44 protein-coding genes and 1 pseudogene (2 of these 45 running past the window's edge) are annotated in these 57671 nt (G+C 63.1%); 25 read left to right on the forward strand and 20 right to left on the reverse strand.

Annotated features, from left to right (window positions below):
- Positions 1 to 418, reverse strand: partial view of a helix-turn-helix transcriptional regulator gene (locus tag C7I85_RS13810; RefSeq protein ID WP_106724579.1) — the 5' end (the start) only. It extends 422 nt beyond the left edge of the window; 418 of the gene's 840 nt are visible here — the first part of the coding sequence; its start codon is at positions 416 to 418; the stop codon falls past the left edge of the window.
- Between the two features lie 201 nt (positions 419 to 619).
- Between C7I85_RS13810 and C7I85_RS13815 the strand changes: the two genes are divergently transcribed.
- The 9 genes from C7I85_RS13815 (at position 620) to C7I85_RS13855 (ending at position 11399) form a co-directional block, all read left to right on the forward strand.
- Entirely contained in the window at positions 620 to 1741 is a 1122-nt protein-coding gene (locus tag C7I85_RS13815) for an ABC transporter ATP-binding protein (protein ID WP_245444936.1), read from the forward strand.
- Positions 1742 to 1783: 42 nt separating this feature from the next.
- A complete protein-coding gene (locus tag C7I85_RS13820) occupies positions 1784 to 2953 on the forward strand; it encodes a polyamine ABC transporter substrate-binding protein (protein WP_210203043.1) in 1170 nt (389 codons plus the stop codon).
- 20 nt (positions 2954 to 2973) lie between these two features.
- Positions 2974 to 3855 carry an ABC transporter permease gene (locus C7I85_RS13825; RefSeq protein ID WP_106724581.1) on the forward strand — a complete coding sequence of 294 codons (882 nt, stop codon included), beginning with the start codon at positions 2974 to 2976 and terminating at the stop codon, positions 3853 to 3855.
- A gap of 17 nt (positions 3856 to 3872) precedes the next feature.
- Positions 3873 to 4706 carry an ABC transporter permease gene (locus tag C7I85_RS13830; protein ID WP_106724582.1) on the forward strand — a complete coding sequence of 278 codons (834 nt, stop codon included), beginning with the start codon at positions 3873 to 3875 and terminating at the stop codon, positions 4704 to 4706.
- Positions 4707 to 4749: 43 nt separating this feature from the next.
- On the forward strand, positions 4750 to 5511 hold the full coding sequence (locus tag C7I85_RS13835) for an SDR family NAD(P)-dependent oxidoreductase (protein WP_106724583.1): 762 nt from the start codon (positions 4750 to 4752) through the stop codon (positions 5509 to 5511).
- Between the two features lie 438 nt (positions 5512 to 5949).
- Positions 5950 to 7182: an efflux RND transporter periplasmic adaptor subunit gene (locus C7I85_RS13840; RefSeq protein ID WP_428832860.1), complete on the forward strand. Its 1233-nt coding sequence runs from the start codon at positions 5950 to 5952 to the stop codon at positions 7180 to 7182.
- A 3-nt stretch (positions 7183 to 7185) separates the two neighbouring features.
- Positions 7186 to 10395 (forward strand): efflux RND transporter permease subunit, encoded by a 3210-nt coding sequence (locus C7I85_RS13845; protein ID WP_106724585.1) that lies wholly within the window; start codon positions 7186 to 7188, stop codon positions 10393 to 10395.
- Between the two features lie 36 nt (positions 10396 to 10431).
- Positions 10432 to 10956, forward strand: coding sequence for a glutelin (locus C7I85_RS13850; RefSeq protein ID WP_245444937.1), 525 nt, complete (start codon positions 10432 to 10434; stop codon positions 10954 to 10956).
- A gap of 113 nt (positions 10957 to 11069) precedes the next feature.
- Positions 11070 to 11399 carry an HdeA/HdeB family chaperone gene (locus tag C7I85_RS13855; protein ID WP_106724586.1) on the forward strand — a complete coding sequence of 110 codons (330 nt, stop codon included), beginning with the start codon at positions 11070 to 11072 and terminating at the stop codon, positions 11397 to 11399.
- A gap of 64 nt (positions 11400 to 11463) precedes the next feature.
- Here the strand turns inward: C7I85_RS13855 and C7I85_RS13860 are convergent, their stop codons facing one another.
- The 4 genes and pseudogenes from C7I85_RS13860 to C7I85_RS13875 all read right to left on the reverse strand — a co-directional run bounded on the left by C7I85_RS13860 (position 11464) and on the right by C7I85_RS13875 (position 17107).
- A complete protein-coding gene (locus tag C7I85_RS13860) occupies positions 11464 to 12078 on the reverse strand; it encodes a hypothetical protein (RefSeq protein ID WP_106724764.1) in 615 nt (204 codons plus the stop codon).
- A gap of 85 nt (positions 12079 to 12163) precedes the next feature.
- A pseudogene (locus C7I85_RS13865) lies at positions 12164 to 13275 on the reverse strand (ABC transporter permease).
- A gap of 2 nt (positions 13276 to 13277) precedes the next feature.
- Positions 13278 to 16040 (reverse strand): ribosome-associated ATPase/putative transporter RbbA, encoded by a 2763-nt coding sequence (rbbA, locus tag C7I85_RS13870; protein WP_106724587.1) that lies wholly within the window; start codon positions 16038 to 16040, stop codon positions 13278 to 13280.
- Positions 16037 to 17107, reverse strand: coding sequence for an HlyD family secretion protein (locus C7I85_RS13875; RefSeq protein ID WP_106724588.1), 1071 nt, complete (start codon positions 17105 to 17107; stop codon positions 16037 to 16039). The genes rbbA and C7I85_RS13875 overlap by 4 nt, the downstream gene beginning before the upstream one ends.
- Positions 17108 to 17577: 470 nt before the next feature.
- Between C7I85_RS13875 and C7I85_RS13880 the strand changes: the two genes are divergently transcribed.
- Positions 17578 to 19053, forward strand: coding sequence for an amino acid permease (locus C7I85_RS13880; RefSeq protein WP_106724589.1), 1476 nt, complete (start codon positions 17578 to 17580; stop codon positions 19051 to 19053).
- A gap of 255 nt (positions 19054 to 19308) precedes the next feature.
- Positions 19309 to 20694 carry a PLP-dependent aminotransferase family protein gene (locus tag C7I85_RS13885; RefSeq protein ID WP_106724765.1) on the forward strand — a complete coding sequence of 462 codons (1386 nt, stop codon included), beginning with the start codon at positions 19309 to 19311 and terminating at the stop codon, positions 20692 to 20694.
- Here C7I85_RS13885 and C7I85_RS13890 read toward each other — a convergent pair.
- On the reverse strand, positions 20661 to 21620 hold the full coding sequence (locus C7I85_RS13890; RefSeq protein WP_245444938.1) for a hypothetical protein: 960 nt from the start codon (positions 21618 to 21620) through the stop codon (positions 20661 to 20663). The two genes, C7I85_RS13885 and C7I85_RS13890, sit on opposite strands and share 34 nt — an antisense overlap.
- A 201-nt stretch (positions 21621 to 21821) precedes the next feature.
- On the opposite strand from C7I85_RS13890, the gene C7I85_RS13895 reads away from it, so the two are divergent.
- Positions 21822 to 22250, forward strand: a complete 429-nt coding sequence (locus C7I85_RS13895; protein ID WP_181257184.1) for a DUF983 domain-containing protein — start codon at positions 21822 to 21824, stop codon at positions 22248 to 22250.
- Between the two features lie 76 nt (positions 22251 to 22326).
- Here C7I85_RS13895 and C7I85_RS13900 read toward each other — a convergent pair whose 3' ends face one another.
- Genes C7I85_RS13900 through C7I85_RS13920 form a run of 5 tightly spaced genes read right to left on the reverse strand, consistent with a single transcriptional unit; the run spans position 22327 to position 27440 of the window.
- Positions 22327 to 23637, reverse strand: a complete 1311-nt coding sequence (locus C7I85_RS13900; protein WP_106724591.1) for an aspartate aminotransferase family protein — start codon at positions 23635 to 23637, stop codon at positions 22327 to 22329.
- On the reverse strand, positions 23634 to 24452 hold the full coding sequence (locus C7I85_RS13905) for an N-formylglutamate amidohydrolase (protein ID WP_106724767.1): 819 nt from the start codon (positions 24450 to 24452) through the stop codon (positions 23634 to 23636). The genes C7I85_RS13900 and C7I85_RS13905 overlap by 4 nt, the downstream gene beginning before the upstream one ends.
- A gap of 11 nt (positions 24453 to 24463) precedes the next feature.
- Positions 24464 to 25810 (reverse strand): glutamine synthetase family protein, encoded by a 1347-nt coding sequence (locus C7I85_RS13910; protein WP_106724592.1) that lies wholly within the window; start codon positions 25808 to 25810, stop codon positions 24464 to 24466.
- Between the two features lie 35 nt (positions 25811 to 25845).
- Positions 25846 to 26505 (reverse strand): isochorismatase family cysteine hydrolase, encoded by a 660-nt coding sequence (locus C7I85_RS13915; RefSeq protein ID WP_106724593.1) that lies wholly within the window; start codon positions 26503 to 26505, stop codon positions 25846 to 25848.
- A gap of 44 nt (positions 26506 to 26549) precedes the next feature.
- Entirely contained in the window at positions 26550 to 27440 is an 891-nt protein-coding gene (locus C7I85_RS13920; RefSeq protein WP_106724594.1) for a MurR/RpiR family transcriptional regulator, read from the reverse strand.
- Between the two features lie 164 nt (positions 27441 to 27604).
- Here C7I85_RS13920 and C7I85_RS13925 point away from each other — a divergent pair, with 164 nt between their 5' ends.
- The 4 genes from C7I85_RS13925 to C7I85_RS13940 all read left to right on the forward strand — a co-directional run bounded on the left by C7I85_RS13925 (position 27605) and on the right by C7I85_RS13940 (position 32379).
- Entirely contained in the window at positions 27605 to 29476 is a 1872-nt protein-coding gene (locus C7I85_RS13925) for a branched-chain amino acid ABC transporter ATP-binding protein/permease (protein WP_106724595.1), read from the forward strand.
- Positions 29477 to 29499: 23 nt separating this feature from the next.
- Entirely contained in the window at positions 29500 to 30654 is a 1155-nt protein-coding gene (locus C7I85_RS13930) for an ABC transporter substrate-binding protein (protein WP_106724596.1), read from the forward strand.
- A gap of 69 nt (positions 30655 to 30723) precedes the next feature.
- Positions 30724 to 31461, forward strand: coding sequence for an ABC transporter ATP-binding protein (locus tag C7I85_RS13935; protein WP_210203044.1), 738 nt, complete (start codon positions 30724 to 30726; stop codon positions 31459 to 31461).
- A 30-nt stretch (positions 31462 to 31491) separates the two neighbouring features.
- Entirely contained in the window at positions 31492 to 32379 is an 888-nt protein-coding gene (locus C7I85_RS13940; protein ID WP_181257177.1) for a branched-chain amino acid ABC transporter permease, read from the forward strand.
- Between the two features lie 39 nt (positions 32380 to 32418).
- Here C7I85_RS13940 and C7I85_RS13945 read toward each other — a convergent pair whose 3' ends face one another.
- Complete coding sequence (locus tag C7I85_RS13945) at positions 32419 to 34050, reverse strand: HWE histidine kinase domain-containing protein (RefSeq protein ID WP_245444939.1); 1632 nt, start codon at positions 34048 to 34050, stop codon at positions 32419 to 32421.
- 192 nt (positions 34051 to 34242) lie between these two features.
- Here C7I85_RS13945 and C7I85_RS13950 point away from each other — a divergent pair, with 192 nt between their 5' ends.
- The 7 genes from C7I85_RS13950 (at position 34243) to C7I85_RS13980 (ending at position 42344) form a co-directional block, all read left to right on the forward strand.
- Entirely contained in the window at positions 34243 to 35754 is a 1512-nt protein-coding gene (locus C7I85_RS13950) for a leucyl aminopeptidase (RefSeq protein WP_106724598.1), read from the forward strand.
- A 61-nt stretch (positions 35755 to 35815) separates the two neighbouring features.
- Positions 35816 to 36700 (forward strand): proline iminopeptidase-family hydrolase, encoded by an 885-nt coding sequence (locus tag C7I85_RS13955; RefSeq protein ID WP_106724599.1) that lies wholly within the window; start codon positions 35816 to 35818, stop codon positions 36698 to 36700.
- Positions 36701 to 36717: 17 nt separating this feature from the next.
- A complete protein-coding gene (locus C7I85_RS13960) occupies positions 36718 to 38379 on the forward strand; it encodes an ABC transporter substrate-binding protein (RefSeq protein WP_106724600.1) in 1662 nt (553 codons plus the stop codon).
- Positions 38380 to 38402: 23 nt separating this feature from the next.
- Positions 38403 to 39419, forward strand: coding sequence for an ABC transporter permease (locus tag C7I85_RS13965; RefSeq protein ID WP_106724601.1), 1017 nt, complete (start codon positions 38403 to 38405; stop codon positions 39417 to 39419).
- On the forward strand, positions 39419 to 40390 hold the full coding sequence (locus C7I85_RS13970) for an ABC transporter permease (protein WP_106724602.1): 972 nt from the start codon (positions 39419 to 39421) through the stop codon (positions 40388 to 40390). Before C7I85_RS13965 ends, C7I85_RS13970 begins: the two co-directional genes overlap by 1 nt.
- Positions 40387 to 41346 (forward strand): ABC transporter ATP-binding protein, encoded by a 960-nt coding sequence (locus tag C7I85_RS13975; protein WP_106724603.1) that lies wholly within the window; start codon positions 40387 to 40389, stop codon positions 41344 to 41346. Before C7I85_RS13970 ends, C7I85_RS13975 begins: the two co-directional genes overlap by 4 nt.
- The gene (locus tag C7I85_RS13980; RefSeq protein ID WP_428832857.1) at positions 41343 to 42344 is read left to right on the forward strand and encodes an ABC transporter ATP-binding protein; all 1002 of its coding nucleotides are present in this window, start codon (positions 41343 to 41345) and stop codon (positions 42342 to 42344) included. Before C7I85_RS13975 ends, C7I85_RS13980 begins: the two co-directional genes overlap by 4 nt.
- 66 nt (positions 42345 to 42410) lie before the next feature.
- Here C7I85_RS13980 and katG read toward each other — a convergent pair whose 3' ends face one another.
- Positions 42411 to 44603, reverse strand: a complete 2193-nt coding sequence (katG, locus tag C7I85_RS13985) for a catalase/peroxidase HPI (protein ID WP_106724604.1) — start codon at positions 44601 to 44603, stop codon at positions 42411 to 42413.
- 343 nt (positions 44604 to 44946) lie between these two features.
- Between katG and C7I85_RS13990 the strand changes: the two genes are divergently transcribed.
- Complete coding sequence (locus C7I85_RS13990; RefSeq protein ID WP_106724605.1) at positions 44947 to 45885, forward strand: hydrogen peroxide-inducible genes activator; 939 nt, start codon at positions 44947 to 44949, stop codon at positions 45883 to 45885.
- 18 nt (positions 45886 to 45903) lie between these two features.
- Here the strand turns inward: C7I85_RS13990 and C7I85_RS13995 are convergent, their stop codons facing one another.
- The 5 genes from C7I85_RS13995 to C7I85_RS14015 form a co-directional block, all read right to left on the reverse strand.
- Positions 45904 to 46923 carry an LLM class flavin-dependent oxidoreductase gene (locus tag C7I85_RS13995; RefSeq protein ID WP_106724606.1) on the reverse strand — a complete coding sequence of 340 codons (1020 nt, stop codon included), beginning with the start codon at positions 46921 to 46923 and terminating at the stop codon, positions 45904 to 45906.
- Between the two features lie 101 nt (positions 46924 to 47024).
- Positions 47025 to 48314 (reverse strand): efflux RND transporter periplasmic adaptor subunit, encoded by a 1290-nt coding sequence (locus C7I85_RS14000; protein WP_181257178.1) that lies wholly within the window; start codon positions 48312 to 48314, stop codon positions 47025 to 47027.
- Positions 48295 to 51492, reverse strand: coding sequence for an efflux RND transporter permease subunit (locus C7I85_RS14005; protein ID WP_106724608.1), 3198 nt, complete (start codon positions 51490 to 51492; stop codon positions 48295 to 48297). Before C7I85_RS14005 ends, C7I85_RS14000 begins: the two co-directional genes overlap by 20 nt.
- A 280-nt stretch (positions 51493 to 51772) precedes the next feature.
- On the reverse strand, positions 51773 to 52501 hold the full coding sequence (locus C7I85_RS14010) for an SOS response-associated peptidase (protein WP_106724609.1): 729 nt from the start codon (positions 52499 to 52501) through the stop codon (positions 51773 to 51775).
- Between the two features lie 4 nt (positions 52502 to 52505).
- The gene (locus tag C7I85_RS14015; RefSeq protein WP_210203045.1) at positions 52506 to 52889 is read right to left on the reverse strand and encodes a nuclear transport factor 2 family protein; all 384 of its coding nucleotides are present in this window, start codon (positions 52887 to 52889) and stop codon (positions 52506 to 52508) included.
- Positions 52890 to 53126: 237 nt separating this feature from the next.
- Here C7I85_RS14015 and C7I85_RS14020 point away from each other — a divergent pair, with 237 nt between their 5' ends.
- A complete protein-coding gene (locus C7I85_RS14020) occupies positions 53127 to 53939 on the forward strand; it encodes an outer membrane protein (protein ID WP_428832858.1) in 813 nt (270 codons plus the stop codon).
- Between the two features lie 48 nt (positions 53940 to 53987).
- Here C7I85_RS14020 and C7I85_RS14025 read toward each other — a convergent pair whose 3' ends face one another.
- Positions 53988 to 55778: an alpha/beta fold hydrolase gene (locus C7I85_RS14025; RefSeq protein WP_106724611.1), complete on the reverse strand. Its 1791-nt coding sequence runs from the start codon at positions 55776 to 55778 to the stop codon at positions 53988 to 53990.
- A protein-coding gene (locus tag C7I85_RS14030; RefSeq protein ID WP_106724612.1) for a glycosyl hydrolase 2 galactose-binding domain-containing protein crosses the window boundary here: on the reverse strand, positions 55775 to 57671 show its 3' portion. 611 nt of this gene lie beyond the right edge of the window; the window shows 1897 of its 2508 coding nt (coding positions 612–2508); the start codon falls outside the window, past its right edge; it ends in the stop codon at positions 55775 to 55777. Before C7I85_RS14030 ends, C7I85_RS14025 begins: the two co-directional genes overlap by 4 nt.

Below are 57671 nucleotides of genomic sequence, written 5' to 3' on the forward strand. Positions count from 1 at the left end.
TGAACATCGCGACCTCGTCCACCGGCCCGGTCTGCACATAGTAGGAGCGGTAATATTCGCTTTTGTAGAACTGGTCGGGTGCAACTTCGCCCAGGCGAAAGATGCCGGATTTCATTCCGTCGATGGACGCCTTGTAGAGCGGGTCCAGAAAATAGGGCCCGACCTCGTATTCGGTGACGTGGATGGCATACTGCTCAGGCGGAAAGGTGTGGTGCAGGCACAGCGGCACATCGGGGCCGTAATAGGCGAAGGTGACCGTATAATCGAACTCGGTCAGATACCGCAGTGTGGCGGTGAGGACATCGGGGAAGCCTGGCTCGCCCACCTGCGAAACCAGGTCGCCAAGCTGCGCATACCATTGCGGCTGGGAAAGGGGACTGCTGGCTGAAGCGCCGCCCGCCTTTGCTCCGCTCACCATGCACTGGTTCCTATCTCAAAAGTAATATGCATTCTGGATTATCCCAATTGGGAAATATCCCATAAACAAGCATTATATGTAGAGTTTTGTCAAATAGAGGGATATGCTCGGCTTGAGGGGTTTCTGTATCAGATACCGATCGAGAGGCATATACCGGCGGGGGATCGCGCAAGCGCCCAGGCCGTAATTCGGGGGAGCAGAGTGTCCGATCACGGATCAGTGCCGGATATCGAGTTTCGATCGGCATCGAAGCATTATGGCGGGGTCGCCGCAGTCGAGAAGTTCGATCTGGTCGTCGAGGCCGGCACCTTTTTGTCGATCCTCGGCCCGTCCGGCAGCGGCAAGACCACCTCGCTAAGGCTGATTGCGGGTTTCGAGCAGCCCACCAGCGGTGACATCCTTATTCGTGGCCAGTCGGTCACCGACGTGCCGCCCTACCGTCGCGCGGTGAACATGGTGTTCCAGCACTATGCGCTGTTCCCGCATATGACGGTCGCCCAGAACATCGCCTATGGCCTTCGCAACCAGCGGCCGCGGCTCGATAATGCGGAAATCGCGCGCCGCGTCGGCGAGGCTCTCGAGCTGGTGCAGCTGCCGGGTTTCGGCGACCGCCGTATCTTCCAGATGTCGGGTGGGCAGCAGCAGCGCGTGGCACTGGCGCGCGCGCTCGTCAACCGGCCCAATGTGCTGTTGCTGGACGAGCCGCTCGCCGCGCTCGACCGCAAGCTGCGCGAGGACATGCAGCACGAGCTCCAGAGCCTGCAGCGCGAACTCGGCATCACTTTTGTGCTCGTCACGCATGACCAGGAAGAGGCCATGTCGATGAGCGACGTGGTCTGCCTGATGAACAAAGGGCGCATCGTTCAGAAGGGCTCGGCGCAGGAGCTTTACGACCGCCCGGCGGACGCATTCGTCGCCGGCTTCGTCGGCAAGTCCAACCTCATCGCCGGCACCGCGACAGCAGCAGATGGCACAACCGCCAGCATCGTGATGGACGGTATCGGTCGCCTGAGCGGGCAGCGCACCAATCAGGCAGCACCGCTCGCGGCCGGCCAGGCCGTCACGCTGTCGGTTCGGCCGGAGATCGTGGCCGTCGTGCCATCGACGCAGACGCTGGGCCAGGACCTCGACATCCGGCTGGAGGGCCGGATCGTCAACAGGATCTTCCTCGGCGACCTCACCGAATATCGAATCCATCATCCTGTCCTTGGGAACGTGCTGGCTCGCCGCTCCCGGCAGGCGGATGGAAGCGCCAGTTCCTTCGAGAAAGGCGATGCGGTCGCCTTCGGCTGGAGATCGGCGGACGTGCTGGCGGTGTCCTGAGGGGATTTTTCACCGGATTCGGAAAACACAGGGAGGAAGACAATGGCCGATTATGAGGATGCTCGCGCAGGCGTATTCCCGCGCAAGAAGTTCATGGACTTGCTGAAAAGCTATGAGCGCGGATCGATTTCCCGCCGCCATTTCCTGGGCGTGACCGGGCTCGGCGCGGCGACGATGGCGCTGGGCGGCGCGATGCCCGGCCTGTTCACCCGGCCGGCCTATGCCGAGGGGGATCTGGGCAACCAGCTGTCGATCGCGACCTGGCCGAACTACCACAACCCTGACGTTCTGCAGGAATTCACCGACAAGACCGGCGTCGCCGTCGACGTCAACGTCTTCGGTTCCAACGAGGAGATGCTGGCCAAGCTTCAGGCGGGCAGCGCCGGCTGGAGCATGTTCGTCGCCACCAACTACACCATCTCGACCTATCAGCAGCTGGGCTTCATCGAGCCGCTCGAACTGGCCAAGCTGTCCAATTACGACGCGGCTTCGCAGGCCCAGCGCTTTGCCAATGAAGGCATGGTCGACGGCGTCGTCTACGCCATTCCGAAGCACTGGGGCACCACCGGCTTCATCCTCAACACCGCCCGTGTCGACCCGAAGATCGCGACCTGGAAGGAATTCTGGGATCGCGCGATGACCGACTACACCGGTCGCGCCATCGTCCACGACTACCAGCTCACCGCCATCGGCATGGCGCTGAAATATTACGGCTATTCGTTCAACTCGGTGGATACCACCGAGCTGGCCAAGGCCGAGGAACTCTTGATGAAGGCCAAGCCGCATCTGTTCGGCATCACCAGCGACTACCAGCCGCCGCTGCGCAATGGCGATGCCTGGATGTCGCTGTGCTGGGTGGGCGACGCCAAGCAGCTCAACCGCGACGACCCGAACATGCTTTACGTGCTGGGTGCCGAAGGCGGCGAGATCTGGACCGACTTCTTCGTCATCCCCAAGGATGCGCCGCATCGTGAGGCGGCTTACGCCTTCCTCAACTTCCTGCTCGATCCGGCCATCCAGGTCCGTGAAGCCGAGGTGGCGGGCTATCCGCTGACCGACAAGCGGGCGGTTGCGCTGCAGCCGGCAGAGGTGGTGAACGATCCGATCCTCAACCCGGCGGCCGAGCTTCTGTCGGCTCTGGAATTCGGCGCGGCGGTGACGCTGACTGACCCGAACCGCGCCGAGATCATCGCGCGCTTCAAGTCGGCGTAAGGAACTGGAAGGCCGTGGCGATGACAGCCGCTCTCGCGACATCAAACGAAGGCAGGCGAAAGTCCGTCGTCACGGCGCTGCTCCTGGCGCCCACGGCCCTCTGGTTCTTCGTGCTCCTCATCCTGCCCATGCTGGTGATCATCGTCTTCAGCCTGGGCGAGCGCGGACCGGTGGGCGGCTATCAGGCCGCTCTCACCCTCAAGCAATATGCCAGCCTGGGCTCCAGGCTGGCCGCCTTCAAGAACACCATCATGCTGGCGCCGGCGGGCACGCTGATCTCCGTGCTGGTCGCCTATCCGCTGGCCTATTTTTTGGCCGTAAAAGTGTCGCCGCGCTGGCGATACGGGCTACTCGTGCTGGTCGTTCTGCCGTTCTGGACCAGCCTTCTGGTGCGCACCTATGCCTGGATGTTCATCCTGAGCGGCAAGGGGCTGCCCGCGCTTTTGGCTGCAATCGGCTTTCCCGAAATCCAGATGATCAACACGCCCTTTGCGGTGCTGCTGGGCATCGTCTATGCCTACATGCCGCTGATGGTGCTGCCGATCTTCGTCAGCCTCGAGAAGCTGGACAAGCGCCTGCTCGACGCGGCGGCCGATCTGGGCAGCTCGCCTTTGCGCAGCTTCCTGACGGTGACGTTGCCGCTCTCGCTGCCGGGCGTGGTAACCGGCTCGCTGCTGGTCTTCATCCTCTTGATGGGCGAGTTCCTCATCCCCTCGCTTTTGGGCGGCGGCAAGATCTTCTTCATCGGCAATGCGCTGGTCGATCTCTTCCTGCAGTCGCGCAACTGGCCTCTCGGGGCGGCAATGTCGCTGACGCTGGTGATCGTCATGCTCGTACTGATCACGCTCTATGTCCGCCTCACCATGGCGGCGAGCGCCGGCAAATCCCGCTCCTTGCCGTGACTTGAAGGAAAAGCAGGATGCGCATCTACGCCTGGCTGGTCTATTTCTTCCTCTATATGCCGATCGCCGTGATCGTGGCGTTCAGCTTCAATTCGGGGCGCTACGCGGCGGATTTCCAGGGTTTCAGCTTCGCCTGGTACGGCCGCGCCCTGGCCAACCCCTTCGTCACCAAGGCGCTGGTCAACAGCCTGATCGTGGCGAGCGTCACGGCAGTGCTGTCGGTGATCCTGGGCACCACCGCAGCGCTTGCGCTCGAGCGGCTTCGGGGAAAGCTGCGCGCGGTGTTCGACAGCCTGATCTATGTCGCCATCATGGTGCCGGGCGTGGTCATCGGCATTGCGACGCTGGTGGCGCTCGCCAGTGTGTTTGACGCTGTCAACAGCCTGATGGCCTCGCTGTGGCCGGCCGCGTGGGGCAGCGCGCCGCGCGCCGGTCTGGGCTACGGTTCGATCATCGCCGCCCACACGCTCTACACCCTGTCGCTGGTCATCCTGGTGGTGCGCTCGCGCCTGGTCGGCATGGATCATTCGCTGGTGGAGGCTTCGGCCGATCTCTATTCGACGCCGTTCAACACTTTCCGCACGATCACGTTGCCGCAGCTTCTGCCGGCAATCGCCGCGGGCTTCTTGTTGAGCTTCACCTTCAGTTTCGACGACTTCATCATCGCCTTCTTCGTCGCCGGGCCCAACACCACGCTGCCCATCTTCGTCTTTTCGTCGATCAGGCGCGGCGTCACGCCGGAGATCAACGCCATCGGCACGATGATCCTCGGCGTGTCGCTGATCCTGCTGTTCACGGTGCAGGTCCTGCTCCGCGACAAACGGCAGGGCAATGCTGCCGAAGCGGCTTGACGAAAAATACGACACGATACCTCACGCAGGGAGACAATCGACAATGTTGCTGAAAGATCGGGTCGCGGTGATCACCGGCGCGGCCTCGGGGATCGGACGCGCCGGCGCAAAGCGCCTTGGCAGGGAAGGGGCAATCGTCGTCGTCACGGATCGCGACGAGGTGGCGGGCGAAGCGGCGGCTGAAGAAATCCGCGCGGCCGGCGGCCGGGCCGACTTCCTGCGGGTCGACGTGTCGGTGGACGACGACCTCAAGAAGATGATCGACTTCGCCATCGAGCGGCACGGCCGCATCGACATCCTGCACAACCACGCGGGCGTCCAGATCAACGGCACGCTGGAGGAAGTCAGCCCGGACGGCATGGACATTTCCTATCGGCTCAACACCCGCGCACATTTCTTCGCGGCCAAGCTGGCGGTGCCCCATATGCGCGCCCAGGGCGGCGGCGTCATCATCAACACCGCGTCCAATTCCGGCGTGTTCCTGGACACAGGCATGCTGGCCTACATAACCTCGAAGGCGGCGACCATCATGATGACCAAGCAGATGGCGCTCGACTACGGCAAGGACAACATCCGCGTCAACGCGCTGTGCCCCGGCTTCGTCGATACCCCCTTCAACGAGCCCTACATGGCCCAGATGGGCGGCCGCGAAGCGCTCGAGCGTTACGTGGAGAAGACCATTCCGCTCGGCCGCTGGGCGACCGTGGAGGAGATCGCGGAGTCGATCCTCTATCTGGCCTGCGACCACTCGGCCTTCATGACCGGACATGCGCTGGTGATCGACGGCGGCGAGAGCATCGCCTGAACACGCAGTGAGCGCTGGCTTGCGAAGCGCGGGGCCGGAACCTTCAGTTGCTCTGGAGGTTCACGGCCCCGAATTCATTCGACATGCGAGTGCCCGACGACGACACGGCGCGACGTTTGACAAGGCGGGTCTCCCTCCTAGTTACCTGAGAGGAATACAGTTTTTCCTGCGCGCAGAGCGGCACGGCATGCCGGTCCGGCGAAGCGATTTCAGGCCCTCGCGCCCCGATTTTGGTTGAAACGGGATTTTTGACGCCGACTTGGCAGGGGAAATCCAGGGACTTCAGATGACAACGGGTCGTCCGTTCAATAGTGCCGATCCGGGACCGAAGCCTCCCTAGGCCGACCATGGACATGTTCGTACCGTTTCAACGGCTCTTGGGCCGTGCACGGGAGACGCCCCATGGTCATCTTTCGCAAGAACAGCCGCCATCCACCCATTCACCCCACAGCCTGGGGGAGGGACACGCATGACAAGTGGCATGCCAAAAAGGGCAGCGCAGGCGCAGGTGGCATATCCCGGATCTTAGCTTTCCTATTGGCGTTTATGCTCGTCCCGATCCTGGCATCCTGCAACAGGCAGAGCGAGGACCAAAGCAAGGCAGCCACGCCTCCTCCCACGCCGGTCGGCGTCATCGAGGTTGCCGAGCATCCGACCAATCCAGGCCTCTCCTTCGTCGGTCGCGTCGAGGCCATCGACCACGTCAACCTGATCGCCCGGGTGGACGCCTTTCTCAACAAGCGCGCCTATACCGAAGGCCAGGCGGTCAAGGCCGGCGACCTGCTTTTCGTCCTCGAGAAGGATACTTTTCAGGCTTCGGTGGATTCGGCCCAGGCCAATCTCGCAAAGGCACAGGCCGACGCCGACAATCTGAAGCTTCAGACGGACCGAGCCAGGACGCTGTTTCAGCAGAAGACCGGAACGCAGGCGGCGCTCGACAACAGCGTCGCTGCCGAAAAGCAGGGGCTTGCTGTGGTGCAGCAGGCCAAGGCCTCGCTCGAGCAGGCAAAAATCAACCTCAGCTATACCGAGATCCGCGCGCCCTTCGACGGCCGTGTGAGCGCGGCCAATTTCAGCGTCGGCGCGCTGGTCGGCCCCAGCGCCGGGCCGCTTGCGACCATCGTCAGCCAGGACCCGATCTATGTGACCTTTCCGGTCAGCGACAGGGTCATTCTTGAATTCACGGCCGGCGACCGGGCGAGCGCGACCACGGGCGGCATCGCCGTGCACCTCACCCTGTCCAACAACATGGTTTATCCGGAAGTTGGCGTCATCGAATATACCGGGGTCAAGGTCGATCCCAATACGGATACTCTGACGGTCCGCGCCAAATTCCCCAATCCCAAGGACACGTTGCTGGACGGTCAGTTCGTCCGCATCCTTGCCCAGAGCAAGAACCCGGTGGAGGCGCTACTGGTCCCGCAGAAGGCCGTGCTGACCGATCAGAGCGGCAACTATGTGCTGACAGTGGGCGAGGGCAACAAGGTCGTGCAGCGCTCGGTCACACAGGGCCAGACCGTCGGCAGCGACGTGGTTATCCAGTCTGGCCTGAAGGCCGGCGATACCGTCATCACCGATGGATTGCAGCGCGTCCGCCCCGGTCAGGTGGTGGTGCCGCAGCCGATTGCTGAAGCCGCGCCCGCCCAGCCGGCCGAGCCAGCGGGGAAGTGAGCGATGCTGTCGTCCATCTTCGTCGACAGACCGCGTCTTGCCATCGTCATCGCGATCGTCATCGCACTTGCCGGCTTGATTTCGATGACGCGCATTCCGGTTGCCCAGTTCCCCGATATCGTTCCGCCGCAGGTGTCGGTCACTGCGAGTTATGCCGGCGCCAACGCAGAGGCGGTCGAGGCCAGTGTCGCCCAGCCGATCGAGGCGCAGGTCAACGGCGTCGACGACATGATCTATATGAGCTCGATCAGCGGCAATAACGGCTCCTACACGCTGACCGTCACCTTCAAGGTGGGCACAGATCCCAACCTCAATACCGTCAACGTGCAGAACAGGGTGCGACTGGCCGAAGCCAACCTGCCGGCGGAAGTGACACGCGTCGGCGTCTCCGTGAAGAAGCAGTCGTCGGCCTTTCTGCAGATCATCACGCTCTTTTCGCCTGACGGCAGATATGACGAGCTGTTCCTCAACAACTACGGCATCATCAACGTCATCGACCGGCTGGCTCGTGTGACGGGCGTCGGGCTGGCGCAGTCCTTCGGTACGCTCAACTACAGCATGCGCATCTGGTTCAAGACCGATGTGCTGACCAGCCTCGGCCTGACGCCGAACGACATCGTGACTGCGGTGAGCAGCCAGAACGTCCAGGCTGCCGTGGGCCGGCTGGGCGCGCCGCCGATGACGGACCAGCAGCAGATCCAGCTGAACCTGACCACGCAAGGCCGCCTGACGACCGTCAAGGAATTCGAGCAGATCGTGGTCCGCGCCAATCCCGACGGCTCGCTGGTGCGGCTGAAGGATGTGGCGCGTGTCGAGCTTGCCGCCCAGTCATATGACACGATCGGCCGGCTGAACGGCAAACCGGCTTCGGTCATCGCCGTCTACCAGGCGCCTGGGTCGAACGCGGTTTCTGCCGCCGCAGGCGTGCGCGAGGCAATGCAGCAGTTGAAAGAAAGCTTTCCGGCCGGCCTCGACTACAAGATCACCTATGACACGACCGTCTTCGTCTCCTCGACAATCCATGAGGTGATCAAGACGCTTATCGAAGCCTTCATCCTGGTCGTGGTGGTGGTGTTCCTCTTCCTGGGAAACTTTCGAGCGACGCTCATCCCCACCATCGCCGTGCCGGTGTCGCTCGTCGGCACCTTTGCGGTGTTGCTCCTGACCGGTCACTCGGCCAACACCATTTCCTTGTTCGCCATGATCCTCGCCATCGGCATCGTCGTCGACGACGCCATCGTCGTGGTCGAGAATGTCGAGCGCGTCATGACCGAAACCGGGCTGCCGCCCAAGGAGGCAACCAAGCAGGCCATGCGCGAGATCACCGCGCCGATCATCGCCATCACGCTGGTGCTGCTTTCGGTGTTCGTGCCTGTCGGCTTCATTCCGGGTATCACGGGTTCGCTCTACGCGCAGTTCGCGCTGACCGTCTCGGTGGCGATGCTGATATCGGCGATCAACGCGCTGACGCTCAGCCCGGCGCTTTGCGGGGTACTGCTCAAGCCGGGCCACGGACACGGCGACAGCCTCTATGGCCGCGCCATGAACAAGCTGTCGCTCGGCATCGAGAAGGTCAGCGACGGCTACGCCTTTATCGTGCGGCGACTGGTTCGCGTGGCCTTCCTGTCGATCCTGCTTGTCGGCGCTTTCGGCGCAGGCGCCTATCTGCTCAACAAGATCACGCCCACCGGCTTTCTGCCGGAGGAAGACCAGGGCCTGTTCTTCGTGCAGGTTAACTTGCCGGCCGCCGCCGCCCAGAGCCGCACAGCGGCTGCCGTTTCCGAGATCGAACAGAACGTGCGGGAAATTCCAGGCGTAGCCGATGTCACCAGCGTGACGGGCTTCAGCTTCATCGACGGGCTTGCGGAGTCCAATGCGGGTCTTCTGATCGTGTCGTTGCAACCGTTCGATGAGCGTGTGAAGGAAAAAATCACGGTCTTCGATGTGATCAAGGAAGTGAACCGGCGTACGGCGTCGTTGCGCAGCGCCGTTGCCATCTCGCTGAACCTGCCGCCGATCATCGGCCTCGGTACCTCGGGTGGTTTCCAGTACCAGCTCGAGGACCACCAGGGACGCTCGCCGCAGGAGCTAGCCTCGGTCGCCCGCGCCCTAGTCGTCAAGGCCAACCAGAATCCAAAGCTGTCGCGCGTGTTCACAACCTTCGCAACCGATACGCCGCAGCTCTACCTCAATGTGGACCGCAACAAGGCACTGAGCCTCGGTGTTTCGCCGATCGACATCTTCACTTCGTTGCAAACGACGCTCGGCGGCTATTTCATCAACAACTTCAATACGCTAGGTCGAACCTGGCAAGTCATCGCAGAGGGCGAGGAGCAGGACAGGCGGACAGTCGAGGATGTCTACCGCATCTTCGTGCGTTCCTCACATGGGCAGATGGTGCCCCTCCGAGCACTGGTCGACGCGCGCGAGCAGCTGGGACCGCTGTTCATCACGCGCTACAACAACTATCGCAGCGCCAGCATCACCGGTAACGCCGCACCCGGCGTCAGCTCGGGCGAGGCGCTCGCGGCGATGTCGGACGTGTCCAAGGAAACCCTGCCGGCCGGCTATGGCTATGAATGGACGGGCACCGCGCTGCAGGAACTGCAGGCGGCGGGGCAGACCGGCATCATTCTCGGTCTGGCGGTGCTGTTCGCCTACCTGTTCCTCGTCGCGCTCTATGAAAGCTGGACGATCCCGGTGGGCGTGCTGTTGTCGGTAACGGTCGGTCTGCTGGGCGCACTGGTCGCGCTTCGGGTGACCGGCCTCGCCAACGACATCTACGCGCAGATCGGCATCGTCGTGCTGATCGCGCTGGCCAGCAAGAACGGCATCCTCATCGTCGAATTCGCCAAGGAGCGGCGCGAAGAGGGCATGCCGCTCGATGAGGCGGCGATCCATGGCGCCCGGCAGCGCTTTCGCCCGGTGATGATGACCAGCTTTGCCTTCATCCTCGGCCTGGTTCCGCTCGTCATCGCCGCGGGGGCGGCCGCGGCGAGCCGGCGAGCCGTTGGCACCTCCGTATTCGGCGGCATGATCGCGGCCTCGGCGATCGGTATCTTCCTGATTCCGATGCTCTATGTGGTGATGGAGTGGGTACGCGAATGGGGGCACGCGCATATTCTGCGCAAGCCGCTCTATGCCGATGCGCCCGAAGGCGAGGCCGGCGAAGCCGAAGAGGAGGCGCCTTCGCCGTCGCCGACGCATGACTGACTTTCCTCAACCGCAGCAGCGCAGGAAGGAAGCAAGATGCGCAACAAGATGTTTCTCGCAGCGGTGCTCATAACCGGCTTTGCCCTGCCGATGGCGGTCGAGGGCGCACATGCCGCCGGCTTCGTCTGCTCCTACAAGGAGGCCCCGAACGCGCCGAAGGACCTGCCAGCGGCCAAGGGGCTGGAAGAGAACATGACCAACGCCGACGCTCGCAGGCGTCTTGCCGAAATGGTCGGCGACCTCACGACCGCAAAGATGCCGCCGGCAATGATCGTCGACCATCTCGTCTGGGCTTATTGCCCGCTGGCCGCCAACGATCCCCGTCTGAGCGATACCGAAAAGACCGATCTTCTGCGCCGTTTTGCGAGCCAGGTTGCCGCACTGGCCTATACCGGGCCAGGTGGCGGCGAGATCGACGTTCTGGTCAATCTGCCGCTTGCGCCGGCCATACTCGGCAGGGTCGACGATGCGGCGAAGGCCGCCGGCATCTCCCAAGACGAATGGCTGGAGAACGCCATCGACCATTCGCTGAACAATCCATCCGGCAGCCCGGCAAAATAGCGGCGTCGGCGAGGTTCAGTTGTGATGGTGGGGCGGGTTGCCCGCCGTGCCCCTCGCGCTAGCTGTTGACGCCGAGGGGACGAGCCGAGATCGGCGCACCATGGAGAAACAAGATGCTTCTCAGGATCACGGGTATATCGATCGTAACCGCACTCTTGACCGTCTCGAGCATGAGCTTCGCCGCTGAAACCAAACAAGACATGGCCAAAAAGAAGATCACGGACGTTACCTGCGAAGACTTCAACGGCATCGATGACTCCTTCAAGCCGAACGTGATCGCCTGGGCCGAAGGTTTTCGGCAGGGTTCCAAGAAGCCGAATGAGGTCACCCTGAATATCGACGGCATCGAAAAGGTGACGCCCATCCTCATTGAGGCCTGCCAGAAGGAGCCCAAGGCGTCGTTCTGGAGCAAGGCGAAAGCCGAACTGAAAAAAGTTTTCTAACTTGATCGGCAGTGCCCCCGCCACTTGCGAGGGCTGACCGTTACCGGCGCCGATCCACTCCGGCTCAACGCAGGAATGGATCGGGTTCGGTATCGTGTAGCGGCACGTCGGACACGCCCCAGCTGCGCTTGACGACGTGCAGGTGAACGTCCTTGGCACCATTCCGCTTGAGGATCTCGGTGACCTTACTGTCACGCTTCTTGTCGGGCAGGTGAACCCAAAGCAGCAAGCCGCCCTTTGCGATCTGCTCCTGGACACGTTCGGCGTGGTGCCTTCCAAAGACTCTTGCAAGCATCAGGCCCACTGCCCCTGCCGCGACGCCGCTTCCTGCGACCAGCGCAATGGTCGGGATCAAGGATGCTCCGCCGGTCGCCACGGCGGCCACTCCGGCACAGGCGACATAGACCGGCACGGCTGCCAGAGCCGCCAACCCCTCGGTGCGAGAGTCTGGCGAGACATAGTTGGTGTCTTCGACGAAATCCTTGTTTTCCAAGCTCTTGGCGTTTTTGCCGGGCACCGATTTCGCGTCCGCCAATAGGCTGAGATCGTCCTGCCGGATGCCGATCTGCATCAGCTCGTCGATCGCCTTGTTCAGCGATGCCTCGTCATGAAAGATCGCAACAGCATCCCGTTCCTCGTAGGTCTGGTCGCCATCGGACTCGGGCTTTTTGTCTTCCATCTTTTCCTCCTGCAGAAGCCGTTTCAGATGCAGAGGGTCATGAAGGGTATCTAGGCTGCCGGGCAGGCGCGACAATCGCCGATGGCTATCTCAGGAACTTCCTGAAGCGCCGCAGCGAGAAGGCGAACAGAACTGCGCCGATGACCAGCAGCGCCAGGAGCTGCGGCCACACGACATCGATGCCCGCTCCGCGGAAGAGCACTGCCTGCGCCAGTATGACGAAATGCGTGTTGGGGGCCGCGAGCATGATGTTCTGGATGATTTCAGGCATGCTTTCGCGCGGCGTGGTGCCTCCAGAAAGCACCTGGAGCGGCAGCAGCACCAGTATCAGCAGCAGACCGAACTGGGGCATCGATCCGGCCACCGTTGCCAGGAAGATGCCCATCGACGTGGTTGCAAAGAGCAGCAAGGCGGTGCCCAAAAGAAACAGCCAGATGGAGCCCTGTATAGGCACGGCAAGCGCCCATTGCACCACGACGATAATCGCAAAGGCCGAAGCCGCCAGCACCACCAGCCCCATCGACCAGATCTTGCTCAGCATGATCTCGAGCGGGGTCACGGGCATCACGAGCAGATGTTCGATCGTTCCGTGCTCGCGCTCGCGTATCAGCGCAGCCCCCGTCAGGATGATGGAGAGCATGGTGATGGACGAGATCACGTTGTTGATGGCGCCGAACCAGCCCTTGTTCAGCTGCGGATTGAAGCGCGCTCGCAGGACCAGATCGACCGGCAGCGGCGCGTTGCTGCGATAGCGGTTCGCGAATTCATTGACCTCGCCGGTGACGATCGACTGCACATAGCCGCCGCCGGTGAAGGCCTGCGACATGCGCGTCGCATCGACGTTCAGCTGGATCGTGGGCGAGCGGCCGGCCAGGAGGTCGCGCTGGAAATTGGGGGGATGTCGAGGGCAAAGGTGTCCAACCCGGCGTCCATCCGGCTGTCCATCTGCGACTGCGTGATCAGGGTCGGTACGGTGAAATAGGGCGGATAGAATGCCGAGATGATGCGCGAGGAAACCGGCGACTGATCCTCGTCGACGATCGCTATGGCTGCGCGATTGAGCGTCTCCGGCACCGACTTGGACGCGGTATAGATCGACAGGCTGAAAGCATAGGCGATCAGGGCCAGCAGCATGGGATCGCGAACGAGCCCCCAGAGCTCCTTGACGCCGAGTTGGTAGATATTCGCCAGCCGCATCGTCAGCCCTCCTGCTTCTTGAGGAGAGCAGTACCGAGCGCCAGCAGAACGGGTATTGCGATGACGAGTGGAACGAATGCGCCGGCCAGGTCGTGGAAATCGAGCGCCTTGGAGAAGGTGCCGCGCGAGATCGTCACGAAATAGGTGGTCGGGTAGATCGAGCCGATGAATGCGCCCGCGCCCTGCAGCGAGGAGACCGGGTCGATCAGGCCAGAATACTGCACCGCCGGGATCAGGGTGATCAGCGCCGTGCCGAAGATGGCCGCGATCTGGCTGTTGATGAATGTCGAGATCACCAAGCCCATCGCGGTGGTGACGATGACATAGAGGAACGCTGCCGCCGCATAGGTCCAGAAGCTGCCGGTGAAGGGCACGCGGAATATGAATACCGCGAAGGCCGTCAGCATGAGAAAGTTCAGCATTCCGAGCGCGATGTAGGGCATCTGCTTGCCGAGCAGGAATTCCAGCCGGGTGGTTGGCGTGACGTAGAAATTGATGATCGAGCCGAGTTCCTTTTCGCGCACCACGCTCAGCACCGACAGCATCGCGGGTATCATGAGCAGCAGGATAGGGATGACCGCCGGCACCATCGCAACCAGGCTTTTGACGTCCGGATTGTAGCGGTAGCGGATTTCCAGCTGGAAATTGCCGACCGTCGCCGCCGAGCCATAGAGCTTTCGGGCCTGCTCGGTCAGCCATTTCGAGTGCATGCCCTGCACATAGCCGCGCACCGTCTCGGCCCGCGTGGGAATGGCGCCGTCTATCCAGGCGCCGATCTGGACATCCTTGGCGCGCGCCACGTCGCGGCCGAAGCCGGGCGGTATTTCTATCGCCAGGCTCAGTTCCCCGTTGCGCATCCTTCGGTCCAGGTCCGCATAATCGATTATGGGGTCCTTCTCGATGAAGTAGCGGGAGCCGGAAATCTGCTGGACGTAGTCGCGGCTGATGGTCGTGTCGTCGCGGTCGAGGACGGCAAAGGTCAGGTTCTCGACATCCATGTTGATGCCGTAGCCGATGACGAACATCAGGATCACGCTGCCGACCACCGCAAGCGTGGCCCGGATGGGGTCGCGCTGCAATTCCAGTGCCTCGCGCCTCGAATAGGCGAACATGCGCCGGAAGTTGAGAAACCAGCTGGTCGACTGTTTCTGCGGCTGAGGTTCCGGCTCGATGGGAACGATTGCCGGCTGGCTCGCGCCTTTCTCTTCGCCTATGGCCTCCTCAAGATAGGCTACGAAGGCTTCCTCCAAGGTGGAGGCAGACTTCTTCCTGACGATTTCCGCCGGCGTCGCGCTGACGAGCACCTTGCCCGCGTGCATGAGCGAAATGCGGTCGCAGCGCTCGGCCTCGTTCATGAAGTGCGTTGAGACGAAGATCGTCACATTGTCCTTGCGCGAGAGGTCCGACAACATCTGCCAGAAGTTGTCGCGCGCGACCGGGTCGACGCCCGAGGTCGGCTCGTCGAGGATGAGGATGTCCGGGGCGTGGATCATGGCGACTGCCAGCGACAGACGCTGCCGAATGCCAAGCGGCAATGCATCCGGCAATACATCCATCACGTCGGTGAGGCCGAACCGCTCGGCCATCTCCTTGATGCGGCCGGGTATGGTCTTCGGCGGCACGCTGAAGAGCTTGGCATGCAACTCGAAATTCTGGCGAACGGTAAGTTCCGAGTAGAGCGAGAAGGCTTGGGACATGTAGCCGACGCGGCGGCGGGTCTCGATATTGCCGGTATCCACCTTCTGGCCGAAGAGGTATGCGGTGCCTTCCGTTGCCGGTAGCAGCCCGGTCAGCATCTTCATGGTCGTGGTCTTGCCGCAGCCATTGGAGCCAAGGAAGCCGAAGATCTCTCCCTGCTCGATCTTGAAGCTGACATTGTCGACGGCGGTGAAGTCGCCGAAGCGCATGGTCAGATGCTGTGCCTCGATTGCTATTTCCTCATCGCTCTTTGGGCGCGGAGGAATGATCACCTCCGTGTAGCCGTGGCGCTTTTCCTCGGGCAGAAGCGCGATGAACGCGGCGTCGAGCGTGGACGTACCGGTCTTCTGCAGCAGTTCGGCCGGAGAACCGGTCGCGAGCACGCGCCCGGCATCCATCGCCACCAGCCAGTCGAACCGCGCGGCCTCCTCCATATAGGCGGTGGCGACGATGACGCTCATGCCCTTGCGGCCCGTCCTGATCTCGTCGATCAGTTCCCAGAACTGGCGGCGCGCCAGGGGATCGACGCCGGTCGTCGGCTCGTCGAGGATCAAGAGGTCCGGATCGTGGATCAGCGCGCAGCAAAGACCGAGCTTCTGCTTCATGCCGCCCGACAGCTTGCCGGCGGGGCGGTCGGCGAAGCGTTCAAGGCCCGTGCTCTCAAGGAGTTCGGTGATGCGCCGTTCGCGCTCCTGCCTGTCGTGGCCGAACAGGCGGCCAAAGAAGTCCACATTCTCGAACACGGAAAGCGTCGGATAGAGGTTCTTGCCGAGGCCCTGCGGCATGTAGGCAACTTTCGGGTACACCTCCTGCCGATGCCTTGGGTCGGCAATGTCTCCGCCCAGCACCTCGATGTGCCCGCTCGGCACTTCCCTGGCGCCTGAAATGAGCGACAGCAGGCTGGATTTGCCGACGCCGTCCGGCCCGATGAGCCCGACCATGCAGCCGGAGGGGATATCGAGTGTGACGGCGTCGAGCGCGACGGTGCTGCCGAAAAACAACGACACCGCCTGCAGGCGCGCGGCAGGCGCGGGCAGAACAGCGTCGTCGGGCGCCCGACCCGTCATTGCGCAATCGGTCCCTGGAGATTGGCGGGCCAGTCGACATTCGGATCGGTGCGGACATAAGCGACGCCCGGCAGGCCTGTCTTCACCAACTGGATGTATTTCTTCAGCAGGTCCGGCGAGATCTGGGCCTTGACCCTGAGCATCAGCTTCTGCCGCTCTTCCTCGGTCTCGACCGTCTTGGGCGTGAATTGCGCGACGTCCGAAACATAGGTGGCCTTGGCGGGGATGATGTACTTGGGCAACGCGTCGAGCACGAGCCGGACCTCGGATCCGATCTGGATGCGCCCGGCCTCGGCGGTGGGCAGGAAGAACGTCATGTAGACGTCGCCCAGGTCGACCATGTTGAGGATCCGCCCGCCGGCCGACAGAACCTCGCCTTCCTGCGCTACGCGATACTGGACGCGACCCTCGCGCGGCGCTTTCAGCACGGCGTCGTTCAAATCGGCATTGATGCTTTCGATGGCCGCCTTGGCCGCATCGACCGTTGCCTTGGCATCGATCACCTGCGCCTTGGAGGCGTTGACGGCCGCATCGCTGGCGGCAAGCTGGGCCTGCGCGGCTGCAACCGCGGCCTTGGCGCCTTCGGCTGTGGCGCGGTCGTCGTCGAGAACCTGCTGGGATATCGTGTTGTTGCGGGCGAGCTTGGCGGAGCGGTCCAGACGCTTTTGCGCAACGTCGAGCTGTGCTTGGCGCTGCGCCACCACGGCGTCGGCGGCCTTGCGTTCGGCGTCACGCTGGGTGACGAGGCTTTCGGCGGTGCGAACGCCGATCTCCGCTCGCTGCAATTGCGCCTCCGCCTGGCGCAGCTGTGCTTCCAGCTGTTCGGTATCCATGCGGGCGACGACCTGGCCTGCCTGGACGAAATCGCCTTCGTTGACGAGGATCTCCTTGATGCGCCCGGGCGACTTGGTGGAGATGTCGATCTCGACCGCCTCGATGCGTCCGTTGCCGCTCGCAATGCCCGCCGGAAGTCCACGATTGTTGACTGCCTGCCAGGCGTAATAGCCGGCGATCACGGCAAGCACGATCAGGGCGGCCACCAACCAGCGCTTGATGGATGCTTTCATTCTCGAAACCCTCCTTCGCCTGGCGGTTGCCGACAGCGCTATCAAGTCCAAGCGGGGCCGACGCCCCATATCCAACATCGATCACTAGAAGCTGCTGGCGAGAAATGTAAAACCGCAGCTCGAAAGGACTCCAACGCCGTGCCGTCCTTTGGCGTTCCCTATGCGCTTGTGACCCTCGCGGAGCGCGCGCTCTACACGACTTCGCGAGCTTGACGGGTGGGCGGAACTTTGCGGGGTGCTGGCGAGTTCTCGTCAAAATGCGCAAATTGTGGCGCAGCCAGCCAGAATCATATCTGCCCGAAACGGCAAACCTGCTGCTTTAAAGAGTGACCCCGGGCAACGAATGGCCCGAATGAACACCGGCATCTTCCGGCACGGCCATTCAAGGTGGTCACCGTCAGGCGACCGCGCCACCCTTCGGGTGGCATGACCTTTTGGCATGAGCACCCGTTCCGGAGGAGAAGAGTGCCATGTCCATAGCTGACTATATGCACAGAAAGCCGATAGCCGACATCGTCGGCGGCTTGGAAACTCGTACACTTGCGCCAAGCCTTGGCGCGCTAAGCATCACGGCTCTCGGCATAGGCTGCATCATCGGAGCCGGTATCTTCGTTCTGACCGGAACCGCGGCGGCGCAATTTGCCGGGCCGGGCATCATGCTGTCATTCGTGCTGGGCGGCATCGCCTGCGCCTTTGTCGGCCTCTGTTATGCAGAACTGGCGGCGCTGATCCCGGTCGCCGGCAGCACCTATACCTACACCTATGCCACTCTGGGCGAGCTTGTTGCCTGGGTCATCGGCTGGGACCTCGTGCTTGAATACGCCATGGGCGCCGCGACGGTCTCCGTCGGCTGGTCGGGCTATATCGTCAGCCTGCTCAGGAATTTCGGCATCAACATTCCGCCGGCCCTCGCGGCGGCGCCAGGCACGGTCGCTGACAAGCTTGCCGACGGCACGGTGGTTTACGGCATCGTCAACCTGCCGGCCGCCTTCATCGTTGCCGTGCTGACCTACATGCTGGTGATGGGCACCAGGGAATCGGCCCGGATCAACAACATCATGGTCGCCGTTAAGCTGGTAGTCGTTCTTGCCTTCATCCTGATCGGCTCGGCCTATGTCTCATCCGCCAACTGGCATCCGCTCGTCCCCGAAAACACCGGCCAGTTCGGTCATTTCGGCTGGAGCGGCATACTGCGCGGTTCGGCGGTGGTGTTCTTCGCCTTCATCGGCTTCGACGCGGTCTCGACCGCCGCCCAGGAGGCCAAGAACCCACAGAGAGACATGCCGATCGGCATATTGGGTTCGCTTGCGATCTGCACGGTGCTTTATATCGCGGTTGCGGCGGTACTCACCGGCATCGTTCCCTACCAGGAGCTGAACGTTGCTGACCCGATCGCCAGGGCCGTCGATGTCATCGGGCTGACGTGGTTCTCGGTGCTGATCAAGATCGGTGCCCTGGCTGGCCTGACGACGGTCATATTGGTGCTGCTCTACGGCCAGAGCCGCATCTTCTTCACCATCGCCGGCGACGGCCTCTTGCCACCGGTGTTTGCCCAGGTTCATCCCGTCCGCAAGACCCCTTGGAAGAGCCAGATACTGATCGGCTCAGTCGTCGCGATCGTGGCTGCTCTCACCCCTATCGGCATACTGGGTGAGATGGTCAGCATCGGCACGCTGTTTGCGTTCGTGCTGGTCTGCGGCGCGGTCATCTTCCTGCGCAAGAGCGATGCTGCGATTGCCCGGCCGTTCCGCACTCCCGGCGTGCCGGTGGTGCCGGTACTGGGCATCCTGTTCTGCCTGCTCCTGATGGTCGGGCTGCCTTGGGAAACCTGGCTGCGGCTGATCGTATGGCTGCTGATCGGGCTTGTGATCTATTTCACCTACGGTCGCTATCATTCGGTCCTGCGACACGAAGGAGTGCCGGCATCCCTGCGCCGCGAGGTGTAGGACCGAGAGGTACGAACCATAACGACGGGCCGCGTTCTGAAGAGCGCGGCCCGATCTTGTGCAACTGGGCTTGTTGGTTAACTTCTGAACAGCGACAGGATCGATCGCTAGACGCTGTGCAATGAAATTGCTGGAGCGTGCCCGAAGAGCGACGATCAGCTTCTGTGTTTTGCCCAAGCGCGTGGCGGCTGGTGCATGGCCTTCGGCATACATTGTGCATATATATGCACCTATGATGACGACAATTTCGGTGCGATGTCCATGAACTGGTCGCCTTCCATCTCCAAGGCCGACGGCCCGCTCTATCTGGCGATTGCCGATGCGCTGTCGGCGGATATCGCGTCCGGCCGGCTGGCTGCCGGCTTTCGCCTGCCGCCGCAGCGGGTTCTGGCCGAGCAGCTTGGCATAGATTTCACGACCGTCAGCCGTGCCTATGCCGAGGCGCGAAAGCGCGGCCTGGTGGAGGGGCGCGTCGGGCAGGGCACCTATGTGCGGGCAAGGCGCCGGGCCGACAAGGCAGCAGCGGTTACCGGGCTCATCGACATGAGCATGAACCTGCCGCCGCGTTTCGACGATGCCGAGTTGGCCGGGCGGATGTGGGACGGGATTTCCGGCCTGCAGGCCGGCGAAGGCATCGAGCTTCTGATGCGCTATCAGGAGGCCGGGGGCACGTCGCGCGACAGGGCGGCGGGCGCTGCCTGGCTGGCGCCGCGGCTCGGCGAGATCGGCCCCGACCGGCTGCTGGTCTGTCCGGGCGCACAAGGGGCGATGCTTGCGCTGCTCGGGGCGCTGGCCGCTCCCGGTGAAACCATCTGCGCCGAAGCGCTAACCTATCCGGGTTTTCTGGCGGCTGCCGAGCATCTGCGCCTGCGTGTTGCCGGCGTTGCGATGGATGCTGAAGGGCTTATCCCGGAGGCCTTTGAAGAGCTTTGCCGCGAGCGCGCGCCGAAAGCGCTCTATTGCAATCCCACGCTGCACAACCCGACGACGGCGACGCTGTCATTGGCTCGACGCAAGCGCATAGTCGCGATTGCGCGCGAACACAATGTGCTCATCATCGAGGATGACGCCTATGGCGCGCTGCCGCTCAATCCAGTGGCGCCCTTTGCGGCGTTGGCGCCCGACATCACCTATCACATCGCGGGCCTTGCCAAATGCGTCGCCCCGGCCCTGCGCGTGGCCTATGTGGTTGTTCCCGAAGGCCAGAGCCTCGCCCGGCTTGCAGGCGCGATCCGCGCGACGGCAGGCATGGCCTCTCCGCTGACCATGGCCATCGCGACACGCTGGATCGAAGACGGGACGGCGCATTCGGTGCTCGCGGCGATCCGGACGGAGGCGCGCGAGCGGCAGGGGATCGTTTCACAGACCTTGCCAGCGGAACTGGTGCAGACGAACACCGAGGGTTTTCACGCCTGGCTGAAGCTTCCGGGCCACTGGAGCCGCGCCGATTTTGCCGCGCGCTTGCGCTCGGTCGGCATAGGCGTCGTCACCAGCGATGCCTTTTCGGTTGGCGGCTCGGCGCCTGATGCCGTCCGCCTCGGCCTAGGCGCCGCCCCGGATCGCGCCTCGCTCTCGATCAGCCTGGAGCGGATTGCCGAACTGCTCGATCAGCAATCGGCCATGTCGTCGATGGTGGTGTGACGGGCAGGCGGGAACGGCCCGGTGAAGGGCACGAGGCGTGGCACCCCGAGGATTTCGTTGAGAGGCACCTCGTCGCTCACGCGGCGGAACATGCCTGGCGACATCCACGGCGCATGGCCGTCGACATTGGGTGCGCCGCGCCCCTCGCGCACATCATCGATCCACAGCGTGCGGGTTTCGAGCGAGATGCGCGTCAGCCCGGTCGAATTCGGCACGCCGGCATGGGCATGCGCGCTGGAAAAGGCGATGATCTCGCCGGGTGTGATCACCACCGGCGTCGCATCGGCTACCTGCAGTTGCTCAGCGAGATGAGGGATTGCCTCGTCGGCATCGACCGCGTTGCGCCCGCCGGCCTTTGATCGCTCCAAAAGGGCGGCCAGGTCGAAGCCAGCGCTGGTGTTGGCGACCGGGCGATCCCATAGCGAGGGGTAGATCGCGAATGTGCGGCCGGCGTCGATTTCGTAGATCGGCGCCCACCAGTTCGTTTGCGCATAGAGGTTCGAGCCCCAGGTATCGCGATGGAAGGCTATGGTCGCCGTGCTGCGGGCGCGCGGCACGACGTTGTCCGGGTCCTGGTGTGGCTGGAAGCGTAGATAGAGGCTGTCGCGCGCGAGCCCTCCCGCGTCGAGCCCCGCCGCCTCGAAAACCGCGCGCCAAAGCCGCTTGACCTCGGGCGAGCGAGAAAAATCGCGCTGCAATTGCCCAAAGCGCTCGGTCTGCTGCTGGTGCGACAGGTACCTGTGAATCTCGACGGGTGAGAAGGGTGCTAATGCCTCTTCGAGGAAGGCACGGGTGAAGTCGACCAGCTCATGCATAGGCTGGAGTTCGCCGAGCCGAAGCACCTCACCGGCATAGATCCGGTCGTGAAAGTCGCGGGGCTGAAGCGATTGCGTGATGCTGGCGTACATGGATCGATCTGCGCTCATGCTGCGAATGTCGACGGACCGAGGCCAAAAGGCCCATGTGGCACATTGCCTTGCGACAATTATGCATACAATATTGCCTGCATGCAATAATTGTATGTCTTTTATATGCAGAATCTGATTGCGAGGCCGCAGTTTGAGTCATATGTATGGAGCATGAGCGGCGCGCTGACCATGCTTCACGCCGCCGCGACAGAGGCGATCATGACACAGAGCAGATATTCGGCCGAAGGCTTCACTCCCACCGACAACCCCATGAAAACCGGCATCCAGGGGCTTTGCCCGCGCTGCCAGATGGGTCGGCTGTTTTCGGGTTACCTCAAGCTCGCGCCGCGCTGCGAGGTTTGCGGGCTGGACTATTCCTTTGCCGATCCTGCCGATGGCCCCGCCTTCTTTGCGATGACGATCGCCGCCGTGCCGGCGCTCGGCTTCGGTGTCTGGTTCCAGGTGACGTTCGGCCTTCCGCTCTGGGCGCATCTGTTCACGACACTGCCGCTGACGGTGCTGAGCTGCATGGCGCTGTTGCGCCCGCTCAAAGGCTGGCTCGTGTGCTCGCAGTTCTTTCACAAAGCCGAAGAGGGTTCCATCGACTTCGAGTGGCACGCGAAGGCGAAGCAGAGCCTAGAGAAGTGATTTGCCGACGGTGATGCGGGGCACGCTGGCTAAGAGATAAGCGTGCCCTCGCGTGGTGTGATCAGGGGGCCCGGTTTCACCAGCCGGCAAAGCGTCCCAGCACCCCTTCGTCGACGCGTGCCTGTTCGACATCCTCGAATGCCTGATCGAGAACGGCGAGTGCATCGTCGATTTCCGCTTCGGAAATCGTGAGCGGTGGCGTGAGTTCCAGAACGTTGGAATTCATGCCGACGTAGTAGAGCACGACGCCGAGTTCATAGGCGCGATAGACCAGCTTCGCCGTTTCGCGTTTCGCCGGCGTGCGGGTTTCGCGATCGCTGACAAGCTCCACCCCGCAGGCCAGTCCGCGTCCGCGCACGTCGCCGATGAGCGGATGGCGCGCCGCCAGTTGCCGAAAACCTTCGCGCAGCCTTTCGCCCTTTCGTTCGGCCGCATCCGCGAGGCTTTCGCCCTCGATCGTATCGAGCACGGCCAGACCTGCCGAACAGCACACCGGATTGCCGTGCAGGGTCTGCATGGCAAAGGCGCTCGCGCAGTCGAGAATGGAAGCCGGGGCGATGACGGCTGACAGCGGAAGACCACCGCCCAGTCCTTTGCCGAGCGTCAGAATGTCCGGCACGAAGCCTTCGTGCTCGAAGCAATGCAGCTTGCCGGTGCGCCCGAGGCCGACCTTCACCTCGTCACAGACTATGAGGATCTGATGCTCGCGGCAGATCTCCGCGAATTTGCGCAGAAAACCTTCGGGCGGCACGATCAGCCCGCCATCGGACTGGATCGGCTCGATGAAGGCGGCGGCGACCGGCTCGGAAGTGTTTTGCAACCGTTCCTTCAGGAGCGCCAGTACGGCATCGCCCGACGGATCACCCTGATAGGGGCGATAGGGATCGGGGTAGGGCAGCAGGATCAGGCCGTCCGCCTTTTGTGCATCCGCCTGGACGCTGTGGCCGGAAACCGCCATCGAGCCGGTGGTGCAGCCATGATAGGCGCCGGCAAAGGCGATGATGCCCTTACGGCCCGTGGCTTTCGTCACCGCCCGGAAGACGGTTTCGTTGGCATCAGATCCCGAATGGCCGAACCATACCTTTTGGTCGCCCTTGGCAGGGAAGGATTGGAGAAGACGCTCGGCCAGAGCCACTGCCGGCTCGTTGCTGGCCGAAAGAATGCTGGCGCCCGCCGGAGAAGCGACTGCCGCCGAGACGGCCTTGGCGACAGCCGGATGCCCGTAGCCCAAGCTTGCCGCGCCCCAGGTGGCGGAAAGGTCAATAAGCCGGCGGCCGTTTCGCTCGATGAGACGCGATCCTTCGCCGCCCGTCGCTGCCAGCGGGAAGAAGCGCAGCTTCTGCAACGTGCCGATGGCCTTTTCGTCCCGTGCGTAGAGGTCCGTCATGGCTTGCTGGCCTCCAGAGCCTCAGTGAGGCAACGAGTAAGCCGGTGGCCCCAAGCCTCGACGCTTTCGAGCGTATCGATGAGATCGTGGCGGACCTCGATCAGCGCCCCTGGAAAGCCGCGCGCATCGGCATGCACGGGCACCGTATAATCCTCTTCCGGATCGATGTTGTAGGGCTCGTTGTCGCCCACCACCAAGGTGCTGTCGCGCTTCAGGCTGTTGATGAGCGAGTGGCCGAACTCGGTGGCCTTCCCGTAGAGAATGCCGGCGTGCCATGGCCGCGACTTGCCGAAATAGACCGGGGTGAAGCTGTGCACGCCCACCACGAAGGGGCGCTTGCCTTTGGCCTGGAGCCGGTCGAGCCGTCGCGCGACCGCATCGGCAAAGGGCGTGAAAAACGTCTCGATGCGCTGCTGCCGCTCTTCTTCCGACAGATCGAAATTGCCGGGAATCTCGGTCTTCTCGCTGATTTCCGGTATGGCGGAAGGCACGTGGAGCGGCCGGTTACAGTCGATGACCAGTCGCGAATAGTTGGCCATGAACAGCGGCGCATCGAGTGTGCGGCTCAGATGCTGGGCGAGCGCGCTGACGCCGATGTCCCATGCGATGTGCCGCTGGCGCTCGGCCTCCGATACGCCAAGATCGCCGAGCGCGCGCGGAATGCGGTTCGAGGCATGCTCGCAGAGCAGCAGGAAGGGCGATTCACCGTCGGGATTGACGACCGCATAGGGCGGCGGCTCGTCAATGGCGAGGAGCGGTTTGGCCGGGTCGTGACGCGGCGCGGTTGCAGCCTGGGCTGCCGTTGAAGTCTGCATGGCGGCCTCGTTCAATAGACCGCCGCATAGCGCGTGCAGAGTTCGTCCGGCAGAAGGTCGCCGACGATCTCGATCTCCTTGTTCTTCATCGCGAAATAGCAGTCGAGGAAGTCTTTCGGGAACCAGCCGGTGACGGTCGTGTCAGCCTTCAGCGTCTCCAGCGCTTCGGCAAGGCTGGCCGGCAGGCGGCGAATGCCGAGCTTTGCCTGTTCGTCGGCGCTCATATCCGACGGGTCCGCGTTGACGAGCCGCGGTTGCTCGAGCCCCTCGCGAATGCCTTCGAGCCCCGCGCGCAGCACGACGGCAAGTGCCAGATGCGGGCTTGCGCAGGCGTCTGCTGCTCGAAACTCCATGTTGAACTGCTTTGCCGGATTGCTTCCCGGCAGGTCCAGCGTCGGGCAGATGCGCAGCGTCGCCTCGCGGTTCTTCTCGCCCAGGCAGGTGAAAGCAGCGCTCCAGTGATGCGGAACGAGACGCATGTAGGAGAGCACCGACGGTGCAGTGAAGGCAACGAGCGCCGGCAGATGGCGGATGACGCCGGCAGCGAAGGAACCGGCGACTTTCGACAGCCGTCCCGGACGGGCCGGATCGAAGGTGACCGGATTGCCGTCCAGATCGGTGAAGCTGACATGCAGATGCACGCCGTTGCCGACGCCGTTGGGCGCGATCTTTGGCGCAAAGCTGGCATGCCAGCCGAAATGCGCGGCGACTTCCCGAGTTACGGCGCGGATCGTCGCCCCGCGGTCAGCGGCTGCCAGCGCCGGGGCAGGGCGGCAGGTCACCTCGAACTGGTCTTTGCCATATTCGGGCAGGAACATTTCCGGCTCAGCGCCAGCTTCCTTGAGAGCCGTCATGAGCATCGGGCCGAAGGCGCCCGTCCGCCGCTGTGCGCGCAGGCCAAAGGAGGGGGCCTGCGGCCAGTCGGCGCCGATGATCTGGAACTCCTGCTCCACCGCGCTGATGACGCGCAAGCCGGCTTCCTTTTCAAAGTCCGCCACCGTCGACTTGAGGAAGCTGCGCACGCAGCATTCCCAGGCCTTGCCTTGGAGGTCGGTGATGTCGGCATGGTAGAAATGAAGCGGCGTTTCGCCGGGCAGGCACGTCACGCGCGCCTTGCTTTCGGGATCGGCCATCAGGCGCAGGTCGCCCGCCGACCCCCATGGATTGGGATCGGCAATCAGGTCGAAAGGCGTGAGCGCCAGATTGGCCGGCACCCAGCCGACGCCCTTGCGCAGGTAATCGTCGATTTCTCTTGCAGCGAAGCTGCGGCCGCGCGTGATGCCGGCAATGTCGGTGGTGACGAAGGTTGCCAGTTCCATCAAATCGTCCGCCGCTGCGGTCCGTTGTTCCTGGTGCATGATTTCCACTCTTGTGATGTGCGGGCCGCTGTCGCTTAGGCCTTGAGGGCGCGCAGGCGCTCGAGGACGGTTTCCGTGTCGGTGATCCAGCAGTAGCCGGAATAGGCGCGCAGCGCGGCCTCGTGGCGTTCCTGGCTGTAGGTGGCGCAGGCGTCGCTCACGACCGTCACGAGGTAGCCGCGATCGGAGGCGTCGCGCACTGCCATGTCTACGCACTGGTCGGTGACGACGCCGGCGATGATCAGGTAGCGCGTGTTCAGGTTGCGCAGCACATAGTCGATATTGGTGGAGTTGAAGACGCCCGAGGAGGTCTTGGGCAGGATGATCTCGTTGTCGATCGGCTCAAGCGCATCGATCACGCGACCCTCGGGGCAGCCCTTCGGTACATGCATATCGGAAAGCTTGTGGTCGAGCGAACGGTCGCGGCCGTCCAGCGTCAGGCTCTCGATGATCGTGTGCAGCACGTCGCACTTGGCAGCGCGCGCCGCTTCCAGGATCCGCACCTGGTTGGGGATGACCAGTTCGCGCAGGCGGCGGTGGTAGTAGCTGTTGACGTCCTGCGGATGGGTCGGATCGAGATTCGGCTCGCACCAGATGCGCTGCATGTCCACGAACAGGACCGAGGTCATGCCCGCTTCATAGGCGCTGTCGCGGCGCAAGAGATCCTTACCGTATTGCACTTCGATGGCTGCCATCGTGTCCTCCTCTGAGATTGGAATGTCGCCCGTCGTGGTGGGCTCTAACTGGTTTGACCGCCCTTGCCGGCGGAGGGATTGAGCGCGTCTTCGGTGATCGCATAGGCGCGGCGCACCGCTTCCAGCCGTTCGATCCGGTCGCGCGAGCGGTGCGCCAGCCGGGCCGTCAGCGCAGCGATCAGTGCCTCGGTCTGGGCAATGGCGGGCACCATGGTGTCGTAAGGCGACACGGTGTCGACCGGCGCGGTCAGCGTGACCGAGGCGAATTCGGAAATGGGCGAGCGCCAGCGGTCGGTGAACAGGATGATGCGTGCGCCCTGTTCGGCCGCCTGCCGCGAAAAGCGGATGGTGTCCATCTGGTAACGCCGGTAGTCGTAGACGAACAGCACGTCCTTCCTGCCGAGATCGACGAGCTGGTCGACCTGATCGGCCTGCGCGCCGTTGATCCAGCGCGCTTCGGCGCGCAGCTGCTTCATGTGGGCCCACAAGAGTCCGGCGAGAAAGCCGCTGAAGCGACCGCCGAGACAGTGGACGCGCATGTTGAGATCGGCAGCGGCTTCCACCGCCATCTCGAAATCATGCGCGGGCAGCATGGTCTTCGACGTCTCCAGCGCGTGGATGCTGGCATTGAGGAAGTGCTGGTAGAAATTGTCCTGCGCGAGCGAGGGTTTGCGCGTGTCGAGCATCGAGAGCGGCGAGCTCATCCGCTCCTGCACCTCGTTCAGCAATGCGCTCTGGAACTCCGGGTAGCCTTCGTAGCCGAGCTTGTTCACGAAGCGCACGACCGTGGGATTGCTGACGCTGGCGGTGGCGGCCAGATGGGCGACCGTGTTCAGTCCCGCCGCCGGGTAGTTGGACAGGAGCTGCCGGACGATCTTCAATTCCGATCGCGTAAACGCAATGGCGCCGTCCGTCAGGCGGTCTCGAATACCCATCTCGCTTCTTCCCCTCGGCACGAAGCCGATTATGCATTTTGTTACATAATTGCTATCAGAGAAGAAAAAATGAAACAAGATTGACATTCCAAAAAGTGCGGTTAAGTTTCGAAAACAGGGAACGGGCCGAACAAGAAATGGCCCCATGGAATGGGAGAAGTGGGATGGTGCGCATCAAGCGTTCAACCGTCGTCGGCATTGTTGCGGTCGCGCTTCCCATTGCACTCATAGCGGTCTTGGCCGCCCTTTTCTTGCCAGGCAGTGGCCAGCGTCTCGTGACGCTGTTTCTCATCAACCTGATCGCCGTTCTCGGCTTCGGCATCTACAGCGGCAATTCCGGCATCATGTCCTTCGGCCATGTGGGCTTCATGGCGCTCGGCGCCTATGCCTCCGGCCTTTTGACGATGAACCCGGTGGTGCAGAAGACGGCGCTGCCGCATCTGCCGGAATGGCTCGCGGGCTGGGGCATGTCCTTTCCGCTCGCGCTTCTCGTTGCCATTCTCGTGGTGGCGGTGGTGGCCGTCGTCATCGGCGTGCCCGTGGCGCGCCTAGGCGGCTCCTCTGCCTCAATCTGTACGCTCGGCTTCCTGGTGATCGTGCATGTGGTGCTGGTGGCGTCGGCCGATATCACGCGCGGCAGCCAGACATTCTTTGGCGTGCCGCGCGCGGTCGACATCTGGGTGGCGCTGCCATGTGCGCTATTGGCGGTCGCCATTGCCCGCATCTACCGGGACTCCAATTCCGGGCTGAAGCTGCGCGCCTCGCGCGAGGACGAGATCGCGTCGACCGCGGTCGGCGTCAATGTGCGCCTGCATCGCTTCTGCGCCTGGGTTCTGGGCGCGATGCTGGCGGGAGCGGCGGGCGCCCTGTTCGCCCATTTCCTGGGCGCCTTCTCGCCGAAGGATTTCTACTTCAACCTGACCTTCATGCTGCTTGCCATGCTCATCCTGGGCGGCATCTCGACGGTTTCCGGCGCGGTGGTCGGGACGGCAACCATCATGCTCATCGTCGAAGTGCTGCGGAAGTTCGAAGGCGGAGTCGACCTGGGCTTCCTCAGCCTGCCGACCGTCTTCGGCCTCACTGATATCGGTATCGGCCTGGCGATCCTCATCGTCATGTATCGTCTGCAAGACGGCCTCATGGGCGTGCGAGAGATCGACGAAAAGCTTCCTTTCCTGCGCCGCCTGGGCGGGCAGGCGAAAGCCGCCGAAGTTCCGGCCGCGGCCGCGCCGGATCGCGACACCTCGCTCAAGGTCGACAATGTGGGTCGTCGTTTCGCGGGCCTCGTCGCCCTTGAAAATGCCAGCTTCGATATTGTCCCCGGCCGGGTGACAGGCCTGATCGGCCCCAACGGGGCGGGCAAGTCCACACTTATCAATTGCGTTTCCGGTGTCGTGCCGGCCTCTTCGGGCAAGGTGCTGATCGACGGACGCGACGTCGTGTCCATGCCGACCTACACCGTGCCGAAGGCCGGCCTCGGACGTACCTTCCAGAATATCCGCCTGTTCAGGAACCTGACCGTGCTGGAGAACGTGACCGTCGCCGCAAGCGCGGTCGCCGCTGCGGGCGAGGACGCCGAAGCGCTCGCTCTCTGCTATCTGGCCGAAGTGGGGCTCGCCGATTTTGCGGACCGTCTTGCCGGGACGCTTTCCTATGGCGCGCAGCGCCGGCTGGAGATCGCACGCGCATTGGCGCTCAAGCCGCGCTACCTGCTGCTCGACGAGCCCGCGGCCGGCATGAATCCCGCCGAAACGCAGGAATTGATGCAGGTGCTCGACAGCATCCGCCACAAATACAAGCTCGGCCTGCTGGTCGTGGAGCACGATCTGAAGCTGATCATGCGGCTTTGCGATGTGGTCGTCGTGCTCAACAAGGGCCAGCAGATCGCCATGGGCACGCCCGCCGAAATCCAGGCCAATCCCGCCGTTGTCGAAGCCTATATCGGCCGCAAGCGTTCGGGAAAGCCGGCCACCGCCTCACAAAACGAGCCTTCCGCCGCCGCACTTCAGCCGCATGCGGCTGGCGGGCTTGCATGAATAACCAAAAGGGAACGACAAACATGAAGATGGTTCTGAAAGTTGCGAGCCTTGCGGCTCTTCTTGCGGGCACCGCTTTCCCGGCCATGGCGGAGGATCTGCTGGTGGGACTGGCGACGGCACAGACGGGCGGCCTGGCGCCCTACGACCAGCCGTCGCTGAAGGGCCTGCAGATGGCGGTGGATGAGATCAACGCCAAGGGCGGCATCGCCGGCAAGTATCCGATCAAGCTCGTGGCGAAGGACACCCGCTCCGACGCGGCCCAGACCGCGCTCGTGGCGCAGGAACTCGTCGATGATGGCATCAAGATCCTGATCACGCCCTGCGACGCCGATCCTTCGATCGCGGCAGGTCAGATCACGCAAGCTGCCCAGATCCCGACCTTCTCCTTCTGCGCCACCACGCCGACCATGACGCTGGCGGTGGGCGACTACATGTTCGGCAACTATCCGGCCGACAACGTGCAGGCGGCCGTGCTTGCCAAATATGCCAGGGAAAAAGGCTACCAGAAGGCCTATGTCCTGAAGTCGCCCGACACCGCATACACGCTGAAGCTGCCGGAATATTTCGCCACTGCCTTCAAGGCCAAGGGCGGCGAAGTTCTTGGCGAGGGCACTTTCAGCATGGGCCAGCAGGATTTCAGCGCCGAGGTCACCAAGATCAAGGCGCTCGATCCCGCGCCGGACGTCATCATGACGGCGGCCTATGAACCGGATTTCCCCGCCTTCATCCGCCAGCTGCGCGGTGCGGGCGTCAATACGCCGATCCTCGGCAGCGACGGCATCGACTCGCCCACCACCTTCGGCCTCGGCTCGCTGGTCGATGGCGTGGTCTTCACCACGGCCGGTTTCGCCACCGAGGGAAGCCCGCTCGCTGCCTTCAACGCCAAGTACAAGGAGAAGTTCGGGCAGGACCCGGACACGGTCTACATCGCCAACGGCTACGATCTTGGCAAGGTGATCGATGCCGCGGTCACCAAAGCCGACAGCACCGAGGCCCCGGCGATCCGCGATGCCATTGCTTCGCTCGAAGGCGTCGAGGGCGTCACCGGCTCCATCAGCTATGCCGGCACGCAGGGCATGCCGTTGCGCTCGGTCGCTCTCGTCCGCATCGACGGCGGCAACCGCTCGCTGGTCGGGCAGGGCGTGCCCGACGCGGCCGACGTTCCTGCTCCCTGATCGTCTCTTCCCCTTCCTGCGCCGCGGGAGGGGGCCTCCAACCGGTGATTGACGGCAGGGACTTGCCTGATGAATGCGAACCAGAATTCCGCGACGGCTCCCTTGCTGGAAGTGAAGGGCCTGCGTGTCGCCTATGGCCCGGTAGAAGCTCTGAAAGGCGTCGATCTCGTCGTCCCGAAGGGCCGGATCGTAACGCTGCTTGGCGCGAATGGGGCGGGCAAAAGCTCCACCCTCAACGCGCTTGTCGGCCTCGCTCCGAAAAAGGCGGGCAGCGTCCTCTTTGGCGGACGCGACATTTCGGGCCTCGCGCCGGAACAGATCGTGCGCATGGGCATGACCCTGACCCCAGAGGGGCGCAGGATTTTCCCGAGCCTCAGCGTCGACGAAAATCTGCTGCTCGGCGGGGCCGTGCATAGCGCGCGCGGCGCCATCGGCGAAGTTCGCGAAGACATGCTGAGCCGGTTTCCGATCCTGAAGGAGCGCCTGCACCAGAAGGCGGGTTCGCTGTCGGGCGGCGAACAGCAGATGTTGGCCATCGCGCGCTCCATGATGTCCTCGCCCGATCTGCTTTTGCTCGACGAGCCTTCGCTTGGTCTCGCACCGCAGGTGGTCGACATGATCTTCGAACTCATCGCGGGGCTGCGCGCGCAGGGCCTCACCATTCTGCTGGTCGAGCAGAACGTCTCGTTGTCGCTCGAAATCGCCGATGCGGGCTATGTGATGGCCAACGGCAAGATCGTGCTTTCGGGCACGGCGGCGGAGCTGCGCGATTCCAGCGAAATTCAGGGCGCCTATCTCGGCGCGTGACGGCAGGGCCAAGGAAAGAAGAGCCGGAACATGGATATTTTCCTGCAACAACTGGTCAATGCGCTCAGCCTTGGCGGCACCTATGCCCTGCTGGCGCTCGGCCTTGCCGTGGTGTTTTCGATCATGGGGCTGATCAATTTCGCTCATGGCGAGCTAATGACAGCCGCGGGCTACGGCATGTGCTTTGCGCTGATCGCCGGCTTGCCCTTCGGCGTGGCTGTGATCGTCGCCATTGTCGTGGCAGTCGTGCTGGTGCTCTTGATGGAGCGGATCGCCTTCCGGCCCGTGCGTGGCGCAAGCGGCACGACGCTGCTTCTGACGAGCTTTGCCGTCAGCGCCATCTTGCGCGTGTTGTTCCAGAATTTTGTCTCGGCCCGGCCCAAGCCCGTGCCCATGCCGATGAGCCTTTCGGGGACGATTGAGATCGCCGGTCTGCATATCGGCATCATCCAGGCCATTTCGATCCTCATGACAGTCGTCATGCTGGTCGGGCTCAACATCTTCCTGCGTACGACTGTTCTGGGCCGCGCGATGCGCGCCGCCTCGGAAGACTTTGCCATCGTCAGGCTGATGGGAATTCGCGCCAACGCAGTCGTCGCCACCGCATTCGCCATCTCGGGCCTGCTTGCCGGCGTGGCAGGCGTGCTCTGGGTGGCGCAGCGCGGCAGCGTCGATCCCTTGATGGGCTTCCTGCCGGTGCTCAAGGCGTTCATCGCGGCCATCATCGGCGGCCTGGGCAGCCTGTCTGGCGCGGTGGCAGGCGGCTTCCTGCTCGGCTTCATCGAAGTCCTGCTGCAGGCCTATCTCCCCGAGAACCTGCTTGGCTACCGCGATGCCTTCACCATCCTGCTGGTCATCGGCGTGCTGCTCTTTGCACCGCAAGGCCTGCTCGCCCGAAAGGTCGCGCTGAAACTCTGAACAGAACGGGGTAGTTGGCTGACCGCCCGCGAAGAGCTGTCAGCTCTCCTGGGCGAGATCGCCCGGCTCGTGCGGGACGGCGTGGAACAGCTTGCCGGGCAGGTTGATCTCGATGTCCATACGTCCCGCGGTCCAGGTGCGGCTGTAGCTTCCTCGCAATTGCGATTTGATCGTGAGATCCAGGAGCTTCGAGCCAAACCCGGTGGCGGTGATGCCTGGTGGGTCATTCGGCCGGGAGACCTTCTCTGTCCACTTGATGCGCAACTCATCGATGTCGCGCCTGATGTGGACCTCCAGCATGCCAGTCGGGTCACCCAAGGCGCCGTGCTTGACCGAATTCGTTGCCAGTTCATGGAAAACGAGGGCAAGGGGGGTCACAATCCCGGTATCGACGAAAGCGTCGTCGCCGTAGATGGCAAATCGGCTGTCCGCATCGCCCTGATAGGGGCTGAGCAGCACTGCGATCAGTTCCCTTAGCGAAGTAAGCTTGCCGGCGGCGGCGGAAGACGCGCTGCCGGTCCAAATAAGACCTTGCGCTTGCTGCAATGCCACAAGCCGATCCCTCAGCGTCTTCGCAAGCGGCCTCATTGAAGGATTGTCCCGCACGGACAGGCTGACCAACCCGTTGACCAATGCGAACAGGTTCTTGATCCGATGCTCGAGCTCATTGGAAACGATCTCGCGCTCGGCGGCGAGATATCTGAGCTGGTCGAGAACCTCGTTCCTCGTCGCCGTCGTGGTCGAGATGATGAGCGGGCCCAATGTGATGAGCGCACCGCCCATGCTGATCGACAGGACCGTCGATTGGCTGAGATTCGAGACGTCGATATAGCCCATTGTCGTCGCGATGACCGCCCATGCGCAGAACGCGAATGTCAGCAACGCCGTGAGGAAAACGCGATAGGAAATCGCGCACCAGAGTAGAGCCGGGACCGGGAAGGCGAAGGCGGCCATTCCTCCAAAAAATATGCCTACAACAGCCGAGAGCGCCAGGACGATGATCGGCGCCTGATCGTGTAGGGTCAAGGGCAGTTGCCGCGCCCAATGACGATCCTCTGGGAAAGCCAGGATCATTGGCAAGAAGGCAAGCTGGTTCAAAAGCTCGACCGAAAACCAATACCGAAAAGCGCTGACAGTCGGCGGGGTACTGAACACTGGGCCGTTCAGGACCGAGCCCGCGATCCCGGCGTAAAGGGATGCGGGCACCACGGCGGCAAGAAGGTATAGGATTGAGGTCGGGCGCTCCAGCCGCTGGTCTGACCGGTCGAAGCTGGAGAGGAGGACGTAGCCGATGGCGACGACGCCGAAACTATATATTGCTAACCCTGCGTCTACGGCAGGCCCATAACCGACTGCCGCAATGGCGATCGCGAAGCCGAGAAGACAAGCGATCCAGCCCGGAGGCCGTGCCAACAAGGGAAAGCGCACGAGCATGCCCAGCATGAACGCGTTGGCCGGCCAGACAAGCGACAGGATGATGTTGTTTTCCGTGTAGACGCCGAGAGTGAAGAGTGCCGAATAGGCACCGCCAAACACGAGGTAATAAAGCCAGGCTCGGTTCGGGGTGAGTAGCCTCTTCGCTTTGTCGTCGACTTCACCGGCACTGAGCATGATCCACCATCCCAGGGCTACGCATCCCAGGCATCGTTGGGCCAACTGGAAGGTAACCACCAATGCCTCTTGTCGACAAGCAGAGACAGCATTTCGGGTCGCTGCGACGCGCGGCTTTCGCGCCTAACGCCTGTTGAAACACCGCCGAGCCCGCGAGGCCTCGTGGCCTAGCAGATTGACGCTGCTGTCGCCCTTCAGCTTGCCCCCACCGATGTCTAAGGTGCTGCGTCGTCAAAGCAAATGAGATTTCCAATGCCCCTGTCGCCGGTCCCGGTCTTTGAAGCCACGAGTGAAATTCCAGCGGATGCCTCGGTAATTGTGGTCCTCAAGGCGGGGCAACAGGGATTGGGACAAAGGGCGGCCGCGCTCGATGCAGCCACTAATGGCGCGCTGACCCGTGCATGCGCCAGTCCGCGGTTTTCCGGCGCCAATGGAGAATGCCTCGATATTCTGGCGCCGGCCTCCCTTTCGGCGCGGCGGGTGGTCGTGCTGGGGGTTGGCGAAGGGGCGACCGTAAGTGCGCTGTCCGCGATGCGTGCTGGCGGAGCGCTGGCGGCTCATCTCGAAGAGGAACGGGAAGGGGATGCCGTCATCGTGTTCGACACGATCGAGGGTAGCGCCATCCAGCCTGCGGAGTTGCTGGCGCGTCTTGCGCTCGGCATGCGCCTGCGGCGCTACCGCTTCGATCTTCGACGCCAGCGCAAGGGCGCGGAAGCCGAAGCGGCTTGGCGCATTCGCCTGGTCGGCGTTTCGGAGCAGGACCTTTCTCTGCATATGGCTCGTATCGACGCCATTGCCGAGGGTGTAGAGCTTACCCGCACATTGGTGAACCTGCCGGCCAATCACCTTCATCCGGACAGCTTTGCCGAGCATCTCGGACCGCTTCGCGACGCAGGTGTAGAGATCGAAGTGCTCGAAGAGGCCGAGCTTAAACGGCTTGGCATGAACGCGCTGCTGGCGGTCGGTTCGGCATCTGCCCATCCCCCTCGTGTCATCGCTCTGCGATATCGCGGTCCAGGCTCGGCCGATACGCCGCTGGCCTTCGTCGGCAAGGGCATCTGCTTCGATTCAGGCGGGCTATGCGCCAAGAACGGCCCTCAGATGTTCGACATGAAGGGCGACATGGCCGGGGCGGCCACGGTTGCGGGCCTCATCTTGTCGCTGGCGCGGCAGGGCAGCCCGGTCCATGCGGTCGGCGTGCTGGGCATTGCCGAAAATCTCCCCTCGGGCAAGGCGTTCAAATCGGGCGACATCATCACCACACTGTCGGGCCAGACCGTGGAGGTCTTCGATACCGATTGCGAGGGCCGACTGCTGCTGGCCGATTGCCTCCACTATGCCGCTACCCGTTTCCAGCCTGCTGCGATCGTGGACCTTGCTACGCTGACCTATTCGGTGACGCGCGGCCTCGGCAAGATTTTCGCGGGGCTTTTCGGCAATGACGACGCCATCGCGGCGGGCATCATGGCGGCCGGCGAGACGGTCGGCGAACGCTTCTGGCGCATGCCTCTCGACCGTGCCTATGACGAAGAACTGCAGTCGCCATTCGCCGACCTACGGCACCACGCCAAGGATCTCGAAGCGGGCGACGCGCCATATGCCGCGGCGTTCCTTCGGCATTTCACCGAGGATCGTCCCTGGGTGCATCTCGACATTGCGGGGCAGGAATTCACCGAGGCCGACCGGCCGTACTGCCGGCAGGGCGCGACGGGCTACGGCGTGCAGATGCTGGAAGAGTGGGTCACGCGGACAAAACAGTTGTGACCCCGGACAGCACTGTATAGCTTGCTTGAATGCCGGGGAGGGGCATGTCTTGATCAGCAGTATGGAAGGGCGCGCCGGCTTTGGCGCCTACGAAACCTGGTATCGAATTTCGGGTGACCTGGAGGCCGGCAAGACGCCGGTATTTATCCTGCACGGCGGCCCCGGCGTCGCGCACAACTACGTCGACTCCTACAAGCATCTGGCCCTCCAGGGCCGGCCTGTCATCCACTACGACCAGCTGGGTTGCGGCAACTCCACTCTGCTACCCGACAAAGGGGCCGATTTCTGGACGCCCCAGCTTTTCATCGATGAGCTGAACAACCTTGTCGATCACCTCGGCATGCGGTCGGGCTTTCATGTGCTTGGCCAGAGCTGGGGTGGCATGCTGGGTGCCGAATATGCGGTAACGCGGCCGGATGGGCTGCAATCGCTAGTCATTGCCAACTCGCCCGCTTCGATGAAGCTGTGGGTCGAGGAAGCCAACCGGCTGCGCGCCGATCTGCCCAAGGACGTGCAGGAAACACTTACCCGCCACGAGCAGGCCGGCACTACGGATCATCCCGACTACCAGAAGGCGACCATGGATTTCTATGAGCGCCACGTCTGCCGCGTGGTGCCGTTTCCGCCGGAAGTCTCCGAGAGCTTCGAGCAGGTGGCGCGCAACCCCACCGTCTACAACGTCATGAACGGTCCGAACGAATTCTTCGTCATCGGCACGTTGAAGAGCTGGAGCATCATCGACCGGCTGCCGGTGGTGAATGTGCCCACCCTGATCATTTCTGGTCGCCACGACGAGGCGACGCCTGCGACCGTGCAGCCCTACAAGGACGGCATCGAGGGATCGCGCTGGGAGATATTCGAACAGTCTAGCCACATGCCGCATGTGGAAGAACAAGAAAGATGCATGCAAGTCGTGGGCGCGTTCCTCGACGAGCATGACAATTGACAACAAGGGGAACTTCTATGAAGAAACTGCTTCTGGCCGCATCGGCCGCGTCATTGCTCGCCTGCGGGTCGCTCTCGGCAGCCCACGCAGACAATATGCAGGAGCACCGCGGCGGCACTTTGCGCCTGCTGGCCCGTTCGGCCGCCGGCACACTGGACCCGCACATCAACTACACCCTGCAATACTGGCAGGTTTTCCAGCCGCTTTATGACGGCCTGGTCGCCTTCAGGAAGGCGGACGGAAAGGACGGCTTCAAGATCGTCGCCGACATTGCGGAGGACATGCCGCAGGTCAGTGACGACGGCAAGACCTTCACCTTCAAGATCCGCAAGGGCATCAAGTTCTCCAACGGCGATGAGCTGGGCGTGAAGGACGTGGTCGCGTCGTTCCAGCGCATCTTCAAGGTTTCCGGGCCGACCTCGGGCACCTTCTATGCGGGCATTGTCGGGGCCGATAAATGCCTGGCCGAGACAAGCACCTGTACGCTGGAGGGCGGCGTCGTCGGTGACGAGGCTGCAGGCACGGTAACGATCAATATCACCAAGCCGGATGCCGAATTCCTCGACAAGCTTGCCATGCCGCATGCAGTCATCCTGCCGGCGGATACGCCGACGGAAGACGTCGGCTCCAAGCCCATTCCGAGCACCGGCGCCTACATGATCTCTGCCTACGATCCGAACAAAGGAATGACGATGGAGCGCAACCCCCACTTCAAGCAGTGGAGCGAGGAGGCGCAGCCGGACGGCTATCCCGATGTCGTGCAGTATGATTTCGGCCTCACCGAGGAAGCGGCGGTCACCGCGATCCAGAAGGGCGAGGCGGACTGGATGTATGACCAGCCGCCGACCGACCGACTGGTCGAGCTCGGTACGAAATACATGGACCAGGTGCATATCTCGCCGCTGACGGCGTGGTGGTATGCCCCGCTCAACACCAACCTTGCGCCCTTCGACAATGAGAAGGCCCGCCAGGCGGTCGCCTATGCGGTCGACCGCAACACGCTGGTCAACCTCTTCGGCGGCAAAGTGCTGGGCTCGCCTGTCTGCCAGGTGCTGCCGCCGGACTTCCCCGGCCACGTGGACTATTGCCCGTTCACCAAGAACCCCGGCGCCAAGTGGTCGGCGGCCGATCTCGACAAGGCCAAGCAGTTGGTTGAGGAGTCGGGCACCAAGGGCCAGAAGGTCACGGTCATCGTCGAGGATACCGCTGTGTCGCGCTCGATCGGCGTCTATCTGCAAAGCGTGCTGACCAGCATCGGCTACCAGGCCGACGTGAAGCCGATCTCGCCGAACCTGCAGTTCACCTACATCCAGAACACCAACAACAAGGTGCAGATGTCGGTGAGCCAGTGGTATCAGGACTACCCGGCCGCCTCGAACTTCCTGAACATCCTGTTCGGCTGCGACAGCTTCCGCGAAGGTTCGGACGCTTCCGTCAACATTTCCGGTTTCTGCGACAAGGGCATCGACGCCAAGATGAAGCAGGCCATGGACCTCGGCGTGACCGATCAGGACGCCGCCAACAAGCTCTGGTCCGAGGTCGACAAGGAGGTCACCGACAAGGCGGCCGCCGTAGCGCTGTTCACGCCCAAGCATGTGGACTTCGTCAGCAAGCGCCTGGGCAACTTCAAGTTCAACGCCCAGTTCTACTGGATCTTCACTCAGGCATGGGTGCAGTGACGCTCTGTTGACGGATTGCTTTCGTGTCGAGTGAAGTCGTAGCCGTGCCGCGCAAGGCGCGAGGGCCCTGGGCCCTCGCATTTGCGAAACTGATGAGAAACAGGGCAGCCATGGCTGCCCTTGCCATCTTCCTGCTCATAGTCTTTGCCTGCCTCAGCGCGCCGCTCTATGCGCGCTGGGCTGGCGTCGATCCCTTCCTGTCGACGCTGGATGCGGTGATTACCATCGACGGCCAGGACGTGCCGGTGATGGAGCAATCAACGGAGGGCCTGGGGCTCGGCTACACGCCGCTCGGGCCTACCTGGAGGCTCGGCAACTATTTCCTGGGTGCCGACAACCAAGGCCGGGACGTGATGGCCCGCATGCTCTATGGCGGCCTCAACTCTTTGCTGATCTCGAGCGCCGCAACCGTGTTGACCCTGATCCTCGGTACGGCAGCGGGCCTGATCGCCGGCTATTTCGGCGGCGTCACCGATACGGTGCTGTCGCGCTTTCTCGACATACTCTGGGCCTTTCCGATCTACCTTCTGGCGATCTCGCTTTCCATCGTCACCATCGCGGAGGGTATCTCGATCGGGCCGATTACGATCGAGTCGGGCAGCCTGTGGTTGCCCGTCATCATCATCGGCATCGTCTATGTGCCTTATGTAGCGCGGCCGATACGCGGGCAGGTGCTGGCGCTGCGCAACAGCGAATTCGTTATGGCCGCCATCAATCTCGGCGTGCCGGGGCCGAGAATTCTCTGGCGAGACATTCTACCCAACATCACCACAACACTCATCGTCTTCGTGCCTCTGATGATGGCGCTGAACATGCTGACGGAGTCGGCGCTGTCCTTCCTGTCGATCGGCGTGCAGCCGCCTGACGCTAGCTGGGGCACCATCATTCAGGACGGGCAGGCGCTGCTTTATACGCGTCCGCTGGTGGCGCTGGCGCCCGGCATCGCCATCGCCGTCTCGGTCATGGCGCTCAACGTCTTCGGCGACGGCCTGCGCGACGCGCTCGACCCCCGCTCCAAAGTCCGGCTGGGGCGCGACTGATGATTTATCCGATCCTGCGCCGCCTCGGTCAGATGCTGTTCGTGATGTTCGGCATCTCGGTCATCGTATTCCTGATTTTCTTTGCCACGCCCGGCGCCGATCCCGCGGCGCGCATCGCAGGCCGCAATGCGGCTCCGGAGGTGCTTGAGGCCGTACGCCACAGCTTCGGCTTCGACCGGCCGCTCTATGTGCAATATGCGCTGATGATGAAGAAGATCTTCATCACCGGCGACCTCACCTCCTTCGTCAATCGCGGCTGGAAGGTGGTACCGGCGGTACTGGATTCCATCCCGATCACGCTTTCGCTCGTCTTCGGGGCGGCTGTTTTGTGGGTGGTGTTTTCCATCATCATCGGCGTCGCCGCCGCCGCCACGCGCAACAGTTGGCTCGACAGGCTGCTGATGGCGCTTGGCCTGCTTGGCATCTCCATGCCGGTCTACTGGCTGGGCGAGGTGATGAACCTGATCACCCAGAGCCGCTACCACGACACCTGGCTGTTCTCCTGGGTGCCGCCGCTCGGCTACAAGAACTTTTCCGACGACCCGAAGGGCTGGTTCCTGACGCTGGTGATCCCATGGATCACGCTCGCCATCCTCTATATCGGCATCTACGGCCGCGTGCTCAGGGCGGCGATCATCGAATCTATGCAGGAAGACTATATCCGGACGGCTCGCGCCAAGGGCTTGTCGGAAACCCGCATCCTGCTGCGCCATGCCCTGCGCACGTCGCTCATCGCTTTCGTGACCCTGTTCGGGCTCGATTTCGGCGCGCTGGTGGGCGGCTCCGCGCTTTTGACCGAGGTCGTCTTCGGCCTGCAGGGCATCGGCAAGCTGACCTATGACGCGCTGCAGAGCCTCGACCTGCCGATGATCATGGCGACCGTAATGTACGCTTCCATGTTCGTGGTGATTGCCAATGCGGTGGTCGATTTCGTCTACATTCTCCTCGATCCGCGTGTGAAAACGTCATGATGCTCTCGGTGCGCGACCTCAAAGTGTCCTTCCGCACCGACGATGGCCTGGTACGGGCCATCGACGGCGTTTCCTTCGATCTCGAAGAGGGCGAAATCCTTGGCGTGGTCGGCGAATCCGGCTCGGGCAAGACCGTGTCGCTGCTGGCCGTCATGGGCTTGATCACCGACCCCAATGCGGTGATCGAGGGCTCGATCCGCTACAAGGGCCGCGAACTGGTCGGCCTTCCGGCGCGCGAACTGCGGCGCCTGCGCGGCAACGAGATCGCGATGATCTTTCAGGATCCGATGACGGCGCTGACGCCGGTCTATACGATCGGCTGGCAGATCGCCGAACAGATCCAGGCACACCAGCGTCTCAGCCGGTCGGCCGCGCTCGACCGGGTGGAGGAGCTTCTGGCGGAGGTGAATTTCCCGAACCCTCGGGAGGCCATGTCGCGCTATCCGCACCAGCTCTCGGGCGGCATGCGCCAGCGCGCGGTGATCGCGATGGCATTGTCCTGCAACCCGGCACTGCTGGTGGCCGATGAGCCCACCACGGCCCTCGACGTTACGGTGCAAGCCGGCATCCTCGACCTTGTTCGCAAGCTGCGCGCGACCCACAATTCGGCAGTGGTGTTCATCACGCACGACATGGGTGTGGTTTCCGAACTCGCCGACCGGGTCATGGTCATGTATGCCGGGCGCATCGTGGAGCGCGGTAGCCGCTCGGAACTCTTCAACGATCCGTCGCATCCCTATACGCGGGCGTTGCTCGGCTCGATCCCGCCATTGACCGGCGACAAACCCCGCCGCCTGCCGGCAATTCCAGGTTCGCCGCCATCGCTGCTGCGGCTGCCCAAGGGCTGCGCCTTCGGGCCACGCTGCCCGGCGCGCTATGAGCCCTGTGATGCGGGCAAGCCCGACCTCGCCGGAGGCAGCCACGCCGCTGCCTGTTTCCGGGTTGCGCAAGCATGAGCGAACAGATGACCGGAACGGACCAGCCCATTCTTGAAACGCGTGCGCTCAGCAAGCGCTTTTCCATCGGCACCCGCTTTTCGTCGGAAGGCCGGCGCGTGGTGCATGCCGTCGACAATGTTTCACTGACGGTGCGCCGCGGCGAAACCGTCGGCCTGGTGGGGGAGTCAGGCTGCGGTAAATCCACGCTGGCGCGCTGCCTGGTCAGGCTCTACGACATCACCGATGGCCAGCTCCTTTTCGATGGCGATGATATCACCGCAAAGTCGCTCGCCGAGCTGCGGCCCGTCCGCCGGCGCTTGCAGATGGTCTTTCAGGACCCGTCCGCGTCGCTCAATCCGCGCCGTCGGGTAGGGGATCTGGTTGCCGAGCCGCTGCGCGTCCACGCCAAGCTGACTTCCGCCGGTATTCGCGAACGGGTTGCCGAACTGTTCGATCTGGTCGGCCTGCTGCCTGATCATGTGGGACGCTACCCGCACGAATTTTCCGGCGGCCAGCGCCAGCGCGTCGGCATTGCGCGCGCCATTGCACTCAATCCCGACCTCGTCGTGCTGGACGAGCCCGTCTCGGCGCTCGACGTGTCGGTGCAGGCGCAGATCGTCAACCTGCTCGCCGATCTGCAGGACAAGCTGAAGCTTACCTACATCTTCATCGCCCACGACCTGTCTGTGGTGCGGCAGGTGTCGACGCGCATTGCGGTGATGTATCTGGGCTCGATCGTGGAAGAGGGGCCTTCGGAAGAGGTGTTCTCAGCGCCTGCGCACCCCTATAGCCAGGCTCTGATCTCGGCGGTGCCGGTGGTGGAGACGACGCCGAGCGGGCGCCGCAAGCGCATCATCCTGTCGGGCGATGTGCCAAGTCCGCTCAAGCCTCCTGCGGGCTGCCGCTTCCATCCGCGCTGCCCTGTCGCCAAGGACCGCTGCCGCACGGAACGCCCGGCACTGGTCGAGCACAAGTCCGGCCGGAAGGTCGCCTGCCATTTCCCGGCGAGCGTATGAAATTCGGTTGATTTAGACGGCCCTGGCGCGGCTGTGTAGGCGCGCCAGAGCCTTGTTGCGCCGAGATCAGGCGTGATCGAAGCGGTCGGCGTTCATCACCTTGGTCCAGGTCGCCACGAAGTCCTTCACGAACTTCTCCTTCGCGTCGGACGAGCCGTAGACTTCCGCGAGAGCGCGGAGCTGCGAATGCGAGCCGAAGATCAGGTCGACGCGGGTGCCGGTCCACTTGACCTCGCCGGTCTTGCGGTCACGCCCTTCGAACACGTCCTTGGCGTCCGAGACCGCCTTCCACTCCGTGCCCATGTCGAGCAGGTTCACGAAGAAGTCGTTGGTCAGCGTACCGGGCCGCGCGGTGAAGACACCATGCGTTGAGCCGCCGGCATTTGCGCCGAGCACGCGCAGGCCACCCAAGAGCACCGTCGCCTCAGGTGCCGTCAGCGTCAGCAGCTGCGCCCGATCGACCAGTGCCTCCTCCGGCGACAGGCGCTGCCTGCCGCTCAAGTAGTTGCGGAAGCCGTCGGCGGCCGGCTCGAGCGGAGCGAAGGAATGGACGTCGGTCTGCTCTTGCGAGGCGTCCATGCGACCCGGCGCGAAGGGAGCCTTCACGTCGTGCCCGGCATCCTTCGCGGCCTTCTCTACCGCGGCAGTACCGCCGAGAACGATCAGGTCCGCAAGCGAGATCTTTTTCCCACCGGACTGCGAGGCGTTGAACTCCTTTTGGATCGCTTCGAGTTTTTCCAGCACCTTCGCCAGTTCGGCCGGCTGGTTGACGTCCCAGTCCTTCTGCGGGGCAAGACGCACGCGCGCGCCGTTGGCACCGCCGCGCTTGTCCGAGCCGCGGAAGGTCGAGGCCGACGCCCAGGCCGTCGAGACCAGCTGCGACACCGACAGGCCGGACGCAAGGATCTTGGCCTTCAGGGCCGCGATGTCCTGCTCGTTCACCAGTTCATGATCGACGGCGGGGATCGGATCCTGCCAGATCAGAACTTCCTTGGGCACAAGCGGGCCGAGGTAACGTGCGATGGGGCCCATGTCGCGATGGGTCAGCTTGTACCAGGCCCGTGCGAACGCGTCTGCGAACTGATCGGGATTCTCCAGGAAGCGACGGGCGATCTTCTCATAGGCTGGATCGAAGCGCAGCGAGAGGTCGGTGGTCAGCATCGTCGGCGCATGACGCTTCGACGGGTCGTGCGCGTCCGGAATGGTGTTGGCGCCCATGCCATGCTTCGGCGTCCACTGATGCGCGCCGGCCGGGCTCTTGGTAAGCTCCCATTCGTAGCCGAACAGGTTCCACAGGAAGTTGTTGCTCCACTTGGTCGGCGTCGTGGTCCAGGTGACTTCCAGCCCGCTGCCGATCGCGTCACCACCCTTGCCAGTGCCGAAGCTGCTCTTCCAGCCGAGGCCCTGATGCTCGATGTCGGCGGCTTCCGGCTCCGGGCCCACCAGTGCTGCATCGCCGGCGCCGTGGGTCTTGCCGAAGCTGTGGCCGCCGGCGATCAGCGCGACGGTTTCCTCGTCGTTCATCGCCATGCGCGCGAAGGTTTCGCGGATATCCCGCGCGGCCGCAATCGGATCCGGGTTGCCGTTCGGCCCTTCGGGATTGACGTAGATCAGGCCCATCTGCACGGCGGCAAGAGGGTTTTCGAGGTCGCGGTCGCCGCTGTAGCGCTCGTCCGCCAGCCACTTGCCCTCGGCGCCCCAGTAGATGTCCTGCTCAGGCTCCCAGACGTCCTCGCGGCCGCCGGCGAAGCCGAAAGTCTTGAAGCCCATGGATTCGAGGGCGACGTTGCCGGTCAGGATCATCAGGTCGGCCCAGGAGATCTTGCGGCCATATTTCTGCTTGATCGGCCACAACAGCCGGCGCGCCTTGTCGAGGTTCACATTGTCCGGCCAGCTGTTGAGCGGGGCAAAACGCTGCTGGCCGGCTCCGGCGCCACCGCGACCATCGCCGATGCGATAGGTACCGGCGCTGTGCCAGGCCATGCGGATGAACAGCGGCCCGTAATGGCCGAAGTCGGCCGGCCACCAATCCTGCGAATCCGTCATCAGCGCCTTGAGGTCGGCGATAACCGCATCAAGGTCGAGGCTCTGGAATTCCTTGGCGTAATCGAACGCCTCGCCCATCGGATCGGCCAGGCTGGAGTGCTGGTGAAGAATTCCGAGGTTTACCTGGTTTGGCCACCACTCCCGATTTGTTCTGGCAGCAGGCGTGTGTGCAACTGGGCACTTGCCCGCGCTCTCTTCAGTCTTTGCGTCCATTTTTCTCTCCGGTGGTGGCTGGGTTGATCGAACTGTCCGTTGGATAGGGACCAGGGGTGCCTTTGAAGGCATCCGTTCGCCGCCGCGCGCTGACTAGGCACAGGACACGTTGAACGTCCCTATCGTTACGGGTTCCTGGCAAGGAGACCGTTCTGGAGCAAAACTAGCCTCAAGGGCGCCGGCCATCCGAACGATCCGGATATCGGCGATCCTCGCGCCCTGAGCGGGCGCAATACGAGGCGGTTGTGACATGAGCTCCTCCTCATCTCCGCCTCAAACCCTATACCAAAATCTCGCGATTAATTTAAGTTGGATTTACTGATCGCAGAGATAAGGTGAGGTTATGACAAATCTGACGCTCAAGCAGCTCCGCTATTTCGAGGCACTGGCACGACATAGCCACTTCGGGCGCGCAGCGGATGCCTGCGCGATTTCGCAGCCCGCCATGTCGGTGCAGATCCGGGAACTGGAGGAGACGCTTGGCACGGAGCTCTTCGAGAGAGGCGCAAGGCAGGTTCGGCTGACCGGCTTCGGAGAAGAATTTGCCCTGCGCGTCCGCGACATACTGCGTTCGGTCGACGAACTGGCAGATCTCGCGCGCGCCTCGCGGAACCGGCTGGTGGGGCGGTTGCGGATAGGCGTGATCCCGACGATCGCGCCCTACCTGCTACCGACCATAATCGGCAATCTCAGCCGCATGCATGAGGGGCTCGACATCCACGTGCGCGAGACGCTGACGCAGAAGCTCATTCAGGAGCTGGCGGATGGCCGGCTCGACACGGCCATCGTTGCCCTGCCGGTCTCCGAACCTTCATTGACCGAGGTTGCCTTGTTTGCCGAGGATTTCGTTCTGGTCCGGCCCGGCGAGGACGAGGGAAAGCCGGTGCCCAATCGCGAAATGCTTCGCGAGATGAGGCTGCTGCTTTTGGAAGAGGGGCATTGTTTTCGCGAGCAGGCCCTGTCGTTCTGTAACTTGCAATCGGCCCGGCCGCGGGAGTTGCTGGACGGCAGCTCCCTGTCCACGCTGGTCCAGATGGTCAGCGCTGGCATCGGCGTCACCTTGATCCCGGAGATGGCTGTCCCGGTGGAGACGCGCTCCGCGTCGGTGTCGGTCGCCCGCTTCAACAGTCCCCAGCCGTCACGAACGGTCGGCATGATCTGGCGCAAGGCAAGCCCCCTTGCGGAGCAGCTCCTGCAAATCTCCGAAGTGGTGCGTCAGTCGGCCGACGCCTTGCGCAAGCAGCATATCACAATGACGGCACCGAGCATGTCCTTGGCCTGACGCGAAGGCTTGCCGCCGTCAGCGCCAACCCAGGGCAGGGGCGACGTGTTTGAGTATCGCCTCGATGACATGCGCGTTGTAGTCCACGCCGAGCTGATTGGGCACGGTGAGAAGCAGCGTATCGGCCTCGGCGATCGCCTCATCCTGCCTCAATTGCTCGATAAGCACATCCGGTTCGGCGGCGTAGGTGCGGCCAAACACGGCGCGCGTACCCGCCTCGATGAAACCGAAATGATCTTCACCCTCGCTGCGGCCGAAATAGGCGCGGTCGCGCTCGTCCACCAGCGCGAAGATGCTGCGGCTGACCGACACTCGGGGCTCGCTTGCGTGACCCGCTTCCTTCCACGCCTCGCGAAACGCCCGGATCTGCTCGGCCTGCTGGACGTGAAGGGGCTGCCCGCCCTCATCGAATTTGAGCGTGGAGCTCTGCAGGTTCATTCCCAGTTTTGCTGCCCACTGCGCCGTGGCGTTGGTGGCGGCACCCCACCAGATGCGGTCGCGCAGCCCCTCGGAGTGGGGCTCAAGGCGCAATAGTCCTGGCGGGTTGGGGAACATCGGTCGCGGATTGGGTTCGGCAAAACCCTTGCCCCGAAGAATTTCAAGAAACACCTCGGCGTGGCGCCGGGCCATGTCGGCGTCGCTCTGTCCTTCCGGCGGAGCGAAACCGAAATACCGCCAGCCGTCGATGACCTGCTCCGGCGAGCCGCGGCTGATGCCTAGTTGCAGGCGCCCGCCGGCGATCAGATCCGCCGCACCGGCATCCTCGGCCATGTAGAGCGGGTTCTCGTAACGCATGTCGATGACCGCCGTGCCGATCTCGATACGGCTGGTCTTTGCGCCCACCGCGGCCAGCAGCGGAAACGGTGAGGCAAGCTGCCGGGCAAAGTGGTGCACGCGGAAATACGCGCCGTCTGCGCCCAGTTCTTCAGCCGCGACGGCCAGGTCGATCGACTGCAGGAGCGCGTCGGATGCAGACCGCGTTTGCGAGTGAGGCGAAGGGGACCAATGCCCGAAGGATAGAAAGCCGATCTTTTTCATGCAGCAGATGTAGCACGTAGAGATCGCGCTTCAAGCAAGGAGCTAGGGCCAGAGTCCTGAACAGTCCGTGTCTGGTAGCCGTGTTCGTTCCGGTCAAAAGCCTACTTGCTCGGTGCGGGAGCTTCACGCTGGGGTTGCACCTTGCTGCCATTGGCCAGGTCGACCGACGGATCGAGGATCACCTGGTCGCCCGCCTGGACGCCGGAGTCCACCTCCACCTTGGTGCCCAGATCGCGTGTCTCCCTGATCTTGCGGAACTCGGCCTTGCCGTCGTTGACGACCGCGACTTGCAGGCCGTCGCGGTTGAAGATGATGGCGTCGGCAGGGACGACGACCGACTGCGACTTGCGCGGCACCTTGAGCTCCACCGTGCAGTAGACGCCGGGTGGCAGCGCGCCGTCCGGATTGGCAAGATCGATCTCGGTGAGCAGCGTGCGTGTGCCGGTCTGCAAAGCATCGGCCACGCGGGTTACTTTGCCCGTGAACTCACGGTCCGGAAGTTCGGGCACGCGCACAGTCGCGTCGATGCCGGGCTCCACGCCGAACGCCGAATCCTGCGGCACATAGACAGACACGCGGATGACGTCGTTCTGCATGATCTCGAACATGAAGGTGCCCGACGCTGTGTTGCCCTGAACCAGGCTGCCCACATCGACATTGCGCTGGGTGATGACCCCGTCGAACGGCGCGACCACCGAGGCGTAGCTGCGGTCCTGCCGGAGCACCCTGAGCAGGTTCTCCTGGGCAGAGACGTTGGCTTGAGCCACCCCGACAGCTGCCTGCTGCGCCTTCAGGTTCTGGACGTCGATCGTCCCCTGCTGCTGGGTCGCCCAGCCCTGGTCGACCAGCTTTGTGTCGCGATTCCAAGTGACCTGGGCAAGCTTCAAGTTGGCCTGAGCCTGGTCGAGCGCCGCCTGGAGCTGCTTGAGTGTCGCCTCGTTCTGCGAAATCTGATCGTCGAGTTCGGGAACGGCGAGAGATGCCAGCAGCTCTCCAGCCTTGACTTGGTCTCCGATGTCCGCGTTTCGCTTGTCGATATAGCCGGTGGCGCGAGCGTAGATGCTTGCGGTTGAGTAGGCGGCGGTCGTTCCCGGCAAGGTGACCGACACGATGCCGGAATTGGGCTCGACCGTGGCGACACGCACGCTAGGCACAAGATCATGCTGCTCCTTTGCAGTATCGGCTACCTGTTGTTGCTGCGAATAGAAGCGCTTAGCGCCCAGTGCGAGGCCGCCGGCCAGCAGCAGTAATGCCAGAAGCGCGAACAGGCGCCCGCCATAGCGGCGGCGCACCTCCGGCGGAGGCGTTGGTCGGCTGTCCGTTTTCCGGTCGACGGTCTCCTGCAGATCGCGGACCGGCTGACCTTCCTGGTCAATCCGCACTTCGTTCATCCGGAAGCTCCTCAAAGACGCCATAGGCCGGGACGCCGTCATTACCCTTGCGCAGCAGGGCAAAGAGATAAGGCACGATCAGAAGCGTGGTGGGCGTCGCGAACAGCAGGCCCCCGATCACCGCGCGCGCCAGCGCCGCATTCTGTTCCTCGCCGGGAGCGCCGATGGCCATCGGCGTCATGCCGATGATCATCGCGCCCGCGGTCATCAGCACCGGGCGGATACGGGTGTAGCCCGCATCTATGGCGGCCCGGAACGCGCTCCGTCCGGCCAGCTGCTGCTCGCGCGCGAAGGTGACGAGAAGAATGGAATTGGCCGAGGCCACGCCGACTGCCATGATCGCCCCCATGAGCGAGGGGACGCTGAGCGTCGTGCCCGTGATGAACAGCATCGTGAGGATGCCGCACAAGGTCGCCGGCAGTGCCAGGATGACCACGAACGGGTCGCCGAAGTTCTGGTAGTTGACGACCATGAGCAGGTAGACGAACACGGCCGCGAAAATCAGCCCGATGCCCAGGTTCCGGAAGGAATCGTGCATGCTCTGGATCTGCCCGAGAACCTGGATCGTGTTGCCGGGCTTGAGCTGGGGCTGCAGCTCCGCAACGATCTTGTTGATATCGTTGGAGATGCTGCCGATATCCCGCCCCTGGGCGCCGGCATAGATATCGTAGACCGGCTGGATATTCGTCTGGTTCAAATTCGTCGGCACGCTCTCGCGCTGCAGTGTGGCCACATTGCTCAGGAGGCCGGGCACCGGCGTGCCGGCTCCGGCTGCCGCGGCCGTGGACACGGGGGTGTTGCCGAGTTCTCCGAGCGTGCTCGCCAGATACTGTGGCGTTTGAACCGCGATGTAATAGGGAATGCCAGACGCCTGATCGGTCCAGAAATTGGGCGAAACCTGTTCCGATGAGCTGAGGCTGATGTTCAGGTCGTTGGCGATCGCCTGCGCATTGAGGCCGAGTTGCAGCGCCCGAGAGCGATCGATCTTGGCCATGAAGCCAGGTGAATCGACCTCCTGCTGCAGATGGACGTCGGCAAGGCCGGGAATGTCTGCCATGCGGCGACGCAGCTCCTGTGCCACCTTGAGGTTGTTGGCACGGTCGCGGCCGATAACGCGAACGTCGATCTGGGATGGCAGCCCGAAATTGAGGATCTGGGTCGTCATGTCGGCTGCCTGGAAATAGAAGATATCCGACGGAAAGGCACTCGCCAGCGCCGCGCGCAGCTTGCGCACATAATCGGTAGTAGGCGCGTGCCCCTCCTTGAGCGAGATCAGGATCACGCCATCGTTGACGTTGATGGTCGAGCCGTCGGTGAAGGCAAGATTGTACGCCCTCTGCGGCACGCCGATATCGTCGACGATAAGGTCCAGGTCGCGTGCGGGGATGACTTCGCGGACCTTGTTCTCGACTTGCTGGAAGATGCGCTCGGTGGCTTCGATGCGGGTCGCTGCCGGGGCGCGGACGTGAAGCTTGATCTGTCCGCCGTCGATGACGGGGAAGAAGTCGCGGCCGACCATCATGAACATCACGCCGCCCAGCGTGAGCATCAAGGCCGCGACGACCGGAACGATCACCCGCTGCTTCAGCAGCATCGTGAGCACGCGCCGATAGCCCTGACGAAACCGGTCGAAGCCGCGCTCGAACCCCTGGTGGAACCGGCCGAACCAGCTCCTCGAACCACCTGTCCCTTCGTGATGCTCGCCTTTCAACAGCATCCCGATGGCGATCGGCGTCAAGGTCCGCGACAGCACATAGGAAGCCATCATGGCGAACACGACCGCGAGCCCGAGCGGGGTGAACAGGAACTTGGCCGGGCCTTCGAGGAACACCACCGAGGTGAACACGCAACTGATCGCGAGCGTCGAGACCAGTGTCGGAACCGCAATGCCGGCCGAGCCATTCAGTGTTGCGGCAGCAAGGCTCATACCTTCGCTGCGCAGCCGGAACGTGTTCTCGATGGTCACCGTGGAATCGTCGACCAGTATGCCGACCGCAAGCGCCATTCCGCCCAGTGTCATGGTGTTGAGCGTATGGCCGAGGAAGTACAGCACGACGATCGAGGTGAGGATCGAAAGCGGGATCGAAATCAGCACGATCAGCGTCGACCGCAATGAGCCGAGGAACAGCAGGATCATCAATCCGGTGAGCACGGCGGCGATCGCTCCCTCACGGACCACCCCTTGGATCGAGGAGGTGACGAGCTTGGACTGGTCGAACAGCTCCTTGATGCTCAGTCCGGGCGGTGCGGCAGCGCGCGCGATCTGCAGGGCATTGCGGACGCCGTTGACGACGGCGACGGTCGAGGCATTGCCGTTCTTGATCACGCTCAGCAGGACCGAACGGCGGCCGTTGTCGCGCACGATGTTCTGCTGCACCGCCCAGCCGTCGTGCACCTGCCCGACATCCTTGAGGAATACGGTCTGGCCGTTCGTGTACTTGATCGGGATGGCATTGAGATCGGCGATGGTCGTAGGCATCGCATCGGTGCGCACCGTGTATTGCGTGTTGCCGATCTTGGCGAGCCCGGACGGCAAGGTCAGGTTCTGCGCATTGACCGCATTGACCACATCCGCCGGGGTGAGACCGCGTGCCTGGAGCTTCACGGGGTCGATGTCGACCATGATCTGCCGGTACTTGCCGCCGTCGGGCGTTGGAAACGTCACGCCCTGCACCGGCGCAAGCTGCTGGCGCAGATTGTAGATGCCATAGTCATAGAGCTGCTGCTCGTTGAGGCGGTCGGAGCTCAGGCTGAGCTGCAGAACCGGAACGCTCGAGGCGTTGTACTGGACCACGATCGGTGGCTGGATGCCCACCGGCATGAGCGCGCGTATGGCATTCGTCCCAGCAACGATCTGGGAGATGGCGAGGTCGAGGTTCACATCCGGCTGGAAATAGATCTTCTGGACCGAGATGCCGTTGAGAGTCTGCGCCTCCATGTTCTTGATGCCGTTGACGTTCGAGCTGATCGCGTACTGGCTGTAGGTGGTGACGCGCTGCTCCATCTCGGGCGTACTCAGGCCCGTGTACTGCCAGATCACCGACACCACCGGAATGTTGATCTGGGGGAAGATGTCCATCGGCATGACCATGATGGCCGACACGCCGAGGAAGATGATCAGGAGGGCGAGGACGTAGAATGTGTACGGGAAACGCAGTGCAAACCGAACGATGCCCATCTTGATCTCCGTTTCCTTGCAGGAAACCGATCAGTTAAAGAGCAAGCCCATCCGTTGCCGGCATGGGCGTGCTCAAGAGGCTCTCTTTGCGAGACCTGACGTTTCAGAGATGCCGCGGGCGCAACTTCGGATGCTCGAATGCGTCTCCGCGTCCCGGGTCGGGCGTTTCTGCGTCACGAAACGACCAATAAGACTTAAGGCTGAAAGTCCAGAGTTCAATAATGGAGGCAGAAATGGCCTCACCCATCGGCACCACGTCGAAATCGGCGATCTACGGGTGCTATTCGAACAGGTCTTCCGGCCTGATCTCGTCGAGGATATCAGGGCTGTCGTTCTTTGAGCTGCCGACCTTCCTGTCGATCTTCCACATCTTCATCAGGTGGGCGGGGTAGGGCGTCAGCAGATCGCCGGGATCGGGCTCGCCACCGAGCCAACGCTCATAGTCCTCGCGCCGGAGGATGACGGGCACGCGGTTGTGGATCTTGGCCATCATCGCGTTGGGCTCGCAGGTGATGATGCAGAAGCTCGTCACGTCCTCTCTGGTCACCGGATCGCGCCACTCCTGCCAGATCGCGGCAAGGCAGAACGGCGCGTCGTCGGCCATGGCAATTGCGTATGGCTGCTTGTTCTTGCCGGTCCCGAGAATGTCATGCCACTCGAAATAACCGGTGATCGGCATCAAGGCCCGGCGCGCGTGGTAGGCATGCTTGAAGATGCCATTGGTCGCCACCGTCTCGCCGCGGGCGTTGATGTGCTTGAACCCTTCGTTGCGGGCCGTTGCGAAGTGGGGAATGAAACCCCATCTGGCCATCTTGAATACCGGGCCGAAGACAGGCTGGGTCGCATCACGGATGACATCGCGGATGATGATGGGATAGTCCAGTCCAGGGGCGCCATTGTAGCGAGGGAACTGGTTGGCGGCCCTGTCGACCTCCTCGTTTTGCTGGGCGAAGGCGAAAGCTCTCAGCATCTCGTCGAGGTTGGTCTTGATGTTCACACGGCCGCACATGCTGTCACCTTTGGTCAACGTGATGGCCCAGCGGGACTTCATGCGGCACCCACCAGCCGAAATAGACCTCCACATCAGTAATCTGGCCATCCCGACACATGAAGACCTCCGTATTTCTGAACCGCTTCCCGGATAGGGATCGGCCAACATATGTCACGGCGGCCTTATCCTCATCGGCGAACAGATGTTCGATCTCGAAACCTTCGATGAGCTTGCTGTTGGGCCAGCAGATGGTGAAGTAGGTCTCGCGGTCGATCCGGTTGTCCAGAGGGCTCGAAAAATGGAAATCGGCCGAGATCAGCCGCTCTGCCGCATCCCGGTCCTTTGCCGCATAGGCGGCTAGAAGGGCCTTGACCAACTCCGCTGCACTTGTACCGCCCATCGGCATACTCCAAGGACCTGCAAATCCATCGTAGCAGCGCCTGCCTTACTAGGCCACTACCCCCAATCCCGCCCTTAGCTCGAACTGTGCGGACCCTAAGACTGCGCCGTTGGTTGCGCATCACACCCTTCCTTAACCATTGGCTCCTTATGGTTAAGTAATTGGGTAGATTTAGCTTTTGCTAACTTTACTGCTTAACCAGAAATTCCGGCCGCGCTCGCGGTTTCCGGGCGGGGGTTGGACGTGACCATTTTTGCAAATAAGGCGGTCTTCGCGGCCGTCATAGCCTGTTGTGCGGCTCCGGCGTTCGCGGCCGATATTGTCGAGCCAGTGCCGGTTGTCGAGCCGGCGCCGGTCTACCAGGCGCAGGAGTTCGGCGGCTGGTATATCCGCGGCGATCTCGACTATCACAAGCCTGATTTCCGCGGGGCCGACTATATCACCTATGGGACGCCCCCCGGCACCAAGAGCTTCGATTCCGGCGATCTGAGAGGCGCGTTCTCGTTGGGTGGCGGCGTCGGCTATCAGATGACGAGCTATCTGCGCACCGATCTTACGGTCGACTATTGGTTCAAGTCCAAATTTACCGGTCATACATCCTGCGACAACTGCGCTTCCACCGACACAAGCAAGATGTCGGCTCTGCTGTTGCTGGCCAACGCCTATGTCGACCTCGGCACGTGGAACGGCTTCACGCCCTATGTCGGCGCGGGCATCGGCGGCGCCCGAGTGAAATGGGACGACCTGCATAACGTTATCGACAGCGACGACACGATCCACAAAGGCACCAGCAACTGGCGTTTCGCTTACGCGCTCATGGCCGGCGCCTCCTACTGTCTGACCAACAACCTGGCGTTCGATGCCGGCTATCGGTTCAGCCATATCAATGGCGGGCGCATGTTCCAGTTCAACGGAGCCGGGCCCGGCTTCGACAAGGGTTTTAACACGCATGAGGTTCGCGGCGGCCTGCGCTATAGCTTCGGCGGCGGCGCCAATGGCTGCTATCAGCCGCCAGTTGTGGCCTACGAGCCTCCCGAGCCGCTCTACACAAAGTAACCTACGCTTCCGGGCGGGTCTATTTGCATCGCCGGTCCGAGCGCGCCTTCACGGCGCTTCGCCGGCGATGTTCGATGGTTGCGAAGACCGGGTCCCTGTGCTTGCCGGCGCGGCGTCTGCGGAAGACAGCCACCGCGCGACGTGATCGGTCAGCTGAACACGTGCATGAAGGGGCGTCAGCGTATGGTCGGCGGCAGGAATGAGCGCCATTGTCACGCCACTCATGCGTCTCAATCGTTCGCCGTCCGGTCCAAAATGCCGGGCAATTTCCTCGTGGCTCAGATCGCCCTCGCAACTGACGACCAGCACCTCTGTGCCGCGCTTCGTCAGATCCCTCATCCAGCGTTCGACTGACCCGCCTTTCGAGGGACGGGCCGACGATAGCCTGGACAGGCCTGACTTCGATATCTCCAGGCTGCGGCGCAGCATGCGCCGGCCAACCTTGGAGACGGACGATTTCAGAGATGGGCCGACCTTGGCCGATGCCGCCGGGTCCATTTCGGCGGCCTGATCCATATCTGGCGCCAGGGGAGCACGCGCATTGTCGCGGATCTTCGACAGCCCCATTTCGAGGGCGTATGAACTGTTCCACGAAAAGCAAAGCGGATTGACCATCGCCACATGGGCGATGCGGGGATCGCGCCGCGCGGCATGGAAGCCCTGATAGGCGCCGGCGCATATGCCGATGGCGCAGACCCGTTCGAAGCCTCGGCGCTCGAGCCAGTCGACGATCTGGATCACGTCGTCGCGGGCTCGCTTGTCATAGAGGAACTGGCGTTTCTCGCTTGGCGTCTCGCTCTGACCAAGACCCGGCAGGTCGATCCGCATCGACGCTATGCCCTGACGCGCGAGCGCTCGCGCCATGTCTACCGCGCCGCGCGCCCAGCCAATATGCGGTATCGCCCCGGCGTTCAGGATAAGGACGACCTCGTCGCTGACTTCCGTGCGGACCGGCATGCAAAGAACGCCGCAGATCTCCGGGGCCGGCTCGAGCACCAGCGGCTGTTCCACATATCCGTCGCCTTCCAGCACCAGCTGCTCACGATCGGCCGATACAGAGACCGTGGCTCCCGGTCGGTTCAGCCCGGCCGCCCATCGCACGACCGTATCGAGCGTGGCCTGCGGTATGTCGCTGGCGGTCGGCGTGCTCATCAGGCGGCTAAAACCGTCGAACGACTCTATCCGAGCGCTGCCGCCGTCGGCAGCAAACCGTTCGGCCAGGTCCGAATGCGCCGGCGTGACTTGCGGCGGCATCAACAGCAGGTCGAGTTTTTGCGAAATGGCGAGGCGATCGCGCCATTCGAACATCCGCAGGTCGGCTGCCGTCTCAGCGCTTATCCTAAAACCGGCAGCCGCCATGCCGTCGAACGGTTCGGCGTCAGGGTAGGGTGGCAGGGCCGCGTCGATCATCCGCGAAAGCCCGGTCATCTCGCGCACATAGCCCTTACCCGACGACGGCGGGGCCAGCAGGGCTAGGCCCGCGACATCGTTTCGGCCGGCAACGGCGGCGGGCGCGAGCAGTGCGCCAAGCCGGAAGCCGATCACGAGCACGTCCGCCACTCCCGTCTCGGATTTCAGCTGGTCGATGGCGCTAGCGATGCTCGCAACCCAGGCGGCGACCTGCCCGGGCTCGGTGTGATCGCCGGCCGCGTCGCCGCAGCCCGGATAGTCGAACTGGAGAACGGGCAGGCCGGCCGCGGCCATCTCGCGTGCCATCAGTGTCAGGAAACGCCGGCTGCACAGATCCTCGAAACCATGCGCGCCGGCAATCACCACGCCGCGCCGGCCCGATGCCGGGTGAAGCCAGCCGACCGTCTTGTCGAAAACAACCGGCCTCACGACGCCATGGCTCCGGCTTTCGCCACCTCGGCTCCTTCCACCGCCTCGTAGGCGACTGTCCGCTCGGCGTTGAGCGCGGAAACGATCCCCATGGGCGCTGGCGAGTCCACCGGGCCGATCAACCGCACCGTCTTTTCGCGGCCGGGGATGAGGTGGAAATAGTCTTCTTCAGCACGGTAGTCAGGGCCGGTGCCGATGCGGACATAGTATGCGGCCCGCGCGCAAGAGAGATGCAGCAGCCAGCCATGGTCGGCGGCTTCGGTTCGGGCGCGAAGGCCGACATCGCGCCGCATCGTCATGGCGCCAGGCTGCACATGGAAAGCCTCGGCAAGCAAAATGCCCTGCGCATCCTGAAGCTGCGCGATCGTTACCTCATGCGCCGCCGGGCCGAACCGATATGCATAGGAGATGTCGAAGAAGGCGCCGAACAGTTCGAAGGCCGAAACCGTGAACGCGCCATGCGCGGCAAGCTCGATGTCCCGTTTGCCGGTGACGACGGGTGTCATGCCATCGCGCAGGCAGGTCAGGCTTAGCCTGCCGGCGACAGGCTGAGGCCCGTCATTGATGAGGTGAAGATAGAGCCCGTTCACGCCTTCGTCGGTGAGCATGAGGCGCAGCGGCCGGAAAGCACGCTTCATCGCATGCCACACCGATTTGGGCCTGCCGGTCGCGTCTAGCGCGCCCCAGCCGGCGCCGACCGCCAGATCCTTCCAGAACAAGGTCAACGCTCCGGCCGTGGGCGACGCCGGCCGGCGCCAATCATCGATGGTGCGTTCCACCACCTCGGCCGTCACCGCGCGCGACAGGTCGAGATAACGCGAAACGTCCTCCGTCCGGAGGCGACGGGCGTCGACGCCAAATACGCGCTCCAGATAGTGGTCGCGCACATCCTCGAAATCCCAGGACGCCCCGATGTCTCTCGGGGTCGCCGCCTTCCAGCGCGGATCGTGCAGGGGCGCGACCGGCAGATGCACATCTAGCGTCTCCTGGTCGGGCACGTTGGCGAAGGCCAGGCACTCGCTGGCGAAGCGCACCTCGGCACGCCGCGCATCCTCCAGCGGCCGGCAATAGGCACCGACGCCGTAGTAATGCACGGGTCCTGCTTCGGCGGTGAAGGGCAGGCTGCCGCCATGTGGCGAGGAGGGGACCAGCACGAGGTCGGGACGGACTTTTCCGGCGACCGGGCGCACCACCGCGTCGAACCATGGGGTCGGATCCATCGCCGCCGGCACGCCCATCATCGCTGCCTGCTGGGCGATCTCGCTGCCGCCGCAAAGCACGACAAGCGACGGCGAATTCCGTAGGCGACGCAGCAAGGCCTCGACCTCAGCTGCCAACGCCGCGCACCAATCGGCATCGCGCGCCGGGTAGTCGAAATTGGCCAGCATCAGGTCCTGCCAGACGAGGATGCCGAGCTCGTCGCACAATGCGTGGAAAGAGTCGGCCTCGTAGACGAACGTGCCCGCGACCCGAAGCATGTTGACGCCCGCCTCGCGCGTAAGGCGCAGGTCCGATTCAAGCGCCGCCGAACCCGGCGCCACGATGTCCGAGGGCGTCCAGACCGAGCCGCGGCAGAACACCGAAACGCCGTTGACCAGCAGGCGGAAGTCGCGACCGTCTGCGCCGCGGTCGAGTTCAATGCGGCGGAAGCCCACCCGGCCGACCTTAATCTCTGTGTCCCCGATCGTCGCCGTCACGCCGTGCAGGACGGGCTCTCCGTGGCTGTGCGGCCACCATGCGGCGATATCGGCGATTTCGAGCCGAGCCGTCAACGTCAGTCCGTGCCCGCTGAGCGCGACGGTCCTGCCCGCGCAGGTGACCGAGGCGCTCTCGCCCGAGCCGAACGCCTCGGCAAGCGTGATTTCGATGTCGAGTACGCCGGTTGTGCCGTCG

The sequence above is a fragment of the Pseudaminobacter soli (ex Li et al. 2025) genome (assembly GCF_003012705.1).
In the GTDB taxonomy this organism is placed as follows: Bacteria; Pseudomonadota; Alphaproteobacteria; order Rhizobiales; family Rhizobiaceae; genus Pseudaminobacter; species Pseudaminobacter soli.

Excerpts from the sequence above, each read along its gene's own strand:
- C7I85_RS13820 (WP_210203043.1), top strand. The coding sequence starts at position 1,784 with ATGGCCGATTATGAGGATGCTCGCGCAGGCGTATTCCCGCGCAAGAAG.
- C7I85_RS13825 (WP_106724581.1), top strand. The coding sequence starts at position 2,974 with ATGACAGCCGCTCTCGCGACATCAAACGAAGGCAGGCGAAAGTCCGTC.
- C7I85_RS13830 (WP_106724582.1), top strand. The coding sequence starts at position 3,873 with ATGCGCATCTACGCCTGGCTGGTCTATTTCTTCCTCTATATGCCGATC.
- C7I85_RS13835 (WP_106724583.1), top strand. The coding sequence starts at position 4,750 with ATGTTGCTGAAAGATCGGGTCGCGGTGATCACCGGCGCGGCCTCGGGG.
- C7I85_RS13845 (WP_106724585.1), top strand. The coding sequence starts at position 7,186 with ATGCTGTCGTCCATCTTCGTCGACAGACCGCGTCTTGCCATCGTCATC.
- C7I85_RS13850 (WP_245444937.1), top strand. The coding sequence starts at position 10,432 with ATGCGCAACAAGATGTTTCTCGCAGCGGTGCTCATAACCGGCTTTGCC.
- C7I85_RS13855 (WP_106724586.1), top strand. The coding sequence starts at position 11,070 with ATGCTTCTCAGGATCACGGGTATATCGATCGTAACCGCACTCTTGACC.
- C7I85_RS13860 (WP_106724764.1), bottom strand. The coding sequence starts at position 12,078 with ATGGAAGACAAAAAGCCCGAGTCCGATGGCGACCAGACCTACGAGGAA.
- rbbA (WP_106724587.1), bottom strand. The coding sequence starts at position 16,040 with ATGACGGGTCGGGCGCCCGACGACGCTGTTCTGCCCGCGCCTGCCGCG.
- C7I85_RS13875 (WP_106724588.1), bottom strand. The coding sequence starts at position 17,107 with ATGAAAGCATCCATCAAGCGCTGGTTGGTGGCCGCCCTGATCGTGCTT.
- C7I85_RS13880 (WP_106724589.1), top strand. The coding sequence starts at position 17,578 with ATGTCCATAGCTGACTATATGCACAGAAAGCCGATAGCCGACATCGTC.
- C7I85_RS13885 (WP_106724765.1), top strand. The coding sequence starts at position 19,309 with ATGTCCATGAACTGGTCGCCTTCCATCTCCAAGGCCGACGGCCCGCTC.
- C7I85_RS13890 (WP_245444938.1), bottom strand. The coding sequence starts at position 21,620 with ATGAGCGCAGATCGATCCATGTACGCCAGCATCACGCAATCGCTTCAG.
- C7I85_RS13895 (WP_181257184.1), top strand. The coding sequence starts at position 21,822 with ATGACACAGAGCAGATATTCGGCCGAAGGCTTCACTCCCACCGACAAC.
- C7I85_RS13900 (WP_106724591.1), bottom strand. The coding sequence starts at position 23,637 with ATGACGGACCTCTACGCACGGGACGAAAAGGCCATCGGCACGTTGCAG.
- C7I85_RS13905 (WP_106724767.1), bottom strand. The coding sequence starts at position 24,452 with ATGCAGACTTCAACGGCAGCCCAGGCTGCAACCGCGCCGCGTCACGAC.
- C7I85_RS13910 (WP_106724592.1), bottom strand. The coding sequence starts at position 25,810 with ATGCACCAGGAACAACGGACCGCAGCGGCGGACGATTTGATGGAACTG.
- C7I85_RS13915 (WP_106724593.1), bottom strand. The coding sequence starts at position 26,505 with ATGGCAGCCATCGAAGTGCAATACGGTAAGGATCTCTTGCGCCGCGAC.
- C7I85_RS13920 (WP_106724594.1), bottom strand. The coding sequence starts at position 27,440 with ATGGGTATTCGAGACCGCCTGACGGACGGCGCCATTGCGTTTACGCGA.
- C7I85_RS13925 (WP_106724595.1), top strand. The coding sequence starts at position 27,605 with ATGGTGCGCATCAAGCGTTCAACCGTCGTCGGCATTGTTGCGGTCGCG.
- C7I85_RS13930 (WP_106724596.1), top strand. The coding sequence starts at position 29,500 with ATGAAGATGGTTCTGAAAGTTGCGAGCCTTGCGGCTCTTCTTGCGGGC.
- C7I85_RS13935 (WP_210203044.1), top strand. The coding sequence starts at position 30,724 with ATGAATGCGAACCAGAATTCCGCGACGGCTCCCTTGCTGGAAGTGAAG.
- C7I85_RS13940 (WP_181257177.1), top strand. The coding sequence starts at position 31,492 with ATGGATATTTTCCTGCAACAACTGGTCAATGCGCTCAGCCTTGGCGGC.
- C7I85_RS13950 (WP_106724598.1), top strand. The coding sequence starts at position 34,243 with ATGCCCCTGTCGCCGGTCCCGGTCTTTGAAGCCACGAGTGAAATTCCA.
- C7I85_RS13955 (WP_106724599.1), top strand. The coding sequence starts at position 35,816 with ATGGAAGGGCGCGCCGGCTTTGGCGCCTACGAAACCTGGTATCGAATT.
- C7I85_RS13960 (WP_106724600.1), top strand. The coding sequence starts at position 36,718 with ATGAAGAAACTGCTTCTGGCCGCATCGGCCGCGTCATTGCTCGCCTGC.
- C7I85_RS13970 (WP_106724602.1), top strand. The coding sequence starts at position 39,419 with ATGATTTATCCGATCCTGCGCCGCCTCGGTCAGATGCTGTTCGTGATG.
- C7I85_RS13975 (WP_106724603.1), top strand. The coding sequence starts at position 40,387 with ATGATGCTCTCGGTGCGCGACCTCAAAGTGTCCTTCCGCACCGACGAT.
- C7I85_RS13980 (WP_428832857.1), top strand. The coding sequence starts at position 41,343 with ATGAGCGAACAGATGACCGGAACGGACCAGCCCATTCTTGAAACGCGT.
- katG (WP_106724604.1), bottom strand. The coding sequence starts at position 44,603 with ATGGACGCAAAGACTGAAGAGAGCGCGGGCAAGTGCCCAGTTGCACAC.
- C7I85_RS13990 (WP_106724605.1), top strand. The coding sequence starts at position 44,947 with ATGACAAATCTGACGCTCAAGCAGCTCCGCTATTTCGAGGCACTGGCA.
- C7I85_RS13995 (WP_106724606.1), bottom strand. The coding sequence starts at position 46,923 with ATGAAAAAGATCGGCTTTCTATCCTTCGGGCATTGGTCCCCTTCGCCT.
- C7I85_RS14000 (WP_181257178.1), bottom strand. The coding sequence starts at position 48,314 with ATGAACGAAGTGCGGATTGACCAGGAAGGTCAGCCGGTCCGCGATCTG.
- C7I85_RS14005 (WP_106724608.1), bottom strand. The coding sequence starts at position 51,492 with ATGGGCATCGTTCGGTTTGCACTGCGTTTCCCGTACACATTCTACGTC.
- C7I85_RS14010 (WP_106724609.1), bottom strand. The coding sequence starts at position 52,501 with ATGTGCGGCCGTGTGAACATCAAGACCAACCTCGACGAGATGCTGAGA.
- C7I85_RS14015 (WP_210203045.1), bottom strand. The coding sequence starts at position 52,889 with ATGCCGATGGGCGGTACAAGTGCAGCGGAGTTGGTCAAGGCCCTTCTA.